Annotated in this window: 52 protein-coding genes and 1 tRNA gene (1 of these 53 running past the window's edge); 24 read left to right on the top strand and 29 right to left on the bottom strand. The window is 68.8% G+C overall.

The features are described 5' to 3' along the window. The 6 genes from IE209_RS02950 to IE209_RS02925 all read right to left on the bottom strand — a co-directional run. Positions 1-159, bottom strand: partial view of an SDR family NAD(P)-dependent oxidoreductase gene (locus tag IE209_RS02950; protein WP_189685540.1) — the beginning only. Its footprint begins 552 nt before the window's first position; the window shows 159 of its 711 coding nt (coding positions 1-159); the start codon lies at positions 157-159; its stop codon lies beyond the left edge, outside the window. Next, the gene (locus tag IE209_RS02945) at positions 137-1,099 is read right to left on the bottom strand and encodes a Bug family tripartite tricarboxylate transporter substrate binding protein (protein WP_189685539.1); all 963 of its coding nucleotides are present in this window, start codon (positions 1,097-1,099) and stop codon (positions 137-139) included. Before IE209_RS02945 ends, IE209_RS02950 begins: the two co-directional genes overlap by 23 nt. Positions 1,100-1,144: 45 nt before the next feature. Beyond that, positions 1,145-2,326: a dihydrodipicolinate synthase family protein gene (locus IE209_RS02940; protein WP_189685538.1), complete on the bottom strand. Its 1,182-nt coding sequence runs from the start codon at positions 2,324-2,326 to the stop codon at positions 1,145-1,147. A gap of 4 nt (positions 2,327-2,330) precedes the next feature. Further along, complete coding sequence (locus tag IE209_RS02935) at positions 2,331-3,494, bottom strand: Gfo/Idh/MocA family protein (RefSeq protein ID WP_189685537.1); 1,164 nt, start codon at positions 3,492-3,494, stop codon at positions 2,331-2,333. A 48-nt stretch (positions 3,495-3,542) separates the two neighbouring features. Next, entirely contained in the window at positions 3,543-4,511 is a 969-nt protein-coding gene (locus IE209_RS02930; RefSeq protein WP_189685536.1) for a tripartite tricarboxylate transporter substrate binding protein, read from the bottom strand. A gap of 94 nt (positions 4,512-4,605) precedes the next feature. Further along, positions 4,606-5,253 (bottom strand): TetR/AcrR family transcriptional regulator, encoded by a 648-nt coding sequence (locus IE209_RS02925; RefSeq protein ID WP_189685535.1) that lies wholly within the window; start codon positions 5,251-5,253, stop codon positions 4,606-4,608. Positions 5,254-5,353: 100 nt separating this feature from the next. Here IE209_RS02925 and IE209_RS02920 point away from each other — a divergent pair, with 100 nt between their 5' ends. Further along, the gene (locus IE209_RS02920; protein WP_189685534.1) at positions 5,354-7,054 is read left to right on the top strand and encodes a thiamine pyrophosphate-binding protein; all 1,701 of its coding nucleotides are present in this window, start codon (positions 5,354-5,356) and stop codon (positions 7,052-7,054) included. Between the two features lie 55 nt (positions 7,055-7,109). Here the strand turns inward: IE209_RS02920 and IE209_RS02915 are convergent, their stop codons facing one another. Continuing rightward, positions 7,110-7,550, bottom strand: a complete 441-nt coding sequence (locus IE209_RS02915; protein ID WP_114470366.1) for an SWIB/MDM2 domain-containing protein — start codon at positions 7,548-7,550, stop codon at positions 7,110-7,112. Between the two features lie 356 nt (positions 7,551-7,906). Between IE209_RS02915 and IE209_RS02910 the strand changes: the two genes are divergently transcribed. Beyond that, the gene (locus IE209_RS02910; RefSeq protein ID WP_114470365.1) at positions 7,907-8,401 is read left to right on the top strand and encodes an Lrp/AsnC family transcriptional regulator; all 495 of its coding nucleotides are present in this window, start codon (positions 7,907-7,909) and stop codon (positions 8,399-8,401) included. Here the strand turns inward: IE209_RS02910 and IE209_RS02905 are convergent. After that, positions 8,388-9,317, bottom strand: coding sequence for a DMT family transporter (locus IE209_RS02905; protein WP_189685533.1), 930 nt, complete (start codon positions 9,315-9,317; stop codon positions 8,388-8,390). The genes IE209_RS02910 and IE209_RS02905 overlap by 14 nt on opposite strands. Before the next feature lie 280 nt (positions 9,318-9,597). On the opposite strand from IE209_RS02905, the gene aceA reads away from it, so the two are divergent. The 16 genes from aceA (at position 9,598) to IE209_RS02825 (ending at position 26,130) form a co-directional block, all read left to right on the top strand. Continuing rightward, positions 9,598-10,929: an isocitrate lyase gene (gene aceA, locus IE209_RS02900; protein WP_189685532.1), complete on the top strand. Its 1,332-nt coding sequence runs from the start codon at positions 9,598-9,600 to the stop codon at positions 10,927-10,929. 275 nt (positions 10,930-11,204) lie between these two features. Further along, on the top strand, positions 11,205-13,112 hold the full coding sequence (thrS, locus tag IE209_RS02895; RefSeq protein WP_189685531.1) for a threonine--tRNA ligase: 1,908 nt from the start codon (positions 11,205-11,207) through the stop codon (positions 13,110-13,112). A gap of 98 nt (positions 13,113-13,210) precedes the next feature. Continuing rightward, the gene (infC, locus tag IE209_RS02890) at positions 13,211-13,807 is read left to right on the top strand and encodes a translation initiation factor IF-3 (RefSeq protein ID WP_145546665.1); all 597 of its coding nucleotides are present in this window, start codon (positions 13,211-13,213) and stop codon (positions 13,805-13,807) included. A gap of 152 nt (positions 13,808-13,959) precedes the next feature. After that, positions 13,960-14,163, top strand: a complete 204-nt coding sequence (gene rpmI / locus IE209_RS02885) for a 50S ribosomal protein L35 (RefSeq protein WP_145546667.1) — start codon at positions 13,960-13,962, stop codon at positions 14,161-14,163. A gap of 27 nt (positions 14,164-14,190) precedes the next feature. Further along, a complete protein-coding gene (gene rplT / locus IE209_RS02880) occupies positions 14,191-14,550 on the top strand; it encodes a 50S ribosomal protein L20 (protein ID WP_145546669.1) in 360 nt (119 codons plus the stop codon). 115 nt (positions 14,551-14,665) lie between these two features. Further along, positions 14,666-15,742: a phenylalanine--tRNA ligase subunit alpha gene (gene pheS / locus IE209_RS02875; RefSeq protein ID WP_189685530.1), complete on the top strand. Its 1,077-nt coding sequence runs from the start codon at positions 14,666-14,668 to the stop codon at positions 15,740-15,742. A 32-nt stretch (positions 15,743-15,774) separates the two neighbouring features. Continuing rightward, positions 15,775-18,201, top strand: a complete 2,427-nt coding sequence (pheT, locus tag IE209_RS02870) for a phenylalanine--tRNA ligase subunit beta (RefSeq protein ID WP_189685529.1) — start codon at positions 15,775-15,777, stop codon at positions 18,199-18,201. 10 nt (positions 18,202-18,211) lie between these two features. After that, the gene (locus tag IE209_RS02865; protein WP_189685528.1) at positions 18,212-18,574 is read left to right on the top strand and encodes an integration host factor subunit alpha; all 363 of its coding nucleotides are present in this window, start codon (positions 18,212-18,214) and stop codon (positions 18,572-18,574) included. Positions 18,575-18,683: 109 nt separating this feature from the next. After that, entirely contained in the window at positions 18,684-19,133 is a 450-nt protein-coding gene (locus tag IE209_RS02860; RefSeq protein ID WP_189685527.1) for a MerR family transcriptional regulator, read from the top strand. A 24-nt stretch (positions 19,134-19,157) separates the two neighbouring features. Further along, positions 19,158-19,234: transfer RNA gene (locus tag IE209_RS02855), tRNA-Pro, on the top strand. A 372-nt stretch (positions 19,235-19,606) separates the two neighbouring features. Then, the gene (locus tag IE209_RS33730) at positions 19,607-20,494 is read left to right on the top strand and encodes a PEP-CTERM sorting domain-containing protein (protein ID WP_229882668.1); all 888 of its coding nucleotides are present in this window, start codon (positions 19,607-19,609) and stop codon (positions 20,492-20,494) included. Between the two features lie 190 nt (positions 20,495-20,684). After that, positions 20,685-21,689, top strand: coding sequence for a tRNA dihydrouridine(20/20a) synthase DusA (gene dusA, locus IE209_RS02845; protein WP_189685526.1), 1,005 nt, complete (start codon positions 20,685-20,687; stop codon positions 21,687-21,689). A gap of 38 nt (positions 21,690-21,727) precedes the next feature. After that, on the top strand, positions 21,728-22,669 hold the full coding sequence (locus IE209_RS02840) for a 2-hydroxyacid dehydrogenase (RefSeq protein ID WP_189685525.1): 942 nt from the start codon (positions 21,728-21,730) through the stop codon (positions 22,667-22,669). A 43-nt stretch (positions 22,670-22,712) separates the two neighbouring features. After that, positions 22,713-24,458, top strand: coding sequence for a dipeptidase (locus IE209_RS02835; protein ID WP_189685524.1), 1,746 nt, complete (start codon positions 22,713-22,715; stop codon positions 24,456-24,458). A gap of 99 nt (positions 24,459-24,557) precedes the next feature. Beyond that, positions 24,558-25,724: a thiolase family protein gene (locus IE209_RS02830; RefSeq protein WP_189685523.1), complete on the top strand. Its 1,167-nt coding sequence runs from the start codon at positions 24,558-24,560 to the stop codon at positions 25,722-25,724. Position 25,725: 1 nt separating this feature from the next. Beyond that, the gene (locus IE209_RS02825; protein WP_189685522.1) at positions 25,726-26,130 is read left to right on the top strand and encodes a Zn-ribbon domain-containing OB-fold protein; all 405 of its coding nucleotides are present in this window, start codon (positions 25,726-25,728) and stop codon (positions 26,128-26,130) included. Positions 26,131-26,148: 18 nt separating this feature from the next. Here the strand turns inward: IE209_RS02825 and IE209_RS02820 are convergent, their stop codons facing one another. The 7 genes from IE209_RS02820 to IE209_RS02790 all read right to left on the bottom strand — a co-directional run bounded on the left by IE209_RS02820 (position 26,149) and on the right by IE209_RS02790 (position 34,764). Further along, the gene (locus IE209_RS02820; protein WP_189685521.1) at positions 26,149-26,757 is read right to left on the bottom strand and encodes a MarC family protein; all 609 of its coding nucleotides are present in this window, start codon (positions 26,755-26,757) and stop codon (positions 26,149-26,151) included. Beyond that, complete coding sequence (locus tag IE209_RS02815) at positions 26,757-27,680, bottom strand: DMT family transporter (RefSeq protein ID WP_189685520.1); 924 nt, start codon at positions 27,678-27,680, stop codon at positions 26,757-26,759. The genes IE209_RS02820 and IE209_RS02815 overlap by 1 nt, the downstream gene beginning before the upstream one ends. 31 nt (positions 27,681-27,711) lie before the next feature. Next, entirely contained in the window at positions 27,712-29,148 is a 1,437-nt protein-coding gene (locus IE209_RS02810) for a DcaP family trimeric outer membrane transporter (RefSeq protein ID WP_189685519.1), read from the bottom strand. A gap of 40 nt (positions 29,149-29,188) precedes the next feature. Continuing rightward, positions 29,189-29,977 carry an amino acid ABC transporter permease gene (locus IE209_RS02805; RefSeq protein WP_373305265.1) on the bottom strand — a complete coding sequence of 263 codons (789 nt, stop codon included), beginning with the start codon at positions 29,975-29,977 and terminating at the stop codon, positions 29,189-29,191. Positions 29,978-29,994: 17 nt separating this feature from the next. Further along, on the bottom strand, positions 29,995-30,771 hold the full coding sequence (locus tag IE209_RS02800; RefSeq protein WP_189685518.1) for an ABC transporter substrate-binding protein: 777 nt from the start codon (positions 30,769-30,771) through the stop codon (positions 29,995-29,997). A 231-nt stretch (positions 30,772-31,002) separates the two neighbouring features. Beyond that, positions 31,003-34,056: an FAD-binding and (Fe-S)-binding domain-containing protein gene (locus IE209_RS02795; RefSeq protein ID WP_189685517.1), complete on the bottom strand. Its 3,054-nt coding sequence runs from the start codon at positions 34,054-34,056 to the stop codon at positions 31,003-31,005. A 12-nt stretch (positions 34,057-34,068) separates the two neighbouring features. Continuing rightward, a complete protein-coding gene (locus tag IE209_RS02790) occupies positions 34,069-34,764 on the bottom strand; it encodes a GntR family transcriptional regulator (RefSeq protein WP_189685516.1) in 696 nt (231 codons plus the stop codon). Positions 34,765-34,890: 126 nt separating this feature from the next. Here IE209_RS02790 and IE209_RS02785 point away from each other — a divergent pair, with 126 nt between their 5' ends. Further along, complete coding sequence (locus tag IE209_RS02785; protein WP_189685515.1) at positions 34,891-36,132, top strand: pyridoxal-phosphate-dependent aminotransferase family protein; 1,242 nt, start codon at positions 34,891-34,893, stop codon at positions 36,130-36,132. A 37-nt stretch (positions 36,133-36,169) separates the two neighbouring features. Next, complete coding sequence (locus tag IE209_RS02780) at positions 36,170-37,147, top strand: Bug family tripartite tricarboxylate transporter substrate binding protein (protein ID WP_189685514.1); 978 nt, start codon at positions 36,170-36,172, stop codon at positions 37,145-37,147. On the opposite strand, the gene lhpI is transcribed toward IE209_RS02780, so the two are convergent. The 3 genes from lhpI to IE209_RS02765 are packed head-to-tail and all read right to left on the bottom strand — an operon-like array spanning position 37,131 to position 40,130. Next, positions 37,131-38,063, bottom strand: coding sequence for a bifunctional Delta(1)-pyrroline-2-carboxylate/Delta(1)-piperideine-2-carboxylate reductase (gene lhpI, locus IE209_RS02775; RefSeq protein ID WP_189685513.1), 933 nt, complete (start codon positions 38,061-38,063; stop codon positions 37,131-37,133). The two genes, IE209_RS02780 and lhpI, sit on opposite strands and share 17 nt — an antisense overlap. Then, on the bottom strand, positions 38,060-39,655 hold the full coding sequence (locus tag IE209_RS02770) for an MFS transporter (protein ID WP_189685512.1): 1,596 nt from the start codon (positions 39,653-39,655) through the stop codon (positions 38,060-38,062). The genes lhpI and IE209_RS02770 overlap by 4 nt, the downstream gene beginning before the upstream one ends. Before the next feature lie 52 nt (positions 39,656-39,707). Then, positions 39,708-40,130, bottom strand: a complete 423-nt coding sequence (locus IE209_RS02765; RefSeq protein WP_189685511.1) for a hypothetical protein — start codon at positions 40,128-40,130, stop codon at positions 39,708-39,710. Between the two features lie 133 nt (positions 40,131-40,263). On the opposite strand from IE209_RS02765, the gene IE209_RS02760 reads away from it, so the two are divergent. Further along, positions 40,264-41,088 (top strand): helix-turn-helix domain-containing protein, encoded by an 825-nt coding sequence (locus tag IE209_RS02760; RefSeq protein WP_189685510.1) that lies wholly within the window; start codon positions 40,264-40,266, stop codon positions 41,086-41,088. On the opposite strand, the gene IE209_RS02755 is transcribed toward IE209_RS02760, so the two are convergent. The 8 genes from IE209_RS02755 to IE209_RS02720 form a co-directional block, all read right to left on the bottom strand. Beyond that, positions 41,089-41,526 carry a type II toxin-antitoxin system VapC family toxin gene (locus IE209_RS02755; protein WP_189685509.1) on the bottom strand — a complete coding sequence of 146 codons (438 nt, stop codon included), beginning with the start codon at positions 41,524-41,526 and terminating at the stop codon, positions 41,089-41,091. Further along, positions 41,523-41,813, bottom strand: coding sequence for a FitA-like ribbon-helix-helix domain-containing protein (locus tag IE209_RS02750; protein WP_189685508.1), 291 nt, complete (start codon positions 41,811-41,813; stop codon positions 41,523-41,525). Before IE209_RS02750 ends, IE209_RS02755 begins: the two co-directional genes overlap by 4 nt. A 72-nt stretch (positions 41,814-41,885) precedes the next feature. After that, a complete protein-coding gene (locus IE209_RS02745; protein ID WP_189685507.1) occupies positions 41,886-43,304 on the bottom strand; it encodes an efflux transporter outer membrane subunit in 1,419 nt (472 codons plus the stop codon). A gap of 2 nt (positions 43,305-43,306) precedes the next feature. Beyond that, entirely contained in the window at positions 43,307-44,209 is a 903-nt protein-coding gene (locus tag IE209_RS02740) for an efflux RND transporter periplasmic adaptor subunit (protein WP_189685506.1), read from the bottom strand. After that, a complete protein-coding gene (locus IE209_RS02735; RefSeq protein WP_189685505.1) occupies positions 44,206-44,424 on the bottom strand; it encodes a DUF1656 domain-containing protein in 219 nt (72 codons plus the stop codon). The genes IE209_RS02740 and IE209_RS02735 overlap by 4 nt, the downstream gene beginning before the upstream one ends. After that, the gene (locus IE209_RS02730; protein WP_189685504.1) at positions 44,421-46,469 is read right to left on the bottom strand and encodes an FUSC family protein; all 2,049 of its coding nucleotides are present in this window, start codon (positions 46,467-46,469) and stop codon (positions 44,421-44,423) included. Before IE209_RS02730 ends, IE209_RS02735 begins: the two co-directional genes overlap by 4 nt. Next, a complete protein-coding gene (locus IE209_RS02725; RefSeq protein WP_373305286.1) occupies positions 46,466-46,951 on the bottom strand; it encodes a MarR family winged helix-turn-helix transcriptional regulator in 486 nt (161 codons plus the stop codon). The genes IE209_RS02730 and IE209_RS02725 overlap by 4 nt, the downstream gene beginning before the upstream one ends. 284 nt (positions 46,952-47,235) lie before the next feature. Continuing rightward, complete coding sequence (locus IE209_RS02720; protein WP_189685503.1) at positions 47,236-48,303, bottom strand: type II asparaginase; 1,068 nt, start codon at positions 48,301-48,303, stop codon at positions 47,236-47,238. Positions 48,304-48,500: 197 nt separating this feature from the next. Between IE209_RS02720 and IE209_RS02715 the strand changes: the two genes are divergently transcribed. Together IE209_RS02715 and IE209_RS02710 are read left to right on the top strand one after the other, a co-directional pair. Continuing rightward, on the top strand, positions 48,501-49,421 hold the full coding sequence (locus tag IE209_RS02715; RefSeq protein ID WP_189685502.1) for a heme-dependent oxidative N-demethylase subunit alpha family protein: 921 nt from the start codon (positions 48,501-48,503) through the stop codon (positions 49,419-49,421). 222 nt (positions 49,422-49,643) lie between these two features. After that, positions 49,644-52,025, top strand: coding sequence for a glucose/quinate/shikimate family membrane-bound PQQ-dependent dehydrogenase (locus IE209_RS02710; protein WP_189685501.1), 2,382 nt, complete (start codon positions 49,644-49,646; stop codon positions 52,023-52,025). A gap of 3 nt (positions 52,026-52,028) precedes the next feature. Here IE209_RS02710 and IE209_RS02705 read toward each other — a convergent pair whose 3' ends face one another. Then, positions 52,029-52,256 carry a hypothetical protein gene (locus tag IE209_RS02705; protein WP_189685500.1) on the bottom strand — a complete coding sequence of 76 codons (228 nt, stop codon included), beginning with the start codon at positions 52,254-52,256 and terminating at the stop codon, positions 52,029-52,031. 83 nt (positions 52,257-52,339) lie between these two features. Here IE209_RS02705 and IE209_RS02700 point away from each other — a divergent pair, with 83 nt between their 5' ends. Further along, positions 52,340-52,639: a DUF6172 family protein gene (locus tag IE209_RS02700; RefSeq protein WP_189685499.1), complete on the top strand. Its 300-nt coding sequence runs from the start codon at positions 52,340-52,342 to the stop codon at positions 52,637-52,639. 3 nt (positions 52,640-52,642) lie between these two features. Here the strand turns inward: IE209_RS02700 and gbd are convergent, their stop codons facing one another. Further along, positions 52,643-53,779: a 4-hydroxybutyrate dehydrogenase gene (gene gbd, locus IE209_RS02695; protein WP_189685498.1), complete on the bottom strand. Its 1,137-nt coding sequence runs from the start codon at positions 53,777-53,779 to the stop codon at positions 52,643-52,645. Between the two features lie 95 nt (positions 53,780-53,874). Further along, the gene (locus IE209_RS02690; protein ID WP_229882666.1) at positions 53,875-54,915 is read right to left on the bottom strand and encodes a VWA domain-containing protein; all 1,041 of its coding nucleotides are present in this window, start codon (positions 54,913-54,915) and stop codon (positions 53,875-53,877) included. Positions 54,916-55,100 lie beyond the last annotated feature (185 nt).

The following is a 55,100-nucleotide window of genomic DNA, read 5'->3' as shown; positions in this document are numbered from 1 at the left end:
GTAGCCCGCATGGTCGATGGTGGCTGCCGCGCGATCCATGCCCGTCACGGCCCAGCCCTGCCCGAGCAGGGCCCGGGCGATCGCGGCGCCGATGCCGGCGCTGCTGCCGGTCACGACGGCGCGGGCCTCACGCGCTTCACTCGGGGCGGATGTTGGCATCGGCAATCGTCTTGAACGCGCGCGCCGTGTCGTCCTTCTGGAAACGCGCGAACTCCTCGGGGCTGCCGCCGCCGAGCAGGATGCCCTGGCTGGTCAGCCGTTCCTTCATCTCGCCGGCCAGCGCCTTGTTGACTTCGGCGTTGAGCTTGGCCGTGATCTCGGCCGGCAGCTTCGCCGGGCCCCACAGGCCGTACCAGCTGTAGAACTCGTAGCCGGGGATGGTCTCGCCGACCGTGGGCACATCGGGCAGCGTGGGCAGCCGCGTCTTGGAGGTCACGGCGATGATCTTGAGCATGCCGCTCTTGTAGAACGAGGTCGCACCCAGCACCGGGTCGACGAAGCCGGCGATCTGCCCGCCAACGAGATCCTGGTAGGCCGGGGCCGAGCCCTTGTAGGGGACGATCTGCAGGTTCAGGCCCGCGCTGCTCTTGATGAGCTCGGTCGAGAAATGCCCGGCCGAGGCGATCGAGCCGACCGCGAAGCTGAGCTTGCCGGGGTTGGCCTTGGCATGCGAGATCAGCGACTTGACGTCGGTGATGGGCAGGTCCTTGTTGACCGAGACCGACAGCGGCGCCTTGGCCACCAGGGCGATCGGCGTGAAGTCGGTCAGCGGGTCGTAGGGCGGCGTCTTCAGGAAGTGCGTGGAGGTCGTGAAGGTCGAGGCGTTGAACAGCAGCGTGTAGCCATCGGCCGGCGACTTGGCCACCGCGCCCGCACCGATGGTGGCGTTGCCGCCGGGCCGGTTGTCGACGATGAAGTTCTGGCCGGTCTGCTCGCTGAGCTTTTGCGCGAGCAATCGGCCCACGGTGTCCAGCGTGCCGCCCGGCGGGAACGGGATGATCACGCGCACGGGCTTGTTGGGGTAGTCGTTGGCCAATGCGGCCGTGAATGGCAGTGCGAGGGCGAGGGCCGTCAGGGCGCGGCGTGAAAAGGCGTGCATGTCTGTCTCCAACTGTGGTGGGGGCCGCGCCTGCGGCCCCGGGGCTCAAGCGATGCCGTGGACCGCCAGCAGCGCGCGCATGCGCTGCACGGCCAGTTCGGGTTGCTCCAGCACGTTGGCCGCATCGGCCAGGCGGAACAGTTCTGCCAGGTGCTGCAGCGAGCGCGTGCTCTGTTGGCCACCGACCATGCTGAAGTGCTTCTGGTGGCCGTTGAGCCAGGCCATGAACACCACGCCCGTCTTGTAGAAGCGTGTGGGCGCCGCGAAGATGTGGCGCGACAGCGGCACCGTGGGGCCCAGGATGGCGTGGAAGCGCTCCAGGTCTCCCTGGGCCAGCGCACCCAGGCCGGCACTGGCGGCCGGCGCGATCGCGTCGAAGATGCCCAGCAGCGCATCGCTCTGTCCGTGGGTCGGCGCGCTGCCCCAGCCGTCGCCGGCGATCAGCTCGGCATAGTTGAAGTCGTCGCCCGTGTACATGCGCACGCCCGCGGGCAGGCGCCGGCGCATGGCGATCTCCTTGTCCTTGTCGAGCAGGGAGATCTTGATGCCGTCGACCTTGGCCGGATGGACAGCGATCACGGCCAGGGCGGTATCCATGGCTGCGTCGGCGTCGTCGCTGCCCCAGTAGCCCGCCAGGGCCGGATCGAACATCGGGCCCAGCCAGTGCAGCACCACGGGCTGCTTGGCCTGCGACAGGATGCGGCCGTACACGCGCTCGTAGTCGGCCGGGCTCTTGGCCACGCGGGCCAGCGCGCGGCTGGCCATGATGATGAGCTTGCCGCCGAGCTTCTCGATGGCGGCCATCTGCTCTTCGTAGCCGCGGATCACGTCGTCCACGCTCTTGACGCTGTCGATGTCCAGGTGGTCGGTGCCGCAGCCCGAGGCCACGAAGGCGCCGGGGTGGTCTCGGGCCGCGTCCAGCGAGCGGCGGATCAGCTCCAGCGAGGTGGGCCAGTCCAGGCCCATGCCGCGCTGGGCCGTGTCCATGGCCTCGGCCACCCCCAGGCCCAGCGACCACAGGTGCTGGCGGTAGGCGATGGTGGCGTCCCAGTCCACGGCGGCCGTGAGCCAGGGATCGACCGCGGCCAGCGGGTCGGCCACCACGTGCGCGGCCGAGTAGGCGATGCGGTTGAACTTCAGGCCGGCCGGCGGGCGGGCCAGCGGCTGGCCGCGCAAGGTGTAGTCGGCCAGGCCTTGCGGCGTGGGGAGTTGGATCGAGAGCGCCATGGCGTCAGACCTTCAGTTCGGGCACGTCGACCCAGCGGCGTTCCTTGTGCGACTGCAGCGCGGCCTCGACCAGCTGCACGCCCTTGGCGCCCTCGGGCAAGGTCCAGCTGTAGGGTGCGTCTTCGACCACGTGGCGGATGAAGTGCTCCCACTGGATCTTGAAGCCGTTGTCGTAGACCATGGAATCGGGCACGTCCTGCCACTGGTCGAAGAAGTTCATGGTCTGCTTGACGTCCGGGTTCCAGACCGGGCGCGGCGTGGTCACGCGGCTCTGGGCCCGGCAGTCCGTGAGGCCCGCCACAGCCGAGCCGTGCGTGCCATCGACATGGAAGGTCACGAGGTCGTCGCGGCGCACGCGCGTGGCCCAGCTCATGTTCAGCTGGGCAATGACATCCTCGCCGCCGTGGCCCTTGAGCTGGCAGGTGGCATAGGCCGCGTCGTCGGCCGTGGCCGTGTATTCCTTGCCGGCCTCGTCCCAGCGCTTGGGGATGTGCGTGGCGGCCAGGCAGGAGACGGATTGGACCTCGCCGAACAGGTTGTCCAGCACGTAGCGCCAGTGGCACATCATGTCCAGGATCATGCCGCCGCCGTCTTCGGCGCGGTAGTTCCAGCTCGGGCGCTGGATCGGCTGCAGGTCGCCTTCGAACACCCAGTAGCCGAACTCCAGGCGCACCGACAGCATGCGCCCGAAGAAGCCGGCGCGGCGCAGCATGTCCAGCTTGCGCAGGCCGGGCAGGAACAGCTTGTCCTGCACGGCGCCGTGCTTGAGGCCGGACTTGCTGGCCGTCTTGGCGATCTCCATGGCCTCGGCCAGCGTGGTGGCGATGGGCTTTTCGCAGTAGACGTGCTTGCCGGCGCGCAGCGCCTGGGCCAGCAGCGTGGGGCGCATCTGCGTGGTGCCGGCGTCGAAGAACACCGTGTCGTCTTTGTTGGCGAGGGCCGCTTCCAGGTTGGTGCCCCAGCGGGCGATGCCATGGGCCTTGGCCAGTGCCTCGATCTTCTCGGCGTTGCGGCCGATCAGGATGGGGTCGGGCATCACCTTGTCGCCGTTCGACAGCGTGACACCGCCCTGGTTGCGGATGGCGACGATGGAGCGGATCAGGTGCTGGTTCATGCCCATGCGGCCGGTGACACCGTGCATGATCAGACCAAGGCGTTGGGTAGGCATAGCGGACTTCCTGCGAACGTGAGGGGGAAACGGAAAGGGGCGGGGCGGTCAGTTGGAGGGCGAGAGTCCGGCTGCCTTGACCAGCTTGGCGTTGGCCTGGATCTCGGTCTTGATGTAGGCGTCGAACTCTTCGGGCTTCATGGTCCAGGCGTCGGCGCCGAGCTTGGCGAAGCGCTCCTTGACCTCGGGACTGGCGAGCGCCTTGAGCACTTCGTCGTGCAGGCGGTTGACGATCTCGCGCGGTGTCTTGGCCGGGGCCATCATGCCGATCCAGAAGTTGAATTCCGAGCCGGGCACGCCGCCTTCGGCCGTGGTCGGCACGTCGGGCAGGGCGCTCGCGCGCTTGGGCGAGCCGACGGCCAGCGCCAGCAGCTGGCCGTCCTTGATCTGGCCGATCACGGGCGCGATGGGCGAGAAGTAGTAGTCCACGCGGCCGGCCAGCACCTCGGTGACGGCCTCGGCCGAGCCCTTGAAGGGGATGTTGGTCGCGTCGATGTGGGCGGCCATCTTGAACTTCTCGGCGTTCAGGTGGGTGGCGCTGCCCTGGCCGGCGGAGGCGAAGTTCAGCTTGCCGGGCTCGGCCTTGGCCTTGGCCACCAGCTCCTGCACCGACTTGATGCCCTTGGCCGGCGAAATCACGAGCACGTTGGGCGTGCTGGAGATTGGCGTGACGCCAGCGAAATCGGCCACGGTGTCGAAGGGCAGCTTGGCGAAGGTGGACGGGCTGACCGTGTGCGAGGACGAGTGGATCATGACCGTGTAGCCGTCCGGCGCGGCCGTGGCCACGGCCTGCTGGCCGATCGTGCCGCTGGCGCCGCCGCGGTTGTCCACCACCAGGGTCTGGCCCATGCTCTGGCCCATCTTGTCGGTGATGGCGCGCGCGATGATGTCCGTGGTGCTGCCGGCCGCGAACGGCACGACCACGCGGATCGGCTTGTTCGGGTAGTTGCCCTGGGCGGCGGCGAAGGCCGGTAGCAGAGCGGCGGCGAGCAGGGTGGCCAGGCGGGTCGAGGTCATGTCGGGTCTCCGGATGTTGGCTGGTGTTTTCACCAAACGGTGAATTGCCGCATTCTAGGAACCCGAACTTCCCGGCGTCAACGCGCGCCCTGGCTCAGCTCCTAAGTACATACCCTAGGACGACCTCGCACATGTGGGACAGGCGTTCGTGCTGGGCCTTGGGCGTCATGAGGTCGCGGCCGAACACGGCGCGCAGCGTGTGCTGGTTGGACAGGTAGAAGTACGCCATGCCGGCGATGGAGACGTACAGCTGCAGCGGATCGATGCCGCCGCGGAACAGGCCCTCGACGCGGCCGCGCTCCAGGATCTGGGCCAGCGTGTCGATCAGTGGCGAGTTCATCTCGCGCACCCGGGCCGATTGCGCCAGGTGCGCGCCGCGGTGCAGGTTTTCGCTGTTGAGCAGGGTCAGGAACTCGGGGTGTGCGAGGTAGTAATCCCAGGTGAACTCGGTGAGCCGGCGGATCGCCTGGGCCGGCGGCAGCTCCTCCAGGTGCAGCTGCTTCTCGGCCTCGCGGATGTCCAGGTAGGTCTGCTCCAGCACGGCCAGGAACAGGCCGTCCTTGCTCTCGAAGTAGTAGTAGATCAGGCGCTTGTTGACGCCGGCGCGCTCGGCGATGCGGTCCACGCGGGCGCCGGCCAGGCCGTAGCGCGCGAACTCCTCGCGCGCGGCGTCCAGGATGATCAGCTGCGAGCGGTCGGCGTCGCGCGTGCGCGGTTCGGTCGGGGTGGGGTTGGCGCTCATGGCTGAATAGTTAACTGTTTGGTGAATAAAGGCAAGGCGTGTAGACCCTCGGCCCATAATGGCCGCCGTCTTTCGCAACGCAGCTTCCCACAGGAATTCCATGAGCAAACAGATCGCGGGTCATTTGTTGGTGCAGTGTCTGGTCGAGCAGGGCGTGAGCCACGTGTTCGGCGTTCCGGGCGAGAGCTATCTCGCAGCCTTGGATGGCTTCCACGCGTACCGGGACCGCATCCAGTTCGTCATCAACCGGCAGGAGGGCGGCGCCGCTTTCATGGCGGAGGCGCATGGCAAGCTGACAGGCCGGCCCGGCGTCTGCTTCGTGACGCGCGGGCCGGGTGCCACGAATGCGTCGATCGGCGTGCACACGGCCTTCCAGGATTCCACGCCCATGGTGCTGTTCGTCGGCGACGTGGCCAGCGACTCGCGCGACCGCGAGGTGTTCCAGGAGGTCGACTATCAGAGCTTCTTCGGCCCCAGCACCAAGGGCTTCGCCAAGCGCGTGGAGCGCATCGACGACGCGCGCCGCATTCCCGAGTACGTGGCGCGTGCCTTCGCCACGGCCATGAACGGCCGGCCCGGCCCCGTGGTGCTGGCCCTGCCCGAGGACATGCTGGTGCAGGAGGTCGAGGTGGCGCCGCTGCCCCGCGTGGAGCCGGTGCAGGCCTGGAGCGACCCCGGCGCGCTGCGCACGCTGCGCGAGATGCTGCTGGCGGCGAAGAAGCCGCTCGTGATTGCCGGCGGCAGCGGCTGGACGCCGCAGGCTGCGCAGGCGCTGCAGCGCTTCGCGGAGAACTGGAAGCTGCCGGTGGGCAACGCCTTCCGCTTCCAGGACACCTTCGACAACTGGCATCCGCAGTACGCGGGCGACATCGGCATCGGCATCAACCCCAAGCTTGCGCAGCGCATCAAGGACTGCGACCTGGTGGTGGCGATCGGTCCGCGCCTGGGCGAGATGACCACGGGCGGCTACACCCTGCTGCAGGCCCCGCGCAGCGCGCAGAAGCTGGTGCACATCCACGCCAGCGCCGAGGAGCTCAACCGCGTCTACCAGGCCGACCTGGCCATCAACGCGACCATGAACGCGGCGGCGCGCTCGCTCGAGGTGCTGACGGCGCCGACCAGCCTGCCGTGGGAGGAGTGGACCCAGGCCGCCAATGCCGAGTACCTGGAGAACCTCAAACCCCAGACACTGCCGGGCGACATCGACATGCCGGCGATCGTCGGCCTGCTGCAGAAGCATCTGCCCGCCGATGCCGTGGTCACCAACGGCGCCGGCAACTTCGCGAGCTGGATGCACCGCTTCTTCCGCCACCATGGTCTGGCCAAGGGCCACAAGACGCAGCTGGCGCCGACCAATGGCGCGATGGGCTACGGCGTGCCGGCGGCCATCGCTGCGGCCATCACGACGGGGCGTGTGGCCTTCACGATCGCGGGAGACGGCGACTTCCTCATGAACGGCCAGGAACTCGCCACGGCCGCGCAGTGCGGTGCCAAGAGCATCGTCCTGCTGCTCAACAACGGCATGTTCGGCACCATCCGCATGCACCAGGAGCGCGAGTACCCGCGGAATGTGAGCGGCACGGCGCTGGCCAACCCCGATTTCGTGAAGCTGGCCGAGGCCTACGGCTACGCCGGCGTGCGCATCACGCGCACCGAAGAGTTCGAGGCGCAGCTGCTGGCGGCGCTGGAGCGGCCGAACGGCACGCTGATCGAGGCGGTGCTGGACCCGGAGGTCATCACCACGCGCGGCACCTTGAGCGCGATCACGCAGGCGGCTTTGAAGAGGGCTGGCAAGGCCTGAGCGCCAATGAAAAAGGCCGGCAGAGCCGGCCTTGCGAGAGACGGTGGAAGCCGTCTTACTTGAGGTGCTTGCCGATCAGGCCAGCCATCTCGAACATGGACACCTGGGCCTTGCCGAAGACTTCCTTCAGCTTGGCGTCGGCGTTGATCATGCGCTTGTTGACGCTGTCCTGCAGCTTGTTCTTCTTGATGTAGACCCACAGCTTGCTGACCACTTCGGTGCGCGGCATCGGTGCGGCACCGACCACGCCAGCCAGAGCTGCGCTGGGCGTCAGGGCCTTCATGAAGGCGGCGTTGACGGCGCGCTTCTTGGCAGGTGCGGCGGCCTTCTTGGCCGGCGCTGCCTTCTTGGCAGGAGCTGCGGCCTTCTTTGCCGGAGCCGCAGCCTTCTTGGCGGGGGCCGCGGCCTTCTTTGCCGCCGGTGCCTTCTTCGCTGCGGCCGGTGCCGCCTTCTTCGCCGGTGCCGCTTTCGCGGGCGCTTTCTTTGCAGTTGCCATGATTGAGATTCCTTTTTGGTGTTGCGTTGTCACCAGCGAAAAAAACCTTCCTCACTGGCAGAGCGGATGCTAATGGAGAAGAAACGCCTTTCCAAGAGAGAACAAGCCCTTTTTCGCTCTGCGTGGCGAGGATTTTTCGCGTGCCAACGCGCTGCGTGCGCGGGTGCCGACGAGCGCGTCGCACGGCGTGCGCGGCGGGGCGCGCGGCCTGCGTCCACGGCGGGGCTGCACGGTACTGCCGCGCTGGTAGCGCGCATCTCCCTGGTGCGACATTGGTGTTGGAAAGAAAATCATCGAAATTTCGAATTTCTGATAAGTAGAATGACAACCAACTTCAGATTATTAAAGAGTTTGCGATGATCGCCGAAGCCCATGCACTCGATGCCTATGACGACAAGATCCTCGCGGAGTTGCAGCGCGATGCCCGCATGACCATGGCCGAGCTGGGCCGCAGGGTGCATCTGAGCCAGCCGGCGGTCACCGAGCGCGTGCGCAAGCTCGAGATCGCAGGGGTCATCAAGGCCTACCGCGCCGAGCTCGACCTGTCGCGTCTTGGCTACGGTATCCGTGCGCTCGTGCGGGTCGGGCGCGCCGAGTACGCGCGCGTGGTCAAGCTCATCGAGCAGACACCCGAGGTCATCAATGCCTTCAACGTGACGGGCGAGGACAGCTGGGTGCTCGAGATCGCGGTGATCGATGTGCCGCACCTGGATGCGGTCGTGAGCAAGTTCTGCGTGCTGGCGGACACCTCGACCTCCATCGTGTTGAACGCGCCACGCGAGCATGCGCCGGTGCTACCCGCGCGCCAGGAGAACGTGCGACCGGCGGCGCACCGTCTCAAAGATCGCTGACCGAGGGGCCTGGCAGCGTTGCGAGGGCCACGCCGACCAGCGCGATCGCCAGCGCCAGCAATTCGAGGGCGCCCATCCGCTCACCGAGCGCGAGCACGCCCGTCAAGGCGGCGCTGACGGGCAGCAGCACGGTGAACACGCCAGCCTGCGCCGCTGGGATGGTGCGCAGCCCGGTCATCCAGAGCCACACGGTCCAGACGCTGGCGGCCAGGGCATAGAACAGCAGCAGCGTCCACAGCCCCGCGCTGACGGCGCCGAAGTCGAACTGTGCGGCGAAGTACAGCCCGAACGGTGTGGCGAGCGCCAGGCCCCAGAGGTTGATCAGTGCGCTGATGCGCTTGGGCCCCAGGGTGCCCGTGAGCTTCTTCCCGATGACCGCGTACGCGGCCTCGCACAGCACCGCGGCGAACAGCAGCAGGTGGCCCAGCACCGCCTTTCCTTGGCTGCCGCCGCCTGGCATGTCGTGGCCTGGCTTGGCAATGGCCAACAGACCGATGCCCACCACCGCGCAGGCCACCGCTGCCCAGGTGCGGCCCGTGACGCGTTCGCGCAGCAGCAGCCAGCTGGCGACGGCCACAGCGGCCGGGATGGCCGCCATGACTACGCCTGCGGATACGGCGCTCGTCATGCTGACGCCGTAGATCATGCAGATGGAGAACAGGAAGTTGCCGAGGAAGGATTCCAGGAACACAAGGCGGCGGGTGCTGGGCTGCATCGGTGGTTCGTTGGCCGGCTTGCGCAGCCAGGGCAGCATGGCGATGGCGGCGATGCCGAAACGCAGCCATGCCAGCAACAGAACCGGGAAGGCGGCCGCCAGAGGTTTGGACAGCGCGACATAGCTGCCGACCAGGATCATGCTGGCGGCGAGGCAGGCACTCGCGACGAGGCGATGGGTGGAGGAGGTCACGAATCTCATGTAGGAGTTGGGGCGAAGAGCCGCGCATCATGGCCGATGGCCGCGACGCGGATTGCTGCACTGCATCACCAAAATGCTGTTTCACAATACGGAATATTTACCGGGCTTTCATTTGACCCACGTTTTGGGATGAAACTTTTGATTTCGTGTTGAGAAATGCATGGTTTAAGCCATTGTTTAGGAAGAGGAATTTTTTTGTCTTGTATAAGACATATGAGGTTTATCAAGTCTTATATAAGACATAGAATTTGTTCGTCCCATCAACGCTCAGGAGATTTCCATGCCCCAATCGCTCACCGAACAACTCAGCCGTGAACAGCAGATCGCCGCCCTCGAAAAGGACTGGGCGACCAATCCGCGCTGGAAGGGCGTCAAGCGTGGCTACAGCGCGGCCGACGTGGTGCGCCTGCGCGGCTCGCTGCCGATCGAGTACACGCTGGCCAAGCGCGGTGCCGACAAGCTGTGGGAGAAGATCAACGGCGGCGCCAAGAAGGGCTACGTGAACGCCTTCGGCGCGATCTCCGCCGGTCAGGCCATGCAGCAGGCCAAGGCAGGCCTGGAGGCCGTGTACCTGTCGGGCTGGCAGGTGGCCGCCGACGGCAACACCTCCGAGACCATGTACCCCGACCAGTCGTTGTACGCCTACGACTCGGTGCCGACCATGGTCCGCCGCATCAACAACACCTTCAAGCGCGCCGACGAGATCCAGTGGGGCCGTGGCATCGAGCCGGGCCACAAGGAGTTCATCGACTACTTCCTGCCCATCGTGGCCGATGCGGAAGCCGGCTTCGGCGGCGTGCTGAACGCGTTCGAACTCATGAAGAACATGATCGCGGCCGGCGCCGCGGGCGTGCACTTCGAAGACCAACTGGCCGCCGTCAAGAAGTGCGGCCACATGGGCGGCAAGGTGCTGGTCCCCACGCAGGAGGCCTGCGAGAAGCTGATCGCCGCGCGCTTCGCCGCCGACGTGATGGGCGTCTCCACCATCGTGCTGGCGCGCACCGATGCGGAAGCGGCCAACCTGATCACCTCCGACCACGACGCCAACGACAAGCCCTTCCTGACGGGCGAGCGCACGCAGGAAGGCTTCTACCGCGTCAAGAACGGTCTGGAGCAGGCCATCAGCCGCGGCGTGGCCTACGCGCCCTACGCCGATCTGGTCTGGTGCGAAACCGGCACGCCGGACCTGGGCTTCGCCCGTGAGTTCGCACAGGCCGTGCATGCCAAGAGCCCGGGCAAGCTGCTGTCGTACAACTGCTCGCCCTCGTTCAACTGGAAGAAGAACCTGGACGACAAGACGATCGCCAAGTTCCAGGACGAACTGTCCGCGCTGGGCTACAAGTACCAGTTCATCACCTTGGCCGGCATTCACGTCAACTGGTACAACACCTTCAAGTTCGCCCATGCCTATGCACGCGGCGAAGGCATGAAGCACTACGTGGAGATGGTGCAGGAGCCGGAATTCGCAGCGCGCGAGCAGGGCTACACCTTCGTCTCGCACCAGCAGGAAGTCGGCGCCGGCTACTTCGACGACGTGACCACCGTGATCCAGGGCGGCTCGTCCAGCGTCAAGGCGCTGACCGGCTCGACCGAGGAAGAACAGTTCCACTGATTGACAGAACGAGGAGACAGGGCTCCGGTGGGCAACTGCTGGGGCCTTTTTTTCATGCGGCCCGCTAGAATGCGCGCTTTGCTTCCACCAACAAGGGCGAGAAAGGCATGCTGGTTATGACACCGCGAACTACGACGGAGACCTCCACCGGCCCGTCCACTGGACCTTAGGGCCGTCCGTTCGCGCCTGCCTGCCTGCATCCCCACCAGAAAAGCGCGGACTTGTTCCGCGCTTTTTTGTTGGCGCGATCTCTCTTCCTGATGAGCATAGAACCCATGATCCACATCACGCTTCCCGACGGTTCGCAGCGCGAGTTCCCCGGCCCGGTCACGGTGGCCGAAGTCGCTGCGTCGATCGGCTCCGGCCTGGCCAAGGCGGCCTTGGCCGGCAAGATCAACGGCAAGGTCGTCGACACGAGCCACCAGATCACGGCCAACAGTCCGCTGTCCATCGTGACGGCCAAGGACGCCGATGGCCTGGAGGTGATCCGCCACTCCACGGCCCACCTGCTGGCCTATGCCGTCAAGGAGCTGTTCCCCGAGGCCCAGGTCACGATCGGTCCGGTCATCGAGAACGGCTTCTACTACGACTTCTCGTACAAGCGCCCGTTCACGCCCGAGGACCTGGTCGCCATCGAGAAGAAGATGGCCGAACTGGCCGCCAAGGACGAGCCCGTGGTGCGCCGCGTGTTGCCGCGGGACGAGGCCGTCGCGTATTTCGAGGGCCTGGGCGAGCATTACAAGGCCGAGATCATCGCGAGCATCCCGTCCAACGAAGATGTGTCGCTGTACCGCGAAGGCAAGTTCGAAGACCTGTGCCGCGGCCCGCACGTGCCCAGCACGGGCAAGCTGCGCTTCTTCAAGCTCATGAAAGTGGCCGGCGCCTACTGGCGCGGCGACCACCGCAACGAGATGCTGCAGCGCATCTACGGCACGGCCTGGGCCACGAAGGACGAGCTCCAGCAATACCTCACGATGCTGGAGGAGGCCGAGAAGCGCGATCACCGCAAGCTGGGCCGCGAGCTCGACCTGTTTCACATCGACGACCACGCTCCAGGCATGGTGTTCTGGCATCCCAAGGGCTGGACGCTGTGGCAGGAGGTCGAGCAGTACATGCGCCGCGTGTACCGCGACAACGGCTACCAGGAGGTCAAGGGGCCGCAGATCTTGGACAAGGGCCTGTGGGAGAAGACGGGCCACTGGGACAAGTACCGCGAGAACATGTTCGTCACGGAATCGGAAAAGCGCGACTACGCGCTCAAGCCGATGAACTGCCCGGGCCACATCCTGATCTTCAAGCAGGGCATCAAGAGTTACCGTGACTTGCCGCTGCGCTACGGGGAGTTCGGCAACTGCCACCGCAACGAGCCCACGGGTGGCCTGCACGGGATCATGCGCGTGCGCGGCTTCACGCAGGACGACGGCCACATCTTCTGCACCGAAGACATGATCCAGGGCGAAGTCACGGCCTTCACGACGCTGCTGCAGAAGGTCTACAAGGACTTCGGCTTCACGGAGATTCTCTACAAGCTGTCCACACGCCCCGAGAAGCGGATCGGCAGCGAAGAGAGTTGGGACAAGGCCGAGGCCGCGCTGGCCGAGGGCCTGCGCGCCTCCGGCTGCGAATTCGAGTACCTGCCGGGCGAGGGCGCCTTCTATGGCCCCAAGATCGAATACGTGCTCAAGGACGCGCTGGGCCGCCAGTGGCAGTGCGGAACGATGCAGGTCGATCCGAACCTGCCTGAACGCCTGGACGCCGATTTCGTGGGCGAGGATGGCGCGCGCCACCGACCCATCATGCTGCACCGGGCCATCGTCGGCAGCCTGGAGCGTTTCATCGGCATCCTGATCGAGCAGCACGCCGGCGCGCTGCCTGCGTGGCTCGCGCCCAAGCAAGTTTCCGTCCTCAACATCACGGACGGACAGGCCGATTACGCGCGGACTGTTGCCAAAACGCTGCTGGATCAAGGGTTTAGGGTAGAGCTTGATCTGCGCAACGAGAAGATTACCCGTAAAATACGGGAGCATTCGATGCAAAAGCTTCCTTACATCCTTGTCGTGGGTGACAAAGAGCGGGAAGCCGGTGCCGTCGCAGTGCGTGCCCGAGGCAATCTGGACCTCGGTGTGATGCCGCTACAGGACTTCCAAGCGAAGCTTGCCGCAGACATCGCTTCCAAGGCATGAATCCGGGGTCAGGCAAGACCCCTTGTTCGGTTTTGGCCGCGCGCACACGGCGGCTGTTGCTATTTTAAACATAGCGTTTGATGTTGAAGGATTGAGCCATCGCTACTGATTTTCGTGACCGTCGTCACCGCGAAGAACGCAAGCACCGCCTGAACCGGGAGATCATGGCCCCGGAGGTGCGTCTGTCCGGACCCGAGAACGAGCCCCTGGGCATCGTGAGTCTGGCCGAGGCCTTGCGCATGGCGGGCGAGCTGGACGTGGACCTCGTCGAGGTCGTCGCCGCGGCGAACCCGCCCGTCTGCCGGTTGATGGACTACGGCAAGTTCAAATACCAAGAGCAGAAGAAGGCGGCCGACGCGAAAGCCAAGCAGACGGTCATCGAGATCAAGGAAGTCAAGTTCCGTCCGGGTACGGACGACGGCGACTACAACATCAAGATGCGCAACATCCGGCGCTTTCTGGCCGATGGCGACAAATGCAAGATCACGCTGCGCTTCCGCGGCCGCGAGATTACGCACCAGGAATTGGGCATGGCGCTGTTGCAGCGCATCCGCAACGACCTGGCCGACAGCATCATCGTCGAGCAGTTTCCGAAGCTGGAAGGCCGCCAGATGATCATGATGATCGCGCCGGCGCGCAAGAAGCCGGCTGCGGCCAAGCCTGCCGCGGAAGCCGCGCCCAGCGCAGCTTCCTGAGGCAGGACGAAGAATTCAACGTCGGCGGGTTGGTCGCCTGCCGGCGCTGAACGCGAGGGCCACCAGGCCTTCGCACCAAAAGTGGCTCGGGGCCAACAAGTCCGGGATCGGTTTCCGGCGCCTCACGAGCACAACCAAGAAGGAGCAGTCACATGCCCAAAATGAAGACCAAGAGCGCGGCGAAGAAACGCTTCCGCGTTCGTCCCGGTGGCACCGTCAAGCGCGGTCAAGCCTTCAAGCGTCACATCCTGACCAAGAAGACCACCAAGAACAAGCGCCAACTGCGTGGTGCTGTGTCTGTGCACGAGACCAACATGGCCTCGATGGCGCAGATGCTGCCCGGCCGCGGCATCTGATTCTCAAGACGAACAAGGAGTAATTCAATGCCTCGCGTCAAACGTGGTGTCACCGCACGTGCACGTCACAAGAAAGTTCTGAACCTCGCCAAGGGTTTCCGCGGCCGCCGCGGCAACGTCTTCCGCATCGCCAAGCAGGCGGTGATGAAGGCGGGCCAATACGCCTACCGCGACCGTCGGACCCGCAAGCGCGTGTTCCGTCAGCTGTGGATCGCGCGTATCAACGCCGCTGCACGTGAACTGGGCCTGACCTACAGCCAGTTCGCCAATGGCCTGAAGAAGGCGTCGATCGAGATCGACCGCAAGGTGTTGGCCGACATCGCCGTGCACGACAAGGCCGCTTTTGCCGGCATCGTCGAGCAGGTCAAGGCCAAGCTGGCGGCCTGAGTGCCACGCGGGTGAGACGGCCTTCGGGCCCGGCTTCACCCACCATTGCTCAGGACCTCAGGGGCCGGGATTTCCTGCAGGAGTCTCGGCCCTTTTTCATTTGCCAAGAATTCCCATGAACGATTTGGATGCCATCGTCGCGCAGGCGCGCGAGGACTTCACCGCCGCCACCACGCCGGCCGACCTGGAGAACGCCAAGGCGCGCTTCCTGGGCAAGTCCGGTCGCCTGACCGAGCTCATGAAGGGCATGGGCGCGCTCAGCGTGGACGAGAAGAAGACGCGCGGCGCTGCCATCAACCAGGCCAAGCAGGCGATCGAAGCGGCACTGAATGCCGCACGCCAGGGCATGGCCGATGCCGAACTGGCCCTGCAGCTGAAGGCCGAGGCGCTGGACGTGACGCTGCCCGGCCGCCAGCGCGGTGCCGGTGGGCTGCATCCGGTCTCGCGCACGCTGGAGCGCATCGAGGCCATCTTCGCGAGCATGGGTTTCGACGTCGCCGACGGCCCCGAGATCGAGAGCGACTGGCACAGCTTCACCTCGCTGAACAACCCGCCCAACCATCCGGCGCGTTCCATGCAGGACACGTTCTACGTCGACATCCAGGGCGAGGACGGCATCCCCTACAACCTGCGACCGCACACCAGCCCGATGCAGGTGCGCTATGCCCACCAGCACATCCGCAAGCATGCCGCCGCCTTCGAAGCCGCCGCGGCCGATCCCAGGGGCCAGACCCGGGCGCCCGAGATCCGCGTGATCGCGCCGGGCCGCACCTACCGCGTGGACAGCGATGCCACGCACTCGCCCATGTTCCACCAGTGCGAAGGTCTGTGGCTGGGCGAGAACGTGAGCTTCAAGGACTTGAAGGTCGTGTTCACGGATTTCTGCCGCACCTTCTTCGAGAGCGATGACCTGGTGCTGCGTTTCCGCCCGAGCTTCTTCCCGTTCACCGAGCCCAGTGCCGAGATCGACATCCAGTTCCAGAGCGGCCCGCTGGCCGGCCGCTGGCTGGAAGTGGCCGGCTCCGGCCAGGTGCATCCGAACGTGGTGCGCAACATGGGGCTGGACCCCGAGCGCTACATCGGCTTTGCCTTCGGCATGGGCCCGGACCGGCTGACCATGCTGCGCTACGGCGTGAACGACCTGCGGCTGTTCTTCGACGGCGACCTGCGCTTCCTGTCGCAGTTCCAGTGATCCCGCCGCTTTCCGAATAGACGAGAACAACGATGCAATTCCCAGAGTCCTGGCTGCGCGCCTTCTGCAACCCGCCCATCGGCAGCGCCGAGCTGGCCGAAACCCTGACCATGGGCGGCCTGGAGGTCGAGGAGCGCCGCCCCGTCGCGCCGCCGTTCAGCAAGATCGTCGTCGGCGAGATCAAGGAAGCCGTCCAGCATCCGAACGCCGACCGCCTGCGCGTGTGCCAGGTCGACGTCGGCCAGCCGGAGCTGCTCAACATCGTGTGCGGCGCGCCGAATGCGCGCGTCGGCATCAAGGCGCCCTGCGCACTGGTCGGTGCCGAACTGCCGCCCGGCGAGGACGGCCAGCCCTTCCGCATCAAGCTGGGCAAGCTGCGCGGCGTCGAGAGCCAGGGCATGCTGTGCTCGGCGCGCGAGCTCCAGCTCAGCGAAGACCACGGCGGCCTGCTCGAACTGGCCGCCGACGCGCCTCTGGGGCAGGACATTCGCGTGCACCTGGGTCTGGACGACATGCTGCTGACGCTCAAGCTCACGCCCAACCTGGCGCACGGCTTGTCGGTCTACGGTGTCGCGCGCGAACTCGCGGCCTTGACCGGCAGCCCGCTCCTCGTGACCGAGCCTGTGCCCGTCGCGCCGCGCATCGACGACCGCCTGCCGGTGCAGGTCCAGGCGCCTGAGCTGTGCGGCCGTTTCTCGGGCCGCATCGTGCGCGGCGTCAACACGCGGGCCACCACGCCCGCCTGGATGGTCGAGCGCCTGGCACGCTGCGGCCAGCGCAGCGTGTCGCCGCTCGTGGACATCTCCAACTACGTGATGTTCGAGGCCGGCCAGCCCTCGCACATCTTCGACCTGGACAAGATCCATGGCGGCCTCGTGGTACGCTGGGGACGCGAGGGCGAGCAGCTCAAACTGCTCAACGGCAACACCGTGGCGCTGGATGCCAAGGTCGGCGTGATCGCCGATGCACAGGCCGTCGAGTCGCTGGCCGGCATCATGGGCGGCGACGCCACGGCCGTCTCCGACGACACGCGCAACATCTACATCGAGGCCGCGTTCTGGTGGCCCGAGGCGATACAGGGCCGCTCGCGCCGCTTCAACTTCTCCACCGACGCGGGCCACCGCTTCGAGCGTGGCGTGGACCCGAGCCGCACCGTGCAGACCATCGAGCGCATCACGCAACTCGTGCTGGAGATTTGCGGCGGCGAGGCCGGGCCCGTCGACGACCAGACGCTGCAGCTGCCCGCGCGAAAGCCCGTGCGGCTGCGCGTGGCGCGCGCTGCGCTCGTGATCGGCATGCCGCTGACGCAGGCCGACTGCGCCGATGCATTGCGTCGCCTGGCGTTCCCGGTGGAAGAGGGCGAGGGTGTGTTGACCGTGACGCCGCCGCCGCACCGCTTCGATCTGCAGATCGAGGAAGACCTGATCGAGGAGGTGGCGCGCTTGATCGGCTATGAGCGCTTGCCGACCACGCCGCCGCTGGCGCCCATCACGGCGCGCGTGCTGCCCGAATCGCGCAGCAGCCGTTTCGCCGTGCGCCGCCGCGTGGCAGCGCTGGGTTACCAGGAAACCATCAACTTCAGCTTCGTGCAGAGCGCCTGGGAGCGCGACTTGCATGGCAATGCCCATCCCATCGCGCTGCTCAATCCCATCGCCAGCCCCATGAGCGTGATGCGCTCCTCGCTGATCGGCTCGCTGCTGCAGGTGCTCAAGTTCAACCTGGACCGCCGTGCCAACCGCGTGCGCGTGTTCGAGCTCGGTCGCGTGTTCCTGCGCGATGCGACGGTGGCCACCACAGATGCCACGGTCCAAGGCATCCATCAGCCCATGCGCGTGGCGGGCCTGGCCTTCGGTGACGCCGACACGATGGACTGGTCGCGCAAAGGCCAGCGGGTCGATTTCTACGACGTCAAAGGGGATGTGGAAGCCTTGCTCGCCCCGCGGCGTGCGGTGTTCGAGGCCACCGAGCATCCGGCGCTGCATCCAGGCCGCGCGGCGCGCGTGCTGCTCGACGGCCGCGTGATCGGTGTGGTCGGTGAGCTGCACCCGCGCTGGCGCCAGTCCTGGGAGCTGCCGCACGCACCCGTGCTCTTCGAGCTGGAGCTCGATGCCGTGCAGGCGCAGCCCGTACCCGTTGCGCAGCCCGTGCCGCGTTTCCAGGACGTGGAGCGTGACATTGCCGTGGTCGTCAAGGAGTCGGTCACGCACAGCGCGCTGATGGCCGCCATCCAGTCGGCTGCCGCAGGCGGTGTACTGCGCCGTGCCGAATTGTTCGACGTCTACCGTGCCAAGCCCGGGGCGCCTGTACCCGCAGGCCTGGCAACCGACGAGAAAAGCCTGGCAGTGCGGCTGGTGTTGAACGGTGGAGATGCGACACTTGCCGAGGAACAGATCGAGTCATGCGTGCAGCGCGTTCTGGCCAGCCTGGGCGAACGTGTGGGCGCGCGGCTTCGCACTTGAGGAGGTTTGCATGCAGGCGCAGGTTGATTTCGACGAGATGAACGACGAGCGGAGAGATGCGGTGAAGATTTCCGTAGAAAGCCTGGAGACGCCTGCGTTGACCAAGGCGCAGCTGGCCGAACTGCTGTTCGAGCAGATCGGCCTGAACAAGCGCGAATCCAAGGACATGATCGATGCCTTCTTCGACCTGGTGACCACCAGTCTCGTGAACGGTACGGACGTGAAGATCTCCAGTTTCGGCAACTTCCAGATCCGGGTGAAGGCGCCGCGGCCGGGTCGCAACCCGCGCACCGGTGAGGCCATTCCGATCAAGGCGCGCCGCGTCGTGACCTTCCACGCCAGCCACAAACTCAAGGACCAGATCCAGGGCTGAAGCACGCGCATGCAAGGCGGACGCACAGGCCTTGCGGCGTCTCTGCTTGCTTGGCGCATGCCGGTCGTTGGGGTAACCTTTGCGGCCCTCGCGCAGCAGTCCCCTTTTCATGGGCAACACCCTCCCTTCGATTCCCGCCAAACGCTACTTCACCATTGGTGAAGTCGGTGACTTGTGCGGCGTCAAGCCGCATGTCCTGCGTTATTGGGAGCAGGAGTTCACCCAGTTGCGCCCCATGAAGCGCCGCGGCAACCGCCGCTACTACCAGCACCATGAAGTGCTGATGATCCGGCGCATTCGCGATCTCCTGTACGACCAGGGCTTCACGATCAGCGGGGCGCGCAACAAGCTGCAGGAGCACGGCCGACCGCCACAGGAGGATGCTGCGGATGCGGACGTTGATGCGGTGGAAGCGGATGCTCTGACGGCGGACGAGATCGAGTTCGAAGCGTTCGAGCAGATGCTGATCGGTGATGATGAGACCGGTGCGGCAGCGCGTTTGGCGCAGGTGCGGCGTGAACTTTTTGAAATTCGTTCGTTGCTCGCCGATATCCCCTGAATACTGCGCTATACTCGTGGGCTTCGGTGTGTGGCGCAGCCTGGTAGCGCACTTGCATGGGGTGCAAGGGGTCGAAGGTTCGAATCCTTTCACACCGACCAAAAATAAGAAGCAGACCAACGGGTCAGGATCCAAAAGTCCTGACCCGTTTTTCTTTGCGTGCCGCAACTTGTCGAGTCAGGACGACACTGCGAGATCGTTCGGCGCCTGTCCCATGCTCCTGTGGCAGGGCAGCGCTGCATTTGTTTTGAGAATTGAACCGATCCTGCGGCTCCTGCTGAGGAGCGCCGCACGGGCGCCCTCCATGTGCAGAGGCGCAATCGCACGAAGACGTCTTACACAAGCATGTCGTCTTGTCTTACACGTGCTTGGAGGACTTATAAGCTGGCTGGGCGAGTGTCATTGAAAAATTTCATGTTTTTCTGGTTGGCATAGGCATTGCAATTGTGTAACTTCCTGCAACAGGAGCTCACATGAAATTCCAACTACCCTTCCTCGCTGTCACTGCACTGTGCCTCTCTTCTGCCGCGGCCATCGCCGGCCCCGTCCCCTCCGGCGCCTCCGGGACGCTTGATCCGAACAATCCTTGCAACGTTGCGAACTGGAAGATCACGGGTGCGACTCCGACAGCGTCGTACTCCGGCGGCGCGATTCCGTCTGTGGGAACCCCCATCAACGCCACGAGTTGTGCGGGCGTGTTCACTGGCAACGACGGCCCCGCGCTGAGCCCCTCGCCCAACCTCGGTTACCTCAATGACGGTCTGCTCAACGGCCAGTACGGACTGCTGAGCCCGACGCAGTTCATTCAGCCCAGCCAACTGCTGCCGCTGAAGAATGCTGGCGCAGCCGTTGATCCGGGTTGGATCATGCTGGGCCAACTCGATGGCAACGCCGGTCAGTTGAACTACTCGTCGGTCACGCCCCAGGGCGGCGCGCCGTTCTCGCTGGCCAATGTGCTGAAGTACACCCAGACCCAGACCTCCGACGTCGGCGGCACGTGGACGCTGGAAGTCAGCAAGGACATCATCGCCATCTTCGAAGCGAACGACCTGTTCTCGCGCAGCAACTTCGACCATCTGGCGTTCTCGGTGAAGTCCAGCACCAGCTGGGCTGTCTATGACTTCGACTTCACGAAGATGAATGGCGCTTTCGACCTGGGCACGCCCTACACGATCACCGGCACCTGGACGATGGACACCGACTTCGAAAACAACAAGGGCAAGGACCAGGACATCTCCCACATCAGCGTCTGGGCACGTGATCCGATCACGGTTGCCGAGGTCCCGGAGCCGGCATCGCTGGCACTGATGGGCCTAGGTCTGGTCGGTCTTGCCGCGGCGCGGCGTCGCAAGCAAGCCTGATCGGCTTCCCGTCCTGACACCACCACACCCGGCTTCGGCCGGGTTTTTTCGTTGTGGGTTCGCGCCAGTTGCGGCGCACCGTGCAGCGGCGCTGGCTCTGCCGTGGCGTTCACCGCCGCCGCCACGGGGGGATGGCATCTACTGGACAATGGCGCCCGCATCGTCTGTGCCTGCCCGTTTCCGAATCCCGATGGTTGAGAAAAATCAAGCGCTCCACATCAGCGTCGCCCCGATGCTGGACTGGACCGACCGGCATTGCCGCTACTTTCACCGCCTGCTCTCGCGGCGCGCACGCCTGTACACCGAGATGGTGACGACCGGCGCGCTGCTGCATGGTGACGTCGACCGGCATTTGCGGCTGGACGCGGGCGAGCATCCTGTGGCGCTGCAACTCGGCGGCAGCGAACCGGCCGATCTGGCGCACTGCGCACGCCTGGGCGAACAGTGGGGCTACGACGAGATCAACCTGAACTGCGGCTGCCCCTCGGAGCGGGTGCAGCGCGGTGCCTTCGGCGCCTGCCTGATGGCCGAGCCGCAACTGGTGGCCGACGGCGTGAAGGCCATGGTCGATGCGGTCGGCATTCCGGTCACCGTCAAGCACCGCATCGGCATCGACCGCGGCGAAGACTACGGCTTCGTGCGCGACTTCGTCGGCACCGTCAGCCAGGCCGGTTGCACCACCTTCATCGTGCACGCGCGCAACGCCTGGCTCAAAGGCTTGTCGCCCAAGGAGAACCGCGAGATTCCGCCCTTGCGCTACGAGCTCGTGCACCAGCTCAAACGCGATTTCCCGGCGCTGACCATCGTCATCAACGGTGGGCTCAAGACGACCCCGCAGGTCGCCGCGCAGTTGGCGCTGCTGGACGGTGCCATGCTGGGCCGCGAGGCCTACCACAACCCCTGGTGGCTGGCCGAGTGGGATAGCGCCTTCTTCGGCCTGCCAGCGGATCCATTGCGCACGCGGGAATGGGTCGAGGAGGAAATGCTGCGCTACATGGAGCGCGAGGCGCGCTTGCACGGCACCCATTGGCATGCCATCGCGCGCCACATGATGGGCCTGCGCCATGGCCTGCCCGGCGCGCGGCGCTGGCGCCAGGTCTGGAGCGACCACCGCATGAAGGCGCTGGCGCCGGCCGAAGTCGCGGCGCTGGCGCACGCTCCCGTATCCTCGGCAGAGTCGGCGCACGCCGCCTGAACCATTCCACCTTCACCAACCGACCGGACCTGCCTTCCATGACCCGACCCCGCATCCTGCAGCTCGGCAAGCTGCTGCCTGCCCTCGAACAAGCCCTGGCGATCGACTACGACGTGCATCTGCTGGCCGGCGAGGCCGATCCCAAGGCCTTCCTCGCGCGCGAAGGCGCGGGTTTCGTCGGCGTGGTGACCAATGCCGCGCTGGGCATCGATGGCGCGACCATCGCCGCGCTGCCCAAGCTGAAGGTGATCTCCAGCTTCGGCGTGGGCTTCGACAAGGTCGATCTGCCGGCCGCGCGTGCGCGCGGCATCCCGGTGGGCTACACGCCCGACGTGCTGAACGACTGCGTGGCCGACACGGCCTTCGGCCTGGTCATCGATGCGGCGCGGCGCTTCACCGATTCCGACCGCTACCTGCGCCGGGGCGACTGGCTCAAAGGCCCGTACCCACTGGCTACGCGCGTGAGCGGCAAGAAGTTGGGCATCGTGGGCCTGGGCCGCATCGGCCGCGTGATCGCGCGCCGCGCCAGCGGCTTCGACATGGAGGTGCGCTACCACAACCGCCGCCCGGTCGACGGCGTGGATTTCGGCTACGAGGCCACGCTCGCGGGGCTGGCGCGCTGGGCCGACTTCCTGGTCGTGGCCGCGGCAGGCGGCGCCGAATCGCGCCACCTGATCTCGCGCGAGATCCTCGCCGCGCTGGGCTCCAAGGGCTTCCTGATCAACATCGCGCGCGGCACCGTGGTCGATCAAGAGGCGCTGATCGAGGCCCTGGAGAACAAGACCATTGCGGGCGCCGGCCTGGATGTGTACGAGGACGAGCCGCGCGTGCCCGCCCGCCTGATCGCCTGCGAGAACGCCGTGCTGCTGCCGCATCTGGCCAGCGGCACGCACGAGACGCGCAAGGCCATGGGCGACCTCGTGCTCGAGAACCTGCGCAGCTTCTTCGCCACGGGCCAGGTCAAGGTCGCCGTTCCCTGAGGCCGCGGGGCTAAGCTCGGGTGTTCGACCCGAGGAGATCCCCATGTTCCAACCCCGCTTGCGGCTGGCCGGCATCGCTGCCTTGCTGGCCATCACCGGCTGCGCCACCCCCTCCGGCCAGGCGCCTGCCGTCCCGCTCAAGAAGCCCGACCTCGACCGCATCGCGGCGCAGCAGCAGGGCCGCGTGCCGGCCAGCTTCGCGGCCTTCCTGGCCCAGGTCGCGCAAGACCAGCCGGCGCTGCGCCCGCTGGCCGAACGCCGCCAGCGCGGCGACACGCTCAGCGCCGAGGAGCTCCAGCAGACCGCGCGCCTGTTGGGCCTGCACAACCGGCTGTTGAACCAGGCCGCCGTCATCGACGCGACGGCGCGCATGGTCGCGCTGCCCACGGTGCGCGGCACGGTGCCGCCGCACGAGGACCCGCAGATCATCGCCTTCGGCCAGCTCGTGGGCCGCATGGCCGCCGACTTCGGCCTGCAATACCGCAACGTCGACAACCGCGTCTTCGAAGTCCGTCTCGCGGGCAGCGGCAGCGAGGAGTTCGGCATCCTCACGCATGCCGACGTGGTGCCGGTGGTGGCCAGCGAATGGGTGCTGGAGGACGGCACCAAACTCGATCCCTTCCAACTCACGCGGGTGGGCGGTCTGCTGTACGGCCGCGGCAGCATCGACGACAAGGGCTCGATCGCCACGGTGCTCTACGCGATGAAGGCCGTGAAAGAGAGCGGCCTGCCGCTGGCCCGCACGATCCGGCTCATGATCGACACGACGGAGGAGACCGGCGGTGACGCGATCCGCTACTACCAGCAGCACACCCAGCTGCCGCAGTACAACATCGTGCTCGACAGCCGCTACCCGGCGGTCGTGGCCGAGAAGGGAACGGGTGCCTTGCGTGCAAGCTTCACACTGGCGCCGGTGCGGCCGGCGGCTGCGGGCGCGGCCAACATCACGGCACTGGCCGGCGCGGCCTCGGCCAATGCGATCCCGCAGACCGCCACGGCGCGGCTGCAGTCGGCCGAACCGGCTGCGCTGGCGGCGCGCCTGCAGACCGCGGCCACCGCGTTCGTGGCCGCGAACCTTGCGCAAGGCAAGTTCGCGATCGAAGTCACACCGCGTGCCGATGGCGTCGACCTCAAGGTCACGGGCGCCTCGGCCCATGGCTCGCGGCCCGAGGAGGGCGTGAACCCGCTGCCGCGCCTGGCGCTGTTCCTGCAAGGCGCGGGCGTGCCGCTGGTGGACAACGGCTACGCCCAGGCCACGCGCTACATCGCCGACCTGTTCGGCCTGGACTACCTGGGCAACAAGATGGGCCTGGCCTATGCCGACAGCTTCATGGGACCGTTGACGGCCTCGCCCACGCTGGTGCGCGAGACCGCGGGCAAGATCGAGGTCACGGCCAATGTGCGCATGCCGCGCGGCAACACGCCCGAGGCGCTGAGCGCTGCCACGCAGGCCAAGGTGCGCGCCTGGGGCGCGGCCAACGGCATCGCGGTGGAGGTGGCGCACACCCAGGGCAACTGGATGGCGCGCGACCCCAAGGGCGCCTGGCTGGCCACGCTGCTCAACATCTTCGGCGACACCACGGGCCTGCCCGCCGCGCCCGTGTCCACGGCCGGCAGCACCACGGCCAAGCAGATGCCCAACGCGATCAACTTCGGCCCCGCCATGCCGGGCAAGAAGTACACGGCCCACAACGCCAACGAGTTCAAGGAGATCGCCGACCTGGACGCCGACATACAGATGTTCACCGAGATGCTGGTGCGCATCGGCAACCTGCAGCAGATGCAATAAGAGGGAGGCGGCGCATGTCCCGGCCGAGACGGCCGGACCGCGGCGCCGCTGCGAAGATCCTGCGCCGTAACAAAGCCAGACCCAGGGAGAAGACAAGCCATGAGCATCAAACGGCAGGCCTGCATCGTCGGCGCCTACGAACACCCCACGCGCAAGGCGCCCGACAAGACCGTGGCCCAGCTGCATGCCGAAGTGGCGCGCGGCGCACTGCTGGACGCCGGCCTCACGATCAACGATGTCGATGGCTACTTCTGCGCCGGCGACGCGCCTGGCCTGGGCGCGCTGAACATCGCCGACCACATCGGCCTGCATCCGCGCCATGTGGACTCGACCGACATGGGCGGCTCCTCCTACCTGGCGCACGTAGGCCATGCCGCGCAGGCCATCGCGGCCCGCAAGTGCAACGTGGCGCTGATCACGCTGGCCGGCCGGCCGCGCTCGGAGGCCTCCAGCGGCACGCAGCCGCGCAACTGGGGCCCCAACCTGCCGGACCAGCCCTTCGAGGCACCGTTCGGCCCGGTCACGGTCAACATGTACGCCATGGTGGCCATGCGCCACATGCACGACTGGGGCACGACGGCCGAGCAGCTGGCCTGGATCAAGGTCGCGATGTCGCACCATGCCCAGCACAACCCGCACGCCATGCTGCAGGGCGTGGTCACGGTCGAGGACGTCGTCAATTCGCCCATGATCTCCGACCCGCTGCACAAGCTCGATTGCTGCGTGGTCAGTGACGGCGGCGGCGCCCTCGTGGTCACGCGGCCCGAGATCGCGCGCAGCTTGAAGCGCCCCATCGTCAACGTGCTCGGCGCGGGCGAGGCACTCAAGGGCCAGGAGGGCGGCAACATCGACCTGTCGTACTCCGGCGCGGTCTGGTCCGGCCCGCGTGCCTTCGAAGAGGCGGGCGTGAAGCCGGCCGACATCCAGTACGCCTCGATCTACGACAGCTTCACCATCACCGTGCTCATGCAGCTGGAAGACCTGGGCTTTTGCAAGCGCGGCGAGGGCGGCCGCTTCGTGGCCGACGGCAACCTGATCGCGGGCACCGGCAAGCTGCCCGTCAACACCGATGGCGGCGGCCTGTGCAACAACCACCCGGCCAACCGCGGCGGCATCACCAAGGTCATCGAGGCCGTGCGCCAGCTGCGCGGCGAAGCGCACCCTGCCGTGCAGGTCAAGAACTGCGGGCTCGCGCTCGCGCAGGGCACGGGCGGCCTGCTCGGCTCGCGCCACGGCAGCGCCACCTTGATCATGGAAAGGGCTTGAGATGAGCACGCTTGCACAAGACCGCAGCTGGCCCGCGCCGGTCGTCTACCCCGACAACGCCGATTTCTGGGCCGGCACCGCGCGCGGCCAGCTGCTGGTGCGCCACTGCGAGGAATGCGGCAAGCCGCACTGGTACCCGCGCACGCAGTGCCCGTTCTGCATGTCCGACCGCACGGCCTTCAAGCCCTCGGCCGGCAAGGGCGCCATCTACAGCTTCAGCGTGTGCCGCCGCGTCGGCCCGGTGCCGTTCGCGATCGCCTACGTACGGCTGGACGAAGGCGTGACCATGATGACCAACATCGTCGATTGCGACCTCGACGCACTGGCCATCGGCCAGCGCGTGGAGCTGGTGTTCAAGGCGGCCGAAGGCGGCGCCATGCTGCCGATGTTCCGCCCGGCGGGCTGATCCGGCCCACGCCGCGCCTCAGCCATGGGGCGCGGCGGCGATCACCTGCTGCACGCCCGAGATCAGCATCTCGACAGCCATGGCGGCCAGCAGCAGGCCCATGAAGCGTTCCAGCGCCACCAGCCCGGACGGCCCCAGCCGCCGCGACAGCACCTGGGCCGAGGCCAGCACGGCCCAGACCACCACCATGGCCAGGACGATGGCCGCCGTCCACGACCAGGCCCGGTCCGGCTGGCGCGAGGCGAGCAGCACCACGGTGGCCAGCGCCGACGGTCCCGCCAGCAGCGGAATGGCCAGCGGCACCAGCAGCGGCTCGCCCTCGGGCTCCGCGCTGGCCACGGTCACGCCCATGCTGGGAAAGGCCATGCCCAGCGCGATCAGGAACAGGATCACGCCACCCGCGATCTCCAGCGCCACCTGGCTCAAGCGCATGGCCTTGAGCAGTGCGTCGCCGCCCAGCATGAACAGCAGCAGCATGAGGGTGGCGATGGCGCATTCGCGCGTGATCACCCACAACCGGCGCTGCCGCGGCACGTCCTTGAGCAGGCTCAACACCACCGGCACGTTGCCCAGCGGGTCGGCGACGATGAGCAGCACGATGAAGGCCGAGACGAAGTCGTGTTCCATCAGGCACTCCGCATCCTGCCGGTCCATTGCGAGACCATCACTCCCAGCACGATGACGGCGGCACCCAGCAGCGCGCGGCCGGACATCAGCTCGTGGATGTAGTAGACGGCCGTAAGCGCGGCGAACACCGGCTCCAGGCTGTACATCAGGGCCGCCTCCACCGCCCGCACCCGGGCCTGGCCCCAGGCCTGCAGCCAGACCATGCCGGCGCTGGCCACCAGGCCCAGGTAGAGCAGGGGCCAGGCATGCGCCTGGACGCGCGCTGGCAGCGTCGCCAGCGCCGTGCCCGGCTGCACGCACATTGCGGCAAAGCCCAGGCCCAGCATGGCCAGCGACTGCAGCGCCGCCAGCCGCTCCGGCCGGCAGTGCTGGCCCGCCCGCGCCATGGCCTTGCCGCATTGCTCCAAGGCCAGCACATAGACGGCATAGCAGAACGCGCTGGCCAGCGTCAGCGTATCGCCCAGGCCCCAGGGCGCGGCCTCGTAGAACATGGCCGACATGCCGAATACCGACAGGGTGGCGCCGGCCAGCACGGGCCAGCCCAGCCGCTGTCCCAGCACGCTGGCCAGGATGGGCACCAGCACCACGTTCAGGCCGGTGATGAAGGCATTGCGGTTGCTGCTCGTGAGTGCCAGGCCGCTGACCTGCAAGGCCGTGGCCACGAACATCACGAGGCCCATCCAGCCGCCCCAGCGCAGCTCCGGGCCGCGGATGCCGCGCAAGAAGGGCCACAGCACGGCCGAGGCCACGGCAAAGCGCAGTGTGATGATCTCCACGGCCTGCAGCTCGCCGGTCATGGCCTTCATGGCGGGGAACGTCGTGCCCCAGACCACGGTCACGAGCAGCAGCGCCGCCAGGCCCCAGCGGTGCGGCGAGCCGGCCAGTGCCAGGCCCTCCGCCAGCTCAGGCGACGGGCGCGCCATGGTTCTGCCCGGGGGCGTCGCGCCGCATGCGTCAGTTGAAGGTGTAGCGGGCCAGCATGTTCAGGCGCGACAGGTCGCCCTTCTCGCCCGTCAGCGTCTTGCGCTGGCCCAGGATGTACTCCAGGCCCAGGTCCACGTTCTTCACCGGGTTGTAGATCAGGCCCGCGTGCAGCTGGTACATGCTGCGGTTGATGCCGTAGCGCCCCGAGCCCAGGCCGTTGGCCAGCGCGAAGTCGGTGTAGGCATTGTCGAAGTTGCGTTGCCAGCCGCCCACGAAGTTGAAACGCAGGATGTCGCTGGCCTTGTACTGGTAGCCCACCACCAGGCCGCCCACGCGTTCGGTCAGGATCTTGTTGCGGGCTTCGTCGAGGAAGGCGCCCTCGATATAGTTGAAGTAGCGGCCGATGCCCTCGCCGTAGGTCGCACCCAGGCTCAGCGCGTCCTGTCCGCCACGCAGCTTGATCAGCGTGGTGGCCGCCAGGCCGTAGCCGCGCTTGGAGGCGTGCACGCTGTCGTTGACGACCTTGATCTGCTGCGTCATGGCGCGGATGCTGGCGGCGCCCCAGTCGAAGGCCTTGTCCCAGCGCAGCACCACGTCGGGCGCGGTGGACAGGCCGTCCTTCACGACGGCGCCCGTCGCGTCGTAGGCATAGCTGTCCGGGTTCTCCAGGGCCACGGTCCAGTTGCCCGTGTCCGGCGTGCTGTAGGTGTAGCGGATCAGGCCCTGGCGCATGGAAGTCGACCCGATCGGGCCGTTGAAATCCACCGTCTCGGGTGCGTTGTCCACGTCCATGAAGGTCGACCAGGTCTGCCCGATCGTGAAGCCCGCGAAGCTGCCGTAGGCATGGCGCAGCCGCAGCCCGTAGGAGTTGGTGGCCATCTGCGTCAGGATGCTCTCGACGCTTTCGCCGGCGGCGCTGTTGCCCAGGCGCGGGTCGTTGTTGAAGTCGCCCTCGACCTTGATGCCCAGCGGCCCGTAGGCGGTGGGTGTGGACGATTCGATGCCCAGGCGCGAGGTGCGCGCGTGGACCAGGGTCTGGTTCTTGCGCGCGGTCGAGCCGTTCAGGGGCACGTAGGGCAGGAAGCTCGCGTAGTCGTTGCCGGAGTTGTCGCCCTTGAAGTCGTGGATCGCGTTGAGCTCGGCATAGCCGTAGATCTTCAGCGAGGTGTCGGAGCCCGGCAGCCGGAAGCTGCCCGGGATGTCGCCGGCCACCACCGCATCCTTCTGCCGCAGCTCGATGGCGCCCAGGCGCTCGTTCAGCGCCTCGCCGGCGCTGGCCGATGCGGCCGGCACGGCGGCAGGTGCCGGTGCTGCGGCCTTCTGCGCCTTGATCTCGTTGAGCTCGTTGCGCAGCCGCATGACTTCGTTGCGCAGTTCCTCGAAGTCCTTGGCCGACTGCGCCGCGGCGGGCAGGCAGACGGCAGCGGCGGCGGCCAGGCTGGCCAGGGTCTTGGTGCTTGTCTTCATGGCGATGCCTTTTTTTGGGGGAGGAAGCGGGGGAGATGGCTCATGGCCTGCGCCCTTCCACGTCGTAGCGGTGCTCCAGTGCACCGGCCAGTTGTGTGAGCACAGTGGTCAAGGCCAGGTACACCAGCGCCGTGGTGACCAGGGTCGGAAGCGGCTCGAACGTGACGGCTTGCAGGCGGTTGCCCACGTTGGTCAGTTCCACCACGCCGATCGCGTAGGCCAGCGACGAGTCCTTGAGCAGCGACACGATGTTGTTGGCCAGCGAGGGCAGCGCGATCTTGATGGCCTGGGGAAACACGACGCCCGCGAAGCTGCTCCAGGCCGACATCCCCAGCGACTGCGCCGCCTGCACCTGGCCCCTGGGCACGGCCTGCAGGCCCGCGCGGATCGCCTCGGCGTTGTAGGCCCCCACGTTGAACGCCAGCGCGATGCAGGCCGAGGCGAAGTCGCTGACCTTGAAGGCCGGCACCAGCGCGGGCAGCGCGAAGTAGACGAACAGCACCTGCACCAGCAGCGGCGTGCCGCGCACCACCCAGATGTACAGCGCGGCCAGCCAGCGCAGCGGCGGCAGCGGCGAGAGCTTGGCCAGCGCCGCCAGCAGGCCCAGCATGACTCCGGCAGCGCCGGCGACCAGCGTCAGCTGCACGGTGGTCCAGGTGCCGTCGGCGAAGGCCTGCGCGTTGGGGCCGATTGGGTCCGGCGCCCAGGCCAGCATGCGCGCCATCAGCCACAGCAGCAGCACCAGCGCGGCGCTGGCCACCAGCATGGTGGCATTGCTGCGCGCAGGCCGGCTCCAGCTGGCGGGCCAGCCAGGCAGTGTCCAGCTCAAGGGGTGTCTCCCCAGGCCTACTTGCAGCGCACGTCTTCGCCGAAGTACCTGGTCGACAGGGCGGCGTAGCTTCCATCGGCCATGACTTCGGCCAGCGCCTTGTTGTAGCCGGCGGCCAGCGTGCTGTTGCCCTTGGCCACCGCCGCGGCGATCTGCTCGATGAACACCATGTCGCCCACCTTGAGCCCCGCATTGGGCGCGCTGGCGAAGGACTGCTTGACCACGAAGCGGTCGCTGACCCAGGCGTCGACGCGGCCGCTCAGCAGCGCGGAGCGCGCGTCCGTGTCCTTCGGGAAGTTCTTCACCTCCTTGATGCCGGGCAGCTTCTTCACGCTTTCGAGGTAGGTGGTGCCCGTCTGCACGGCGACCACCTTGCCGGCCAGGTCGGCACCGGTCCGGATCGCCGCATCCATGGCCACCACCTGGCCGCCCGAGCAGTAGTGCGGACGCGTGAAGGTCACCGCCTTGGCGCGCTCCTCGGTGATGCCGTGCGAGGCGATCACGAGATCCCAGCGGTCCTGGCGCAGGCCGGCCAGCAGCGCGTCGAAGCCCAGGGCCTTCCATTCGACCGCCAGGCCCATCTTCTTGGCCACCAGCTCGGCCAGTTCGACCTCGAAGCCGCTGAGCTTGGTGCCCTGGAAGAAGTTGAACGGTGCGAACTGCCCCTCGGTCGCGATGATGATCTTGCCGTCCTTCTGAACCTCTTCGAGCGTGCGGGCCTGCGCCGCCAGCGTGGCGGACAGGGCGGCTGCCACCAGCAGCGCGCGGCGCAGCCATCGGACGATGTTCTTCATTCTTGTGTTCCTTGCTGGGTAAACCCGGGTCCCGGTGGAAAAAGCCAGTGTCTCGTCTGGCTGGGTGCATGCCGTGGACCAGCCTGCGGCTGGACGCGGCGATCATCAGAGAAAACCGCGCCGGTTTTCAAACTGTTGCAAATGTTTTCAATCTTCCAATGCAGAAGATTTGCATGCAATGCATGGCGCGGCATGAGACAAATCTGCGCGCCGCCCGGGGGGCGGCCTGGCTCAGGCGGGCCCGGCGAGCAGGCGGTCCAGCAGCACGGCCACGTGCACGGCCTCGCGCTGCGCGCCGTCGGCGATCTGGTGCCGGCAACTCGTGCCGTCGGCCACGACGATGGCGTCGGGATGTTTGCGTACGGCCGGCAGCAGGCTGGCCTCGGCCATCTGCATGGACACGGCGTAGTGTGCGGCCTCGTAGCCGAAGCTGCCGGCCATGCCGCAGCAGCTGCTCTCGATGAGTTCGGGTTGGGCGCCCGGGATCAGCTTGAGCACCTCCAGGATGGGTGTGACGGCGCCGAAGGCCTTCTGGTGGCAGTGGCCGTGCAGCAGGATGGGCTGGCCGGCGGGCCGCAGGGCGAGGGCGAAGCGGCCGGCCTTGGCCTCGCGCGCGGCGAACTCCTCGAACAGCAGGGCCTGCTGCGCGACGCGCTCGGCCTTCTCGCCCAGGCCCATGACCAAAGTCTCGTCGCGCAGCGTGAGCAGGCAGGACGGCTCCAGGCCCACGATGGCGATGCCGGCCTGGGCGAACGGCAGCAAGGCCTCGATCAGCGCGGAGACCTTCGCGCGGGCCTCGTCCACCATGCCGCTGGCCAGGTAGGTGCGGCCGCAGCAGTGGTGGCCGCTGGCCTTCTCGACCGTGTGCAGCACGTAGCCTGCGGCACGCAACACGCGCGCAGCGGCCAGTGCGTTCTCGGTCTCGAAGTTGCCATTGAAGGTGTCGACGAACAGCACGGCCGCCTTCTGGCCGGCCTGGGCCGCGGAGAGCGTGGCTGCGCGGCTGGCGAACAGACGTTCGTCGCGCGCGCGCCAGAAGGTGTCGCTGCGCCAGGCCGGCAGCGAGCGCCTGGCCGACAGCCCCAGCGCCTTCTCGCCCAGCCAGGCCGCCCCCGGTACGCGGTTGCGCAGGTTCATGAGCCAGGGCATCTTGCTGGCCAGGTGCGCATAGTCGGGCAGGCGCGCGATCAGCTTGTCCTTGAGCGTGTGGCCGTGCTTCTTCTTGTAGTGCGCCAGGAACTCGATCTTCATCTTGGCCATGTCCACGCCGGTCGGACAGTCGCGCTTGCAGCCCTTGCAGCCCACGCACAGGTCCATGGTGGCGTGCAGCTCCTCGCTGGCCAGCGCATCGGGGCCCAACTGGCCCGAGAGCGCCAGGCGCAAGGTGTTGGCCCGGCCGCGCGTCAGGTGCTGCTCGTCGCGCGTCACGCGGTAGCTCGGGCACATGGTGCCGGCGTCGAACTTCCGGCAGTGGCCGTTGTTGTTGCACATCTCCACGGCCTTGGCGAAGCCGCCCGTGCTGTCGCCGCCGGTGCCGGGCGGCGTCGTGAGCTCGGTGACCGGGTCGGCCTGCACGTTCCAGGCCGACCAGTCGAGCACGGGCTTCAGTTCGATGCGCTTGTAGGGCCGCGGTGATGCGGGCGGCGCGAAGCGCAGCAGCGCCGGGTCGTCCATCCTGGGCGGATCGATGATCTTGCCGGGATTCAGCAGGTTGATCGGATCCAGGTGCTGCTTGATGCTGCGGAACGCGGCGTTGATGGCCGGGCCGAACTGCCACTCGATCCACTCTCCACGGCACAGGCCGTCGCCATGCTCGCCGCTGAAGGCGCCCTTGTACTTGCGCACGAGCGCGCTGGCCTCTTCGGCGATCGCGCGCATCTTGGCGCCCCCATCGGTGCGCATGTCCAGGATGGGCCGCACATGCAGCGTGCCGACCGAGGCGTGCGCATACCAGGTGCCGCGGCTGCCGTACTTGGCGAAGACCTCGGTCAGTGCATCGGTGTACTCGGCCAGGTGCTCGAGGGGCACGGCGCAATCCTCGATGAAGCTCACGGGTTTGCCGTCGCCCTTGAGGCTCATCATGATGTTCAGGCCCGCCTTGCGCACCTCCCAGAGGTTTTTCTGCGCGGCCTCGTCGGGCATCTGCACCACGCTGCCGGGCAGGCCGAGGTCGCCCATCAGCGCCACCAGCTGGCGCAACTGCGGCAGCAGCGCCGCCTTCTCGGCCCCGGCGAATTCCACGAGCAGGATGGCGGCCGGCCGGCCGATCAGCGCGGTCTCCACCGTGGGGCGGAAGGCGGGGTTGGACAGCGCCAGCTCGATCATGGTGCGGTCCACCAGCTCCACCGCCGTGGGGCCGAGCTTCACGATGTGCTGGGCCGCGTCCATGGCCGCGTGGAAGCTCGTGAAGTTCACGATGCCCAGCACCTTGGCGCGCGGCAGCTCGGCCAGCTGCAGCGTGAGGCTGCGCGTGACGGCCAGCGTGCCTTCGGAGCCGACCAAGAGGTGCGCGAGGTTGACGCTGCCGTCGCTGGTGTAGGGCTTCTCGCTCTGGTTGTAGAAGATGTCCAGGTTGTAGCCGGCCACGCGGCGCATGACCTTGGGCCAGCGCGCGGCGATCTCGGCGCTGTGCTGTGCCGCGAGCCTGCGCACGTGGTCGGCGATCGCGGACCCGCGGCCACCGAGCCCGGCCACCGGCCCGAAGCGGACCAGTTCGCCATCGGACAGCCAGGCCTGCGCACCGAGCACGTTGTGCACCATGTTGCCGTAGGCGATGGAACGCGAGCCGCAGGAGTTGTTGCCGGCCATTCCGCCCAATGTGGCCTGGGCGCTGGTCGACACGTCCACGGGGTACCACAGTCCGTGCGGCTTGAGCTGCGTGTTGAGGTGGTCCAGCACCAGACCGGGCTCCACGGTGGCGGTGCGGGCCTCCACATCGATGTCCAGCACGCGGCGCAGGTGCTTGGTGTGGTCGATGACCAGTGCCGCGCCCGTGGTCTGGCCGCACTGGCTGGTGCCGCCGCCGCGTGCGAGCACGGGCACCTTGAGATCACGCGCGATGTCGATGGCCAGGGCCACGTCGCGTTCGGTCCTGGGCACCAGCACGCCCACCGGCATGATCTGGTAGATGGAGGCGTCGGTCGCGTAGCGGCCGCGCGAACCCGCGTCGAACAGCACCTCGCCCTCGGTCTCCGTGCGCAGCCGGCGCGCCAGCGCCTCGCAGGTTTCGTTGGGGGGCAGCACGGTGCCGGCCGGGAGCAGGGCGCTTGCGGGTTCGATGTGCATGGTGGGATGTCTCTAGTTTTTTCTGGAGGCGGCGGCCGGGTAGACCTCGCCGGCACGCAGCAAGGCGAGCACGGTGTCGCGCTTGAGCAGCACGTGGGCCACGAGCACCTCGCGCAGCGCCGCGCCGTCGCGCGCCTGCAGCGCCTGGACCATCTGCTCGTGCTCCTGCACGGCGTGCTGCCACTTGGCCTCGTCCTGGTTGGTGCGAAAGCGCAGCGACTGCACGCGCGCGTTGATCGCGCGGTAGGTGTTGGCCAGCACCGGGTTGCGCGCAGCGGCGTTGATGGCGGTGTGGATCAGCGCGTTGAGCCGGTAGTAGCCCGACAGGTCGCGCCGCGCATGGCAGGCCAGCATCTCGTAGTGCAGCGCGCGCAGTTCGGCCAGCTCGGCATCGGTGATGCGCTGCGCCGCCAGTTCGCCGGATTGGCCCTCCAGCATGGCCAGCACCTCGAAGGTGTTGAGCACGTCGGCCTCGGTCAGCTTGACGGCCGCGGCGCCGCGGTTGGGCAGCAGGTCCACGAGGCCCTCGGCCGCCAGCAGCTTGATGGCCTCGCGCAGCGGCGTGCGCGAGACGCGCAGCTGCTCGCAGAGCTCGCGTTCGTTGAGCTTGGCGCCGGGCGCGATGCGGCCCTCCACCAGCATGGTGCGCAGCCGCGCGGCGACCTGGTCGTGCAGCGCGAGGCGGGAGATTTCGATGATGTCGGCCATGCGTTTCCTCTGACGGATGGATTTTGCATTCAAAAAATGTGCGTGAGATGCGAAAGAGGATAGGGTTATCCATGCCCTCATATTGTTTTTTGAATGCAAAAATTTGCCGACCACCAAGGACCTGCCATGCTCCAGCTCGACATCCATCCCACCGGCCGCCATTTCCTGCAGATCCCGGGGCCCAGCCCGGTGCCCGACCGCATCCTGCGGGCCATGAGCCTGCCCACCATCGACCACCGCGGGCCGGAGTTCGGCCAGCTGGGCCTCAAGGTGCTCTCCGGCGTCCAGCAGATCTTTCAGACGAAGCACCCCGTGGTGATCTACCCCGCCTCGGGCACCGGTGCGTGGGAGGCCGCGCTGCTCAACACGCTGAGCCCAGGCGACCAGGTGCTGATGTACGAGACCGGCCACTTTGCCAGCCTGTGGAACAAGATGGCCACCAAGCTCGGCATCGCCACCGAGTTCCTGGCCTGGGAGGGGCGCGACGAACACCTGCCGAACGCCGGCAGCTGGCGCCGCGGCGTGCAGGCCGACCTCATCGAGGCACGCTTGCGCAAGGACACCGAGAAAAAGATCAAGGCCGTGTGCGTGGTGCACAACGAGACTTCCACGGGCGTGACCTCGGACATCGCATCGGTGCGCCAGGCCATCGACGCGGCCGGCCACCCGGCGCTGCTGATGGTCGACAGCATCTCGGGCCTGGCCAGCGCCGACTACCGGCACGACGAATGGGGCGTGGACGTGACCGTCAGCGGCTCGCAGAAGGGCCTCATGCTGCCGCCCGGCATCAGCTTCAACGCCTTGTCGCCGCGCGCGCTGGAGGCGTCGAAGGCGGCCAGGCTGCCGCGCGCCTTCTTCGATTGGGCCGATATCGTCGAGATGAACAAGACCGGCTACTGGCCCTACACGCCCAGCACCAATTTGCTGTACGGCCTCTCGGAAGCGCTGGACATGGTGCTGGGCGAGGGCCTGGAGAACGTGTTCGCACGCCACCAACGCTGGGCCGCCGGCGTGCGCGCGGGCGTCAACGCCTGGGGCCTGCCGATCCAGTGCGCCGACCCGGCCGTCTACTCGCCCGTGCTGACCGGCGTGATCACGCCCGAGGGCGTGGACGCCGACGCGCTGCGCAAGCTGATCCACGAACGCTTCGACCTCTCGCTGGGCACGGGCCTCGGCAAGCTCAAGGGCCGCATGTTCCGCATGGGCCACCTGGGCGACAGCAACGACCTGACGCTGGTGGCCATGGTGGCCGGCGTCGAGATGGGCCTGAAGCTCGCCGGCGTGAAGCTGGCCGGCAGCGGCGTGCAGGCCACCATGGACCACTTCGCCCGCCATCCGGCCCCCCTGCCGCGCAAGAACGCCGCCTGAAGCGTCCACGGCATCCCGACACCACCGGAGACAAGCGATGAAAAGACGTTCCCTGATCCAGGCCGTGGGCGCCGCAGCGGCCTCGCTCGGCGCCCCCTCCCTGTTCGCGCAGGACTGGCCCTCGGGCCCGGTCCGCATCGTCGTGGGCTTTCCGCCCGGCGGCGGCACCGACGCGCTGGCCCGCGTGGTGGCGCAAAAGCTCACGGCCCTGTGGGGCCAGTCGGTCATCGTGGAGAACAAGCCCGGCGTGGCCGGCGTGCTGGCGGCCGAATACGTGGCGCAGCAGCCCAGCGACGGCAGCACGCTGCTGATGGCCCACATCAACAGCCATGCGCTGGCGCCCAGCCTGCAGCCCAAGCTGCGCTACGACGTGCAGCGCGACTTCGTGCCCATCGTGATGGTGGGCGTGACGCCCAACCTGCTGATCGCCGGCCCGGGCCAGAAGGCCACGGCGCTCAAGGACATCGTGGCGCTGTGCAAGGCCGAACCCGGCAAGGTCAGCTTCGGCTCGGCCGGCGCCGGCTCGGCCCAGCACCTGGCGCTGGAGATGTTCAAGCTGCAGGGCGGTCTGGACGCCATGCACGTGCCCTACAAGGGCAGCGGCCCGCTGCTGGCCGACCTCATGGGCAACCAGATCCAGTACAGCTTCGAGACCATGACGGCCGCCACGCCGCATGTGAAGAGCGGCAAGGTGGTGGCCGTGGCGCAGACGCGCACGCGCCGCGCCAAGGGCCACCCCGGTGTGCCGACCATGCAGGAGCAGGGCTTCGAGGGCTTCGAGGCCACCACCTGGTATGGCCTGGTCGGCCCCGGCAAGCTGCCCACGCCGATCGCCGACAAGGTCAACCGCGACGTCAACACCGTGCTGGCCATGCCCGACGTGCAGGAGCGGCTGGACACCTACGGCGCGGAAGACGGCGGCGGCACGCGCGAGAAGTTCACGCAGTTCATCGCCAGCGAGACCGCCAAGTGGGGCAAGGTGGTGCGCGAGGGCAAGGTCAAGGTCGACGCGTAGCCTCGGCCTCGAAGACGGCAACCGCCGCTGCGAGGTCTTCGAGGGCTGTGCCGACGGCCTTGAACACGGTGCGCTCGGCCTCCGAGCTACGGCCCCGGGCGGCGCCCGTCACGAGATCGGAAAGCGTGCCGCGCACGTCCTCGGCGCGGACCACGCCGCGCGCGAGCGGGCCCAGCAGGTCGCCGCTTTTCTGCAGTGCCTCGGCGGTGTCGACCCACAGCCCGGCGCCCGCGAAGCAGGCGTCGTCGGCCTCGCACATCTGGGGCGAGAAGCTGCCGATCAGGTCCAGGTGGCTGCCCGGCGCGAGCCAGGCGCCCTGCACCACGGGCGCGGTGGCCAGCGTGGCGCAGCTCACGATGTCGGCGCTCGCGCAGGCGGTGGCCAGGTCGTGCGCGGCCAGCGCGTCGAAGCCATCCTCGCGCAGGCGGGCGGCCAGCGCCGTGGCCTGCGGCGCCGAGCGCGCCCAGACCGTCACGCGGCGGATGGTCCGCACGGCCGCGAAGGCCGTAGGCAGCAGCCGCGCGAGCCGGCCCGCGCCGACCACGAGCAGGTGCTGCGCATCCTCACGCGCGAGGTAGGACGCGGCCAGTGCCGAGGCCGCCACCGTGCGGCGCGCCGTGATCGCGTCGCCGTCGAGCAGGGCCAGCGGCACGCCCGTGGCCGCGTCGTGCAGCAGGTAGCTCGCATGCAGGCCGGGAAGGCCCAGCGCGGCATTGCCGGGCGCGATGTTGATGACCTTCACGCCGTAGTGGCGCGCGGTCCAGGCCGGCATGATCAACGAGGTGAAGCGATCCTCGACCGCGTGGGTGTGGCGCAGCGGCACCTGGCAGGGCGTGGCGAAGGCCTGGCGCAGCGTGGCGATCAGGTGGGGGAAGGGCAGGGCCGCATGCACGGCGCCCGCGTCGATGAACCTCATGCTTCGGCCAGGTAGTGCTTCATCTCCACCGCCTCGCCGGGCAGCACGAAGGCGCGCACCTGGGCTTCCAGTTCGTGGTCGGCCTGCGTGTGGCGCGCGCGCTGGTGCAGGTAGTCGGCCCAGGAGCTCACGATGAAGCGCTCCACGTAGCGCGAGGGGTCGGCCAGGTCGCGGTAGACGCGCCAGAAGGTCGCGCCATCGCGCTTGCGGTGGGCGCGCAGCAGGCTGGTGGCCTCCAGGAAGGCGCTGGCGTCTTCGGCGCGGATGCGGTAGCCGATCTCGATGGCCACGGGCCCGGCCTCGGGCGCGGGCTCCTTGGACACGTAGAGCTCGTCCCAGGGCGTGGTCTGCGTGACCTCCTGGGCCTCGCCCATGCGCAGCGGAAACGGCTTGCCCAGCAGCAGGCCCGCGGCCATGGCGGCCGCGGCCACGACCAGCGTGAAGGTCAGGCCTGCGATGTCGGCCATGGCGCCCCAGAAGGCCGAGCCCAGCGCGAACGAGCCCAGCGCGCACAGCGTGTGCATGGCCACCGCGCGCGAGCGCACCCAGGGCGGCACGCTGGTCTGCGTCGCGGTGTTGAAGGTGGACATCACCGCCATCCAGGCCGCGCCGCCGGCCACGAGCGCGAGGTAGACCAGGGCCGGCCAGGGCGCGAAGGCCGCGATCAGGTTGACCACGGCGTAGACCACGCAGCCGATGGCGACCAGCTTTTCCAGACCCACGCGGTGGCGCAGCTGGCCCACGACCAGGCCGATCAGCACGGCGCCCGTGCCCAGGCAGCCCATCAGCATGCCGTAGCCCGTGGCGCCCAGGCCCAGCTTCTGCGCGCCGATGGTGGGCAGCAGCGCCCACAGCGCCGAGCCCGCGCCGCTGTAGGCCACGGTGCGCACCAGCTGGGCCAGCACGGTTTGCGAATGCCAGGCGAAGCGCAGCGCGGCCATCATGCCGCCCCACAGCCGCTCGGCCGGCAGCCGCGAGGGTGGATGCGGCTTGGGCGGGTAGCGGCGGATCGCGAGCGCCATGACCACCACGGCGACGACCGCCAGCGCGAAGTTCCAGGCGCCTCCGACGGCCGTGAAGACCAGGCCGGCCAGGGCCGGGCCGACCGCGCGCGCCGCGTTGTAGGCGATGGACACGCAGGTGATGGCCTGGGGCAGATCGGCGCGCGTGACCGAATCGGCGATGGTGGAGTTCCAGGCCGGCGACAGCAGCGCCGTGCAGCAGCCGGCCACGAAGATCATGAACAGCAGCGTGCCGGGCCCCCCGATGCCGGCCAGCAGCAGCACGGCCATCAGCGTGCCGGCGACGGCCTGCACCACCAGGGCCGTAAGGATCAGGCGGCGGCGGTCCGTGATGTCGGCCAGCACACCGGCCGGCAGCGACAGCAGGAACATGGGCAGGAACACGGCCGTCTGGACCAGGGCGGCGAGGAAGGACGAGCCGGTCAGCTCCACCATCATCCAGGCGCCGGCCATGGTCTGCATGGCGTTGCCGATGAAGTAGATGCCGCCGCTGCTCCACAGGGCGCGGAACTGTGGGTAGCGCAGCGTGGCCCAGATCGACGGGTTATGGGGCAGGGGCGTGGCGCTCATGGCGAGCCATTGTGCCCATTCGACTCCCCTGCCCCAGGGGAGGGGTACCGGTTCAGGCCGACGTGGCGAGGCCGGCGCGCGGCTGGCGCGTGGCGCGCAGGCCCATCCATTGCGCCTCGGCCAGCAGCACCACGGTCACGGCCTGGGCAACGACCCAGGCCGTGCCCAGCGCCGTGACCGCGAACAGCCCGCTGGCCAGCAGCGCGGCGCAGGCCGCGGCCCAGCCGAAGTTGCCGATGGCCACCAGGCCGATCAGCGTGCGCGGCGGCGCAGCGCGTCGGGCCATCGCGGCGGCCGCCGCGGCATAGGCCAGCAGGAACAGGCCGGTGGAGAGCAGCAGGCCGCCGGGCAGGCCGGTGAGCCGGGCCAGCGCGTCGGTGAAGCCGACCTGCAGGACGCCCGTGGCGGCGCAGGAGAGGGCGTCGACCCACATCACGCGGGACAGGAAACGGGGCGAGGCGAAGAACGAGGACATGGCGGGACTCCGTGGTGTTGCACGCCCTGGAACCATTCCCTGGCGTTGGAGCGCATGGTTCCGCAGCCCGCGCTGCGAAGCCATGACCTCGCAGGTCATGGCCGCGCTCGGCCCTGGCGCCAGAATCGGTGCCATGTCCAGCCCTGCCCACTCCCTGCGCCAGCCCGGCGCCCGCGACCCGTTCGGCCTGCACCTGCGCCACTGGCGCCAGCGCCGGCGCATGAGCCAGCTGGACCTGGCCAACGAGGCCGAGATCTCCACGCGCCACCTGAGCTACGTGGAGACCGGCCGCGCCACGCCCAGCCGCGAGATGGTGCTGCGCCTGGCCGAGCGGCTGGAGGTGCCGTTGCGCGAGCGCAATGCGCTGCTGGTGGCGGCCGGTTTCGCGCCCATGTACCGCCAGCGCGGGCTGGACGACCCGGCACTGGCCGCGGCGCGCCGCGCCGTGGACCTCGTGCTCAAGGGGCACGAACCCTATCCCGCATTGGCGGTGGACCGGCACTGGCAGCTGGTTGCGGCCAATGCCATCGTGCCCTTGCTGATGGCGGGCGCGGCGCCCGAGCTGCTGCAGCCGCCCGTCAATGTGCTGCGCCTGTCGCTGCATCCGCAGGGCCTGGCCAGCCGCATCGCCAACCTCGCGCAGTGGCGCGCCCACCTGCTGGAGCGGCTGCAACAGCAGATCGCGGCCACGGGCGATGCGGTGCTGCAGGCGCTGCACGACGAACTGGCGGCCTACCCGGTCGGCGATGCCGGCCACGCCGCAACGGCGGGCGGCGGCGAGTTGTCCAGCGTGGTCGTGCCGTTCCAGCTGCGCACCGATGCCGGCGTGCTGAGCTTCATCAGCACCACGACGATCTTCGGCACGCCGGTGGACGTGACCTTGCAGGAGTTGGCGGTGGAGTCGTTCTTTCCGGCCGATGCGGCGACGGCGCAGGCGCTCGCGGCGTTGAAAGCCTGATCAGTCCAGGCTGGCGAGGTGCGTCTGGGCGGCCGCGCCCAGCTTCGCGTCAAAGGTGGCGAGCGGCGCCTTGAGCTCTGCGGCCAGCCAGAGGTAGGCGGCGTCGTAAGCGCTGAGCTGGTAGCGGACTGCGAGGTCCAGTACCAGCGCCGGCGGAACGGTGTGCAGCGTGATCCGCAGTTGGCCGAAGGCAGCCAAGCCGTCCTGCACCATCTCCGCGTGCCCCTGCCTGTGCTTCTTGAGTGCCACGCTCGCAATCTCGAGGTTCAGAAGGTGTGGCGCATGCAGTGTCCGGCCATCCATGGCGACCTGCGCCTGCGCTTTCCACGCTTCCTGGAATACCCGGCCGGCCACCACGCTGCAGTCCACCACGAGTGGCGGTTGCACAAGGTAATGGGCTGGTGGCTCCGCCACGTAGGGCGGTGGTGGCGCGCTCACCGGGCGTCCCGCTCCGCCCGGATGATGTCAACGCCCAGCGGGACGCCGGTGACAGGGGTCGGGTACTTGGCGTCCAGTTCGGCCCCGATCTGGGCGACCGTCTTCCATCCCTGGACATGACCGGTCGGCATTGCCGTACGCAGCGTGGCTGCTGGTGTGGTGCCCATCACGGCGGCCTCCAGAATGGCCATCAGCTCGCCCTGCAACGAGCGGTGGTTGCCCGCAGCACGCTGGCGCAGTGCTTCGGCCCAGGCGTCGGGCACGTCCTTGATGGAAAGATTTGGCATACGGCTCCAAAACGGATGTGATCCATTTTGGAGCCGCCAGCGGCTGTCGTCAAATGGCCCGAGACTGACCGCTCACCACCCCCCGCCCAACGCCAGGAACACACCGATCTGGTCGTCCGCCAGCTGCGCATCCGAAGCCGCGAGCGCCGCTTCGCTGGCCGCCATCACGCGCTCGGCGTCCAAGGCGTCGAGGTAGCCGGTCTTGCCGTTCTGGTAGAGCTGGCGCGCCTGCGCTGCCACGCTCGCGCTGTCGTCGCGCGCGGCCTGCAGGGCCGCATGGCGGTCGAGCTCGCGCGCGTAGACCACGAGGGCCGTCTCGGTCTCGCGCAGCGCCGTCAGCACGGTGCCGTCGAAGCGGGCCAGGGCCGCACGCGTGCCGGCCTCGGCCTGGGCGATGCGGGCCTGGGCCACGCCGGTGTTGGGCACGGTCCAGGAAATCAGCGGGCCCAGGCTCCAGCTGAAGGTGTCGCCGCGCGCGAAGCCCGAGGCCGCGCCGACCGAGCCGGCCGACAGGCCCAGCGTGACCTTGGGGTACAGGTCGCCGATGGCCACGCCGATGCGCACCGTGGCCTCGGCCAGCGCGCGCTCGGCCTGGCGGATGTCGGGCCGGCGCCGCAGCAGGGCGGCGCCGTCACCCACCGGGATCGCGCCTGCCACCTGCGGCGGCGTCTCGCAGCTGGCCACATCCTTGGGGACGTCCTGCGGCAAGGCGCCCGTCAGCGTGGCGAGCCGGTACAGCGCGCCCTGGCGCTCGGCCTGCAGCGGCGGCAAGGCCGCGTTCAACTGCTGCAGCTGGGCGCGGGCGCGCGCGGCGTCGATGCTGCCGGCGCGGCCGGCTTGCTGCAGCCGCTCGGTCACGCCGAGCGCCTCGCGTTGCAGTTCCACCGACTTGCGCGCGGCCTGCAGCCGCAAGCCGCTGGTGCAGGCCTGGGCGTAGGCCCGGGCCGTGGCGGCGGCCACGTTCACGCGCACGAGGTCCACGGCGGCCTGTGCGCCGGCCGTGCCGGCCTCGGCCGCCTCGACCGCGCGGCGGATCTGGCCCACCCAGTCGACCTGGTAGGACAGCGCGGCATTGGCGCTGTAGTGCACGGCGTTGGGCGGAACATGGTCCTTCTGCAGCAGCGACAGGCCCGAGACGTGGCCGTAGGAGGGGCCGCCGCGGAGGCCGATGGCGGGCTTGGTGGCGCCGCCGACTTCCATCTCGACGGCCTGCATGCGCTCCAGGTTGGCCACGGCCTGGCGCAGGTCGGTGTTGTGCGTGAGCGCCTGGCCCACCAGCCGGTCGACTACGGGGTCGTGCCACAGCCGCCACCAGTCCTGCGGCAGCGGCTCGGCCGAGAACGGCGCGGCCTGGGCGCCCGCGAAGGGCAGGGCCGCGGCAGGCTGGCTGGCCAGCGCCTCGGGCGGCTGGTGGTAGTCGGGGCCGACCGGGGCCGTGCTGCAGGCGGCCAGGGCCAGAGCGAGCGCGAGCGGGGTGAGTTGGCGCAGCATGCTCAGCTCCTGGGCGCCGCGGCGGCCTCGACCACCTGCACCGTCACGGTCTGGCCGGCCACCAGGCGCGTGCCCTCGGGCAGCGGGTCCAGCCGCACGCGCACCGGCACGCGCTGGGCCAGGCGCACCCAGTTGAAGGTGGGCGTCACGCTGGGCAGCAGGTTGGCGCTGGTGGAGCGGTCGCGGTCGGCGATGCCGGCCGACAGGCTCTCCACCGTGCCGCCCAGCACGCCGCCGCTCATGGGCGTCACGCGCACGCGGTCGCCGATGTGAATGCGCGGCAGCTTGGTCTCTTCGAAGTAGCCCTCGACATAGAGTGAGGCCGCATCGACCAGCGCCAGCGCCGGCCGGCCGGCCGTGGCGTAGCTGCCCTGGCGCAGGTCCAGGTTGGTGACCAGGCCGCCGACCGGGGCCCGCACCTCGGCGCGCGAGAGGTTCAGCTGCGCGGTGTCGCGCGTGACGGTGGCCTGCGCCACGCCGGCCTGGGCCTGCTCGACGCGCATGCGGGTCTGCTCGCGCACCTCCTGCGAGACCAGGTTGCCGAGCGCCTGGTTGCGCGCGTCCTCGCGCCGGGCCTGCGACAGCGCGACCTGCTGCGCGCCCAGCGCCGCCTGGGCCTGGCGCAGCGCGAGCAGAAAGCGCGCACGGTCGACTTCGAACAGCAGCGTGCCGCTGGCCACGGCCTGGTTGTCGGCGACCGGCACGGCCGTGACCAGGCCGGAGACGTCGGGCGCGATCTGCACGATGTTGGCGCGCACGCGGCCGTCGCGCGTCCAGGGCGCGACCTCGTAGTGGTCCCACAGCCGCAGGCCCGCCCAGATGGCGGCAGCCGTCACGAGCAGGGTCAGCAGCACGCGGGCGCTGCCCACGGTCCAGGGGTGCTTGAAGAAGGAGGCGGTTTTCATGGTGAACCTGTTTGCAGGAGGTAAGCGGCGTGGCTGAGCCCGTAGAGCAGCAGTACGTAGAGCGCGACGTCGAACAGCGCCGGATGCCAGATGTGGCGGTACAGGCCGGTGGCGGCCAGGAGGCGCCGCAGGCCCCACAGCACGCCCAGCGCGCCGAGTGCCAGCGGCATCAGCCAGGGCATGTACAGGCCGTAGAAACTCAGCTCGCCGATCATGGTGTGGCTCCTTGCGCCAGGGGCTGTGCGCCCGGGAAGAGGTTGCGCCGCAGGCCGACCAGCGCGGCCACGGCGGCGCGCCATTCGGATGCGGGATGCGACGCGGGGTGCGGCGCGGCCAGCGTGGCCTGCAGCGTGTCGTCGAGCACCGGCAGCAGCGCGGCGGGCACGGGTTTGGCCGGGCCGCGGCTGCGCGCGTCGAAGAAGCCCGCGATGCCGCCCAGCAGCTGGGCCGTCGCCGAGGCAGGCAGGTGGGCACGGGCCTGCTGCAGCGTGACGATGTCCTTGCCCACGCGCAGGTCGCGCAGCGCATCGTTGGTGGTGGCGTCCTTGCGGCCGTCGGCGGTGGTGATGCGCAGCGCCAGGAGGCCGATGCGGTCCAGCACGCGCACCGTGTAGCCATCGTCTTGCGGCGCGCGCGGCGCAGCGGCCATCTCGCCGAGCTCGCGCCAGATCGCGCGCTGGATGCGGCGCGCGCTCCAGTCGGTGCCGACCGAGCGCATCAGGCCGGTAACGCGCGCTGCGGCCACGGCGCCCAGCGTCTGGGCCAGCGTGGCGTTCAGGAAGCCCACGATGTCGGCGTTGCCGGTGTCGTGCATGGCCAGCGTGCCGCCCAGCCCGCCCATCAGCATGGCCATGGCGGCCAGGAAGGTGGCCGGGCGCGCCATGTAGCAGCCCAGCACCAGGAAGGCCGGCGCGCAGATCAGCACCAGCATGCCGAAGTCCTGCACCAGCGGCATCAGCACCAGCACATACAGCGCCGACAGCGGGATGGACCACAGCGTGAACTTCAGGAAAGCGTTGATCGCGGGCGCCGGGTCGTCCATGGTCGCGAAGAAGCAGCACAGCACCGCGGACATCATGGTCGCTACCGCGCCCGAGGGCCAGCCGGTCAGGATCCAGAAGGCGCTGCACAGGCACACCACCAGCACCGCAGCCGTGCCCGACCACAGCGCCATGCCCACGTCGCGGTGCAGCACGCGGTGGCCCAGCGCCTGGTGGCGTGCGGGTGCCGCGCCCTTGAGGCCGGCATCGATCTCCTGGCGCAGCGCGGTGCAGGCGGCCCAGCCGTCCACCAGCTCGCCCAGGCGGCAGGCCAGGGCGATGCGCAGGGCGTGTTGCCAGTCGCTGGCCGGGGCGTCTGCCAGGGCGTCGATGGCTGGGCGCAGCAGCGCGGGCGGGGTCGCATGGGGGGCCTGCAGCCAGGTGCCGATGCGCGCCAGCAGCGCCGTCACGTCGGCGGGCAGCGCACCCGCGTCCTGCTCCAGCGCCTGCAGCCGGTCTTCCACGGCCGACAGCAGCGGCGTGAGCGCGGCCACGCGGTCCTGCATCGCGCCGATGGCGCCGGCGGTCCAGCGCAAATGGGTGGTGTCGAAGGGCACATGGGTCGACAGCAGGCGCAACTGCGTGATGTCGGCCGCGAGCCGGCGCCGGTCCAGGTCCAGCGACTGACCGTTGCCCTGGCCGTCCAGGCGCAGCAGGTCCGCCAGCCAGCGCCGCGCGTCGCGCAGCGTGTTGTCCAGCAGGCCCAGCACGCTGGGCGCCAGGCTCTGCGGCAGCACGATGCTGTGCACCAGCGTCGCGCAGACGATGCCGATCCAGATCTCCTCCACGCGCAGCGTCGCCGTGTCGAACAGGGTTTGCGGCGTCTCCACCGAGGGAAAGCCGATCAGCGCGGCGGTGTAGCCGGCCAGCATGAACACGTAGGAGGCCGGCGAGCGGTCCAGCAGCGAGAAGAACAGACAGGTGCCGACCCACAGTGCCAGTGCCAGCGTCAGCAGCTCGGGCGCCGAGGACAGCGCAGGCACCAGCAGCAGCGTGGCCGTGCAGCCCAGCAGTGTGCCCAGGAAGCGGTAAATGGCCTTGGAGCGCACCGCGCCGGCCAGCGGATTGGCGACCACGTAGGCCGTCAGCAGCGCCCAGAACGGGCGCGGCAGGCCGGCCCTGCTGGCGCAGTACATGGCCAGCATGGCGGCGCCGAAGCTTTTCAGCGAGAACACGAATTCCCCGCGCGTGAAGCGCGGCAGCGCGGGCACGAAGGTCATGGCGCGGACCGGTGGGTGGAGGCGGGCGCGCGGCTGGGCATCACGCAGCCCAGGCGCTGCTCCAGCGTGGCGAACACGCGCAGGCAGGCGGCCACGTCCTCGTCGGGCACACCCTCGAACAGGCTGGCCCGCAGGTCGTGCAAGGTGGCCTCGATCTGGGCGCGCGCGGTGGCGCCGGCCGGGGTCAGGTGCAGGGTCTTGGCGCGGCGGTCGGCCGGGTCCTCGCGGCGTTGCGCGAGGCCGGCGGCCACCAGCTGGTCGAGCGAGCGCACCAGCGAGGCCGCCTCGATGCCCAGCAACTCGGCCAGCTGGACCTGGCGCACGCCGTCGCCCTGGCGGCCGATCATCACGAGCGGCCAGGCCATGGTGGCCGAGACCCCGTGGTGGGCCACGGCCTTGTCGGCCGTGGACTTGTAGGCCCGCTGCAGCACCGACAGCAGCATCGTGGTCGCCATCAGCGCGGTCTCGCGCTCGGGCGGCAGGCTGGGTGCTTGGTTCGACATATCGTTAGCGCTCTATTAATTAGCTTGCTAACAATTGTACGGGTTTACCCTTGACTTTGCAGGGCGGCCCGTGAACAGGGGGCGCGGCAGACCAAGGTGTGGGCCGTTCCGAGCAGATCGACCCGGCTGGCACGCCGCTGTTCTGGAGGCCGCGGAGCAGGCCATGCCAGTGCACCCGCGGGGCCGGCTCTGCCGGACCGCCGGGTGCGCCCCTGGAGGGGGATGGGCCGGCTACACGCAGTGAGCCGGCCAAACGGGGTGGTTCAATATTCCCAGAACACGCGCTGCAGGTCGGCCGTGCTCAGCGGCTTGCTCAGCGCGACCATGGCCAGGATGCGGGCCTTCTGCGGGTTCAGGTCGTGCGCGACCACCCAGTCGTACTTGTCGTCGGGCTGCTCGGCGTTGCGCAGCACGAAGCCGCCGGTGTTCACGCGCGAGGAGCGGATCACCTGCACGCCGTCGGCACGCAGCTTCTGCAGCGCGGGCACCACGCGGTCGGCGACCGAGCCGTTGCCGGTGCCGGCGTGGATGATGGCCTTGGCACCCTTGCCGATGGTCTCGACCGTGGACGCCGGCACGTTGCCGTAGCCGTAGGCGATGTCGACCTGCGGCAGCGCCGTGATCTCGTCGATGTTGAACTCCGACTGCGTGGTGTGGCGCTTGACCGGCGCGCGGAACCAGTAGTTCTTGCCCTCCACGATCATGCCCAGCGGGCCCCACTGGCTCTTGAAGGCCTCGGTCTTGATGTTGATGGCCTTGGCCACGTCGCGGCCGCTCTGGATCTCGTCGTTCATCGTGACCAGCACGCCCTTGCCCTTGGCGTCCTTGCTCGCGGCCACGTTGACGGCGTCGAACAGGTTCAGCGCGCCGTCGGCCGACAGCGCCGTGCCCGGGCGCATGGAGCCGACCACCACGATGGGCTTGTCGGTGCGCACCACGAGGTTCAGGAAGTAGGCGGTCTCCTCCAGCGTGTCGGTGCCGTGCGTCACCACGATGCCGTCCACGTCGGACTGCTTGGCCAGGGCCGAGACACGCCTGGCCAGCACCAGCAGGTTGTCGTTGGTGAAGCTTTCCGAGGCGATCTGGAAGGTCTGCTCGCCCTTGACGTTGGCGACCTTGGAGATCTCGGGCAGGCCGGCGATCAGTTTGTCCACGGGCACCTTGGCCGCGGCGTAGGTGGCGCTGTTGGCGGCCGAGGCGCCGGCGCCGGCGATGGTGCCGCCGGTGGCGAGGATCACCACATTGGGCAACTGCTGGGCCTGGGCGATGGCGCTGGCCGCGAGCAGGGCTGCGCCGGCCGCGAAGGCGCGGATGCGGGAGGGGAAGTACATGCGGAAAACTCCTGGAATGTTGGCTTTTGTCGCCCGGCCGGGCGTGACGCGCCGCCATGGTTTGGTGCATGGCGCCGCGGGGCCGGCCAGGGCGCGGCGGAAGATACAGGAAGCGTGCCCGCTTGGCCTTGCTGTGACATGCCGTCTCCGCATGGCGTGATGCGGGGCGGTGGCATGGCTTCTGCGAGCATGGCGGCATGCCCTTCGATTTCGATGCCGCCGTGCAGGCGCCTTTCCGCATGCAGCCCGGGCTGCGCCGGCTGGCGGCCGGCGCCGCGCAGTTGAGCCCGGTGCGTCCTGGCAGTGCGCACTGGAACGCCAAGCTGGCTGTGCTGTCGGCGCGCGCGCCGCAGGCCTTGTGCGCCGCCCGCGGCTTCGATGCGGCGCCGGCCTTGCAGGCGCTGTGCAGCCATGCCGCCGCCGAGCATCCGGCGGCCTGGAGTTGGGACGGCGCGCGCGCCCAGGCGCACGCGCTGGGCCTGGCCGTGGCGGATGGCGCGGTGCAGGCCCTCGGTGCCAGCGCCGACGCACGGTCCCTGGCCTGCCTGCAGGCGCTGTCGCCCGGCTGGCGCCTGGCCGGCCTCCTGAGTCTGGCCTTCGCCGAGGACTTCGCGGTGCTGGACAGCGCCAGCACGGCCATCCCCTGGCTGGCCGTGGCCCTGCCTTCGCATTGGGCGCCCGAGCAGAAGGTCGGCCGCCCGTTCGCCGACGTGCATGCGCCGGTGGCCGACAACGCGCTGCTGCTGCAGGCCGCCCAGGGGCTGGCCCGGCTCGTGGCCGGGCCGGACCGCTGGGAGCGCTTCGTGTGGACGGTCACGCCGCACGGCGCGCTGGCGGCGCATCCCGCGCATCCGCCGGCAGGGAGTTGGGACGGCCAGCCCCTGGACGCGGCCTGGTGGCGCACCGAACGCCAAACCTTCCTTCCCGTGCCGGACGCGGCGCAGGCCGTGTTCACGATCCTGGTCGAGGTGCAGCCCCTGTCCGAGGCCATCGACATCCCGGCCCGCGCGGCGCGCCTGCATGCGGCCGTCGCCAGCATGAGCGCGCCGGTGCTGGCCTACCGAGGCCTGGCCGGTGTGCGGGGCCGTTTGCTGGCGTGGCTGGCCGCCCGCTGCTGAAGGGCAAGGAGGCCGTGCGGGAGAACAGGCGGCCCCGCCCCAGGGGCGCCTCCGACGCCCGGCCAGGGCCGGCTGCACGCGCTGCGCGGCACCGCCGTCCCTGCTGCCGAGGCGGTCTCCATCGGTGTAAGTAAGGGTTAACCCTCGGTTTTGCGACAATGCCGGGCTCGCCGCAGTGCGCGCAAAGCGCCGCTGCACGACTTGCAAGCACCCCGATTCCCGATGACAGACACCGAACAACAAGCCCGGGCCCGCCGCTGGCCCCTCGTCGCGCTGGGCGCGCTCACGCTCCTCATGGGCGCTTTCCTGGCCGTCGGCGGCGGCTGGCTGGCCATGCTGGGTGGCAGCTGGTACTTCGTGCTGGCCGGCATCGCCTTGCTGGCCAGCGGTTTCCTGGTCGTGCGCGGCAACCCGGCCGGCGCCTGGCTGTTCGCGCTGGTGCTGCTGGCCACGGCCTTCTGGGCGCTGGCGGACGTGGGCCTGCGCTTTTGGCCGCTGGTCTCGCGCCTGATGGCCTTGGGCGTGCTGGGCCTGCTGATGGCGCTGGCCTATCCGGCCCTGGTCCGCGCGTCCGGTGGCAAGCCCGGCAAAGGCGCCTATGGCGTGGCGGTCCTGCTGCTGGCGGCCCTGGTGGCCGCGGGCGGCTATGCCTTCGTGCCCGCGCCCGTGGTCGCCGCGCGGAACCCCGGCCAGCCGGCCACGCCGGTGGCGCCCGGCAGCGCGCAGAAGGACTGGCTGCACTGGGGCAACACCACGGCCGGCAGCCGCTTCGCCGCGCTGGAGCAGATCACGCGCGCCAACGTGGGCCAGCTGCAGGTGGCCTGGACGGCCCACACCGGCGACATCCCGCAGAGCACCGGCTCGGGTGCCGAAGACCAGAACACGCCGCTGCAGGTGGGCGACACGGTCTACGTCTGCACCGCCTACGGCCGTGTGCTGGCGCTGGACGCCGACACCGGCGCCGAGCGCTGGAAGTTCGACCCGCAGGCCAAGGCGCCCAACTGGCAGCGCTGCCGCGGCCTGGGCTACTTCGACCAGGATGCCGAAGCGCCCGTGGCCACTGCGCAGCCGGCCGCCGCCTGTCGCCAGCGCCTGTTCCTGCCCACGCTGGACGCGCGCCTCATCGCGATCGACGCCAGGACCGGCCAGCCCTGTGCCGACTTCGGCACGAACGGCACGGTCGACCTGTCGGTCGGCATGGGCGAGATCCCGTTCGGCTGGTACCAGCAGACCTCCACGCCGCTGGTCGCGGGCCGGCTCGTGGTCGTGGGCGGCCGCGTGGCCGACAACTGGTCGGTGGACGAGCCGCCCGGCGTGGTGCGCGCCTTCGACGCCGTCACGGGCCAACTGGCCTGGGCCTGGGATTCGGGCAACCCCGCCATCACCAAGCTGCCGCCCGAAGGCCAGACCTACACGCGCGGTTCGCCCAACGTCTGGGCCGCCATGTCCTACGACGCCAAGCTCGGCCTGGTCTACCTGCCCACGGGCAACGCCACGCCCGACTTCTGGGGTGCGCACCGCACGCCCGAGGAGGAGAAGTACAGCTCCTCCATCGTCGCGCTCGACGCCGCCACGGGCCGCGTGCGCTGGCACTTCCAGACCACGCACCACGACCTGTGGGACTTCGACCTGCCGTCGCAGCCGCTGCTGGTCGACGTGCCCAACGCCCAGGGCGGCACCGACCCCGCGCTGGTGCAGACCACCAAGCAGGGCGAGATCTTCATGCTGAACCGCGAAACCGGCGTGCCGCTGGCCGAGGTGCAGGAAAAGCCGGTGCCCCAGGGCAATCTGCCGGGCGAGCGCTATGCGCCCACGCAGCCGTTCTCGGTCGGCATGCCGTCGATTGGCAACACCACGCTCGTGGAGTCCGACATGTGGGGCGCCACCCCCTTCGACCAGCTGCTGTGCCGCATCCAGTTCAAGGGCATGCGCAGCGAAGGCGTCTACACGCCGCCGGGCCTGGACCACGCGCTGCAGATGCCGGGCTCGCTCGGCGGCATGAACTGGGGCAGCGTGTCGGTCGACCCGACGACCAGCACCATGTTCGTCAACGACATGCGCCTGGGCCTGGCCAACTACATGATCCCGCGCGAGAAGATGCCCAAGAACGCGAGCGGCATCGAGATGGGCGCCGTGCCGCAGGCCGGTACGCCCTATGGCGCGATGCGCCAGCGCTTCCTGTCGCAGCTGGGCATCCCGTGCCAGGCGCCGCCCTTCGGCACGATGTCGGCGATCGACCTCAAGAGCCGCCAGCTGCTCTGGCAGGTGCCGGTCGGCACGGTGCAGGACACCGGCCCGCTGGGCATCAAGATGCACCTGCCGATCCCGATCGGCATGCCCACGCTGGGCCCCTCGCTGGCCACGCAGTCCGGCCTGGTGTTCTTCGCCGGCACCCAGGACTACTACCTGCGCGCCTTCGACAGCGCCAGCGGCAAGGAAGTCTGGAAGGCCCGCCTGCCGGTCGGCAGCCAGGGCGGCCCGATGACCTATGTCTCGCCCAAGAGCGGCCGCCAGTACGTGCTGGTCACGGCCGGCGGTGCGCGCCAGTCGCCCGACCGCGGCGACTACGTGATCGCCTACGCGCTGCCACCAGCCGCCAGGTAAGGCTCAGGGCGCGCGGTGCAGCCGCGGCGCTGCCAGCAGCGCCAGGTTGTCCGTGATGGCCGCATCCACGTTCGGGTAGCGGCCCTGCATCTTGGACAGCTTCATGATGGTCTGCAGCGCCTGCAGATCCTTGAGCGTGGGGGCGACCTTGATCTGCGCGATCGCCGCGCTGGGGTTGCCGCCGTTGATCAAGGCCATCAGCTTGCTGGACCAGTCGTTCGCGCGTGCCATGTTCGTTCACCTGCTTCGTCAAAGGGCGCCGACTGTACGCGCTGTACGCGCAGTGCGCGCAGGCGCGCCGGTTAGGATCACCCATGAGAAAAACATATGCACTCCAGGTCGAGGGCAAGCACCCAGACCGCCTGCTCGACGCGATCAAGCACGACATCCGCAGGTACATCAAGCGCGAACGCCGCCGCGCACTGCCCGAAGGCATGGACTTCTGGGACTTCGACTGCCGCTTCGGCGCCGACGAAGCATCGTCCGGCATCGTGCACCTGTCGGACATCACCGGCCTCATCGACGGCGTGGCGAAGGAGGGCGGCCAGCAGTTCTACGTCGAGATCCTGGCCAGGCCCGCCAAGCGCCGGCCCAAGGCCGCGGCGCCGGATTGAACCCTACATCGCGCTCTCGAGCATGGCCCGGTAGTCCGCGCGCGAGGCCAGCCGCGGATTGGTCTTGTGGCAGTGGTCGGCCATGGCGCCGTCGATGATCTGCTCGAACAGCGCCGGCGTCACGCCGACCTCGGCCAGGCCCTTGGGCAGGCCCAGGCGGGCGTTCATGTCGCGGATCGCCTCGCCGATGTCGCCGGGCTGGTCCAGGTGCATGGCACGCGCCATGCGCTGCAGGCGCTGCTCCTTCTGCACCGATTCCGCACCCGCATTGAAGGCCACCACGGCCGGCAGGAACAGCGCGTTGAGCGTGCCGTGGTGCAGCCGCGGGTCCACACCGCCCAGGCTGTGCGAGAGGCTGTGCACGCAGCCCAGCCCCTTCTGGAAGGCCATGGCGCCCTGCATGGAGGCGCTCATGAGGTTGAGGCGGGCCTCGCGGTCGCTGCCGTCCTTGGTCGCCCGCTCGATGTGGGCCCAGGCCCGCTCCAGGCCGTCCAGCGCGATGCCGTCGGCCGGCGGGTTGAAGGCGGCCGACATGAAGGTCTCCATGCAGTGCGCGATGGCGTCCATGCCGGTCGCGGCCGTGAGCTTGGGCGGCAGGCCCAGCGTGAGCTCGGGGTCGCAGATGGCGGCCTTGGGCATCAGCGACCAGCTGTGGAAGCCCAGCTTGCGGTGGTCGTCCACGATGATGATGGCGCCGCGCGCCACCTCGCTGCCGGTGCCGCTGGTGGTCGGCACGGCGATCAGCGGCGCGGCCGCCTCGGTGATGCGCGGCGATCCGCCTTCGATGGTGGCGTAGTGCGTGAGCGGACCCTCGTGCGTGGCGGCGATGGCCACGCCTTTGGCGCAGTCGATCGACGAGCCGCCGCCCACGGCGATCAGGCCGTCGCACCGGCCCTTTTTGTACAGCGCGACGGCGGCGCGCACGGCGGCCTCGGTCGGGTTGGACGGCGTCTCGTCGAACACCGCGGCGGGCAGCGCGCCCAGTGCGTCCAGCGCCTTTTGCAGGATGCCGACGGCGCGCACGCCGGCGTCCGTGACGACCAACGGGCGCGTGATGCCGATGCGCTTGCACTCGTCGGCCAAGAGGCGGATCGCGCCGAACTCGAACTGGACTTGGGTCAGGTACTGGATCAGGGCCATGGGGTCTGCGTGGAGCGTGGAAGACCGGGCAATCTAGCAAGCCCCGCCGTTTCCGCGCATAGCGCCATCCCTTGGTCTGTCGTCCCGGCGACCTTTCAGGCGACCCGCTGGAACCAGAGCAGCGACAGCAGGGCCGCACCCGCCATCAGCAGCAGCGCGCCCAGCGCGAGCGGGCCGGCCAGTTCGGTCTCGCGCATCTGCACCTGCAGCCGCGCGCCCATCTTCTCGTAGACCTGCAGCAGGCTCTCGGCGCTGCCCGCACGGAAGTAGTCACCGTGGGTGATGCCGGTCACCTCGCGCAGCATGCCCTCGTCCAGCTGCAGCACGACGGACCAGTCGTCCTGGTCGGCGCCGGGCGTGTCCACGGTTCCGAGGCCCACCGCGTGGATGCGCACGCCGCGTGCGGCGGCCATGTCGGCGGCCTGCAGCGGGTGCACGCCGAAGTTGCTGCGCCCGTCGGTCAGCAGCACGATGGTGGCGGCCGGCCCGGCATCCGAGGTGGGCGGCCGCGGCACCGGCTTGGGCGTGGCGCGCGGCGCGTGCGCCGTCAGCGGCATGAAGACGGCCTCGCCCAGGTCCAGGGCCTCGTTCGGAAACAGTTCGGCCAGCGCCGCCACGATGCCGCTGCCCATGGCCGTGCCGTGCTGCAGGTGCAGCGCGTCGATGGCCGTGAGCAGCTTCTCGCGGCTGTAGGTCGGCGGCTGCACCACCTGGGCCGTGCCCGCGAAGCTGACCACGCCCACGCGGGCGCCGTCCGGCAGCTGGCGCACGAAGGCCTTGGCGGCCTCGCGCGCGGCATCCAGCCGGCTCGGCTTGATGTCGTCGGCCTGCATGCTCAGCGAAACGTCCACAGCCAGCATCACGGTCGCCTGTTCGGTCGGCAGCGGCAGCGCGGCCTGGGGCCGGGCCGCGGCGAACAGCAGCACGGCCAGCGCGGCGAGCAGCAGGGCCGGCGGCAGGTGGCGGCGCCAGAGGCGGCCGGGCTGCAGGGCCTGGCGCACCAGCGCCACATTGGCGTAGCGCAGAGCCGGCTGGCGCCGGCTGCGCAGCAGCCAGACGTAGCCCAGGACCAGCGCGGGGATGGTCCACATCAGCCACAGCAGCTGCGGCCAGAGGAAGTGCAGGGGCTGGATCATGGCGGGCTCCCAAGGGTTTACCCTAGGAACCAAGCAATAAGCTTGCCTGGCGACTGCTGGCGCGAATGCTGTCAGAAATGACACGTTCAAGGCGGTTCGATCCGTGCGTTCCATGAAAAAAGGGGGCCGGTGGCCAATGCCAGTCAGTTAAGCCCAGGCGAAGCTGATAGCGGCTACAAAGGGAA

It is taken from the genome of Pseudorhodoferax aquiterrae (assembly GCF_014652235.1).
GTDB classification, from domain to species: Bacteria; Pseudomonadota; Gammaproteobacteria; order Burkholderiales; family Burkholderiaceae_C; genus Pseudorhodoferax; species Pseudorhodoferax aquiterrae.
The sequence above is the reverse complement of the archived record's forward strand: the minus strand, read 5'-3'. Positions and strand labels throughout refer to the sequence as shown.

Excerpts from the sequence above, each read along its gene's own strand:
- IE209_RS02945 (WP_189685539.1), bottom strand. The coding sequence starts at position 1,099 with ATGCACGCCTTTTCACGCCGCGCCCTGACGGCCCTCGCCCTCGCACTG.
- IE209_RS02940 (WP_189685538.1), bottom strand. The coding sequence starts at position 2,326 with ATGGCGCTCTCGATCCAACTCCCCACGCCGCAAGGCCTGGCCGACTAC.
- IE209_RS02935 (WP_189685537.1), bottom strand. The coding sequence starts at position 3,494 with ATGCCTACCCAACGCCTTGGTCTGATCATGCACGGTGTCACCGGCCGC.
- IE209_RS02930 (WP_189685536.1), bottom strand. The coding sequence starts at position 4,511 with ATGACCTCGACCCGCCTGGCCACCCTGCTCGCCGCCGCTCTGCTACCG.
- IE209_RS02925 (WP_189685535.1), bottom strand. The coding sequence starts at position 5,253 with ATGAGCGCCAACCCCACCCCGACCGAACCGCGCACGCGCGACGCCGAC.
- IE209_RS02920 (WP_189685534.1), top strand. The coding sequence starts at position 5,354 with ATGAGCAAACAGATCGCGGGTCATTTGTTGGTGCAGTGTCTGGTCGAG.
- IE209_RS02915 (WP_114470366.1), bottom strand. The coding sequence starts at position 7,550 with ATGGCAACTGCAAAGAAAGCGCCCGCGAAAGCGGCACCGGCGAAGAAG.
- IE209_RS02910 (WP_114470365.1), top strand. The coding sequence starts at position 7,907 with ATGATCGCCGAAGCCCATGCACTCGATGCCTATGACGACAAGATCCTC.
- IE209_RS02905 (WP_189685533.1), bottom strand. The coding sequence starts at position 9,317 with ATGAGATTCGTGACCTCCTCCACCCATCGCCTCGTCGCGAGTGCCTGC.
- aceA (WP_189685532.1), top strand. The coding sequence starts at position 9,598 with ATGCCCCAATCGCTCACCGAACAACTCAGCCGTGAACAGCAGATCGCC.
- thrS (WP_189685531.1), top strand. The coding sequence starts at position 11,205 with ATGATCCACATCACGCTTCCCGACGGTTCGCAGCGCGAGTTCCCCGGC.
- rpmI (WP_145546667.1), top strand. The coding sequence starts at position 13,960 with ATGCCCAAAATGAAGACCAAGAGCGCGGCGAAGAAACGCTTCCGCGTT.
- rplT (WP_145546669.1), top strand. The coding sequence starts at position 14,191 with ATGCCTCGCGTCAAACGTGGTGTCACCGCACGTGCACGTCACAAGAAA.
- pheS (WP_189685530.1), top strand. The coding sequence starts at position 14,666 with ATGAACGATTTGGATGCCATCGTCGCGCAGGCGCGCGAGGACTTCACC.
- pheT (WP_189685529.1), top strand. The coding sequence starts at position 15,775 with ATGCAATTCCCAGAGTCCTGGCTGCGCGCCTTCTGCAACCCGCCCATC.
- IE209_RS02865 (WP_189685528.1), top strand. The coding sequence starts at position 18,212 with ATGCAGGCGCAGGTTGATTTCGACGAGATGAACGACGAGCGGAGAGAT.
- IE209_RS02860 (WP_189685527.1), top strand. The coding sequence starts at position 18,684 with ATGGGCAACACCCTCCCTTCGATTCCCGCCAAACGCTACTTCACCATT.
- IE209_RS33730 (WP_229882668.1), top strand. The coding sequence starts at position 19,607 with ATGAAATTCCAACTACCCTTCCTCGCTGTCACTGCACTGTGCCTCTCT.
- dusA (WP_189685526.1), top strand. The coding sequence starts at position 20,685 with ATGGTTGAGAAAAATCAAGCGCTCCACATCAGCGTCGCCCCGATGCTG.
- IE209_RS02840 (WP_189685525.1), top strand. The coding sequence starts at position 21,728 with ATGACCCGACCCCGCATCCTGCAGCTCGGCAAGCTGCTGCCTGCCCTC.
- IE209_RS02835 (WP_189685524.1), top strand. The coding sequence starts at position 22,713 with ATGTTCCAACCCCGCTTGCGGCTGGCCGGCATCGCTGCCTTGCTGGCC.
- IE209_RS02830 (WP_189685523.1), top strand. The coding sequence starts at position 24,558 with ATGAGCATCAAACGGCAGGCCTGCATCGTCGGCGCCTACGAACACCCC.
- IE209_RS02825 (WP_189685522.1), top strand. The coding sequence starts at position 25,726 with ATGAGCACGCTTGCACAAGACCGCAGCTGGCCCGCGCCGGTCGTCTAC.
- IE209_RS02820 (WP_189685521.1), bottom strand. The coding sequence starts at position 26,757 with ATGGAACACGACTTCGTCTCGGCCTTCATCGTGCTGCTCATCGTCGCC.
- IE209_RS02815 (WP_189685520.1), bottom strand. The coding sequence starts at position 27,680 with ATGGCGCGCCCGTCGCCTGAGCTGGCGGAGGGCCTGGCACTGGCCGGC.
- IE209_RS02810 (WP_189685519.1), bottom strand. The coding sequence starts at position 29,148 with ATGAAGACAAGCACCAAGACCCTGGCCAGCCTGGCCGCCGCCGCTGCC.
- IE209_RS02800 (WP_189685518.1), bottom strand. The coding sequence starts at position 30,771 with ATGAAGAACATCGTCCGATGGCTGCGCCGCGCGCTGCTGGTGGCAGCC.
- IE209_RS02795 (WP_189685517.1), bottom strand. The coding sequence starts at position 34,056 with ATGCACATCGAACCCGCAAGCGCCCTGCTCCCGGCCGGCACCGTGCTG.
- IE209_RS02790 (WP_189685516.1), bottom strand. The coding sequence starts at position 34,764 with ATGGCCGACATCATCGAAATCTCCCGCCTCGCGCTGCACGACCAGGTC.
- IE209_RS02785 (WP_189685515.1), top strand. The coding sequence starts at position 34,891 with ATGCTCCAGCTCGACATCCATCCCACCGGCCGCCATTTCCTGCAGATC.
- IE209_RS02780 (WP_189685514.1), top strand. The coding sequence starts at position 36,170 with ATGAAAAGACGTTCCCTGATCCAGGCCGTGGGCGCCGCAGCGGCCTCG.
- lhpI (WP_189685513.1), bottom strand. The coding sequence starts at position 38,063 with ATGAGGTTCATCGACGCGGGCGCCGTGCATGCGGCCCTGCCCTTCCCC.
- IE209_RS02770 (WP_189685512.1), bottom strand. The coding sequence starts at position 39,655 with ATGAGCGCCACGCCCCTGCCCCATAACCCGTCGATCTGGGCCACGCTG.
- IE209_RS02765 (WP_189685511.1), bottom strand. The coding sequence starts at position 40,130 with ATGTCCTCGTTCTTCGCCTCGCCCCGTTTCCTGTCCCGCGTGATGTGG.
- IE209_RS02760 (WP_189685510.1), top strand. The coding sequence starts at position 40,264 with ATGTCCAGCCCTGCCCACTCCCTGCGCCAGCCCGGCGCCCGCGACCCG.
- IE209_RS02750 (WP_189685508.1), bottom strand. The coding sequence starts at position 41,813 with ATGCCAAATCTTTCCATCAAGGACGTGCCCGACGCCTGGGCCGAAGCA.
- IE209_RS02745 (WP_189685507.1), bottom strand. The coding sequence starts at position 43,304 with ATGCTGCGCCAACTCACCCCGCTCGCGCTCGCTCTGGCCCTGGCCGCC.
- IE209_RS02740 (WP_189685506.1), bottom strand. The coding sequence starts at position 44,209 with ATGAAAACCGCCTCCTTCTTCAAGCACCCCTGGACCGTGGGCAGCGCC.
- IE209_RS02735 (WP_189685505.1), bottom strand. The coding sequence starts at position 44,424 with ATGATCGGCGAGCTGAGTTTCTACGGCCTGTACATGCCCTGGCTGATG.
- IE209_RS02730 (WP_189685504.1), bottom strand. The coding sequence starts at position 46,469 with ATGACCTTCGTGCCCGCGCTGCCGCGCTTCACGCGCGGGGAATTCGTG.
- IE209_RS02720 (WP_189685503.1), bottom strand. The coding sequence starts at position 48,303 with ATGTACTTCCCCTCCCGCATCCGCGCCTTCGCGGCCGGCGCAGCCCTG.
- IE209_RS02715 (WP_189685502.1), top strand. The coding sequence starts at position 48,501 with ATGCCCTTCGATTTCGATGCCGCCGTGCAGGCGCCTTTCCGCATGCAG.
- IE209_RS02710 (WP_189685501.1), top strand. The coding sequence starts at position 49,644 with ATGACAGACACCGAACAACAAGCCCGGGCCCGCCGCTGGCCCCTCGTC.
- IE209_RS02705 (WP_189685500.1), bottom strand. The coding sequence starts at position 52,256 with ATGGCACGCGCGAACGACTGGTCCAGCAAGCTGATGGCCTTGATCAAC.
- IE209_RS02700 (WP_189685499.1), top strand. The coding sequence starts at position 52,340 with ATGAGAAAAACATATGCACTCCAGGTCGAGGGCAAGCACCCAGACCGC.
- gbd (WP_189685498.1), bottom strand. The coding sequence starts at position 53,779 with ATGGCCCTGATCCAGTACCTGACCCAAGTCCAGTTCGAGTTCGGCGCG.
- IE209_RS02690 (WP_229882666.1), bottom strand. The coding sequence starts at position 54,915 with ATGATCCAGCCCCTGCACTTCCTCTGGCCGCAGCTGCTGTGGCTGATG.